The organism is Allobosea sp. P4_C6 (genome assembly GCF_056402015.1).
This window is the reverse complement of the sequence record NZ_JBFUIF010000015.1, coordinates 1-55,382: the sequence shown is the minus strand read 5'-3', so window position 1 is coordinate 55,382 and position 55,382 is coordinate 1. Positions and strand designations below refer to the sequence as shown.

The following is a 55,382-nucleotide window of genomic DNA, read 5'->3' as shown; positions in this document are numbered from 1 at the left end:
TTCGCCAAGCGCGCGGGCGTGTCGCCCTCGGACTACCGGGCGAAGACCTGAGCGGCCAGACAGCCTCTGAGGCCGTCAGCCCGCGGCCTCAATCCCCTTCATCACCGCCGCGGCTTCGGCGAAGGCGGTGTTCCCGGCTGGGACGCCGGCATAGATCGCCGTCTGCATCAGCACTTCCTTGAGGTCGTCCTGCGTGAAGCCGCCGCGCGTTAGCCCGGCGCGGACATGGAGGCGGAACTCCTCCCAGCGGCCGAGGCTCGCGGTGATGGCGATGACCAGCAGGCGCCGCGTGCGGTCGTCGAGGCCCGGCCGGCTCCAGATCTCCTGCCAGGCGATGCGGGTGATCATCGCCTGGAATTCGGCGTTGAAGGGCGTGCGGCCGGCGAGCGACCGGTCGACCCACGCGTCGCCGAGCACGCGGCGGCGGTTCTTCAGCCCGGCCTCGAACAGGGCATCGGCGGCATCCGCGACATCGGGGCCAGGCGACAGGAAGCCGCGCAACGCGCCGGCCAGAGCGGCGGGGGCTTCGAGCGGGGCGAGGTGGCCGCAATCGAGCCGCGCTAGTTGCGCAGCGGGAATGGCGGCGACGAGGTTCTCGCCATGGCCGGCGAAGGGCGTCGAGACGTCGCGCTCGCCGACGACGATCAGCGTCGGACAGGCGAGGTGGCTGAGACGGCCGATCAGGTCCATGTCGCGGATCGCGGCGCCGGCGCCCGCATAGCCTTCGCGCGCCATTCCGACGAGGCTGCGCCTGACGCTTTCGGCAATGGCGGGCTGGCCTGCCGTGAAGGCTGGCGAGAGGAAGCGCTGCATGGCGAGGTCGGCGATCGCCGCCGTGCCCCCAGTGCGGACCTTGTTGATGCGGTCCTGCCATGCCGCCCGGTCCATGGTCGCCGAGGTGCAGATCAGCGCCAGCGCCGAGACGCGTTCCGGCCGGGTCAACGCCAGCTCCATCGCGATCATGCCGCCGAGCGAGACACCGGCAATCGCGGCCTTGTCGAGGCCGGCGGCGTCCATTGCGGCCACGGCATCGCCGGCGAGCTGGGCGAGCGTGTAGTCGCCGTCAGGGGCGTCGGATGCGCCATGGCCACGCGTGTCGAGCCGCAGCACGCGGAAGGCCGCGAGCAAGGCGGGCATCGCCGCATCCCAGAGCGAGAGGTCGGTGCCGATCGAATTCAGCAGCACGAGCGCCGGCTTGTCGTCGGCACCTTCGAGTTTCCAATAGATGCGGGCGCCGTTGCTGACTGCGAAAGGCATGGAATCGTCCTTCAGGTGCGCGGCACGAGCAGAGCTGCGACAAGCATTTCGCTCTCGCCGATATCGGTGCCGACCTCCGCTGCCGCGAGATTGCGGGCGATGGCGGCTTCGTCGATCTCCAGGCCTTCCGCGACCGTCGCCATGGCTTCGGCTGCGCCCGCCGCCAGCAGGAAAAGCTCGGCCAGGGCCGGTCCTTCGGCCTGCCAGCCGCCGAGCCCGCGTTCCTGTTCGGCGGGAAGGCCGGCGAGGATGCCGGCGATCAGGCCGGGCGCGCGCATGGCGGCCGAAAGTGCGACCTGGCAGCCTGTGGGATTGCGTTTGTGCGCCATCGCGGAAGAGCCGCCGCGTCCCGTGACCGCCGGCTCGCGCGCCTCGCCGACACCATTCTGCGCCAGAAGCGAGACGTCGCGCGCCATCTTGCCGAGCGCGCCGATGGTGACGGCAAGGGCAGTCGCGATGCCGGCGACGCCACCGCGACGGGCGTGCCAGGGTGCCGCATCGGGCAGGCCAAGCGCAGCGGCGAGGCGCGCGGCCACAGCGGCGCCCTTGCCATCGAGGCCGGCGCGGCTTCCTGCGGCACCGCCGAATTGCAGTGTCGCTCCGGTCGCGACTTCGCCGCGCAGGCGGGCGGCGGCCTCACTGACACCAGCCTGCCAATGCGCGATGCGCAGGCCGAAGCCGATCGGCAGCGCGTCCTGCAGCAGGGTGCGGCCGATGGCCGGGGTTGTTGCGTGGCGTTGCGCCAGCGCGGCGAGCGCCGTCGCGACGCGGTCGAGATCGCCGTCGAGCAGTTCGCTTGCGGCACGGATCTGGCAGGCGAGGACGGTATCCGCGACGTCCTGGCTGGTTGCGCCCTTGTGCAGGGCCTTGGCTGCTGCCGCATCCGGCAGGGCGGCGCGCAGCCGCGCCACCAGCGGGATCGCGAGCGTGCCGGCGAGCGCCGCCTCATCGGCGAGCTCGGCGGGGTCGATCGCGATGTCCGCGCAAAGCCTTGCGATCGCCTCGACCTGTGCCGGGCCGATCAGCCCTTCGGCGGCTTCGGCGCGCGCAAGCTCAGCCTCGAAGGCCAACGCATGACGCAATGTGGCCGTGTCCGAGAACACGGCCAGCATCGCTTTGGTTGTCGCCGGCCTGCTGCGGAGGAGCCCGGTCACGCGGCCTTGGCGAGCGACGGCGCGACGGCGAAGGGAGCGCCCGTCTTGGCCTTGACCTCGGCGAGGTCGACGCCCGGCGCGAGCTCGATCAGCGTCAGCCCGCCGCCATTGGCCTTGTCACAGCTCATGACGCAGAGATCGGTGATGATGAGATCGACAACGCCGGCACCGGTCAGCGGCAGCGAGCAGCGCTCCAGCACCTTGGATTCGCCCGCCTTGTTGGCGTGATCCATCACGACGATGACCTTCTTGACGCCGGCGACGAGATCCATCGCCCCGCCCATGCCCTTCACCATCTTGCCGGGAATGGTCCAGTTGGCGATGTCGCCATTGGCAGCCACTTCCATGGCGCCGAGGATGGTCAGGTCGATATGGCCGCCGCGGATCATCGCGAAGCTGTCGGCCGAGGAGAAGAAGCTGGAGCTCGGCAGCGCCGTGATCGTCTGCTTGCCGGCATTGATCAGGTCGGGATCGGCCTCGCCCTCATAGGGGAAGGGGCCGATGCCGAGCAGGCCGTTCTCCGACTGCAGCGTCACGTCGACGCCATCGGGAATGTAGTTCGCCACCAGCGTGGGGATGCCGATGCCGAGATTCACGTAGAAGCCGTCCTTCAGCTCCTTGGCGGCGCGGGCGGCCACCTCTTCGCGGGTCCAGGCCATTATGCCGCCTCCCTCTTGCGCTCGGTCAGCTTCTCGATCTTCTTCTCGTTGATCGTGCTCTTGATGATGCGGTCGACATAAATGCCGGGGGTGTGGATCGCCTCGGGATCGAGCGAACCGACCGACACGATCTCCTCGACCTCGACGACCGTCACCTTGCCGGCCGTCGCCATGTTCGGGTTGAAGTTGCGGGCGGTGCGCCGGTAGACGAGATTGCCGGCGGTGTCGGCCTTCCAGGCCTTGACGATGGCGAGGTCGGCACGGAGCCAGGTCTCGCGGACATAGAGCTGGCCATCGAACTCCTCGACCGGCTTGCCCTCGGCGACCACCGTGCCGACGCCGGTCTTGGTGTAGAAGGCCGGGATGCCGGCGCCACCGGCGCGGATGCGCTCGGCCAGCGTGCCCTGCGGATTGAGCTCGAGCTCGAGCTCGCCGGCGAGATATTGCTGCTCGAAGAGCTTGTTCTCGCCGACATAGGACGCGATCATCTTCTTGACCTGCCGGGTCTGCAGCAGCATCCACAGGCCGAAGCCGTCGGCGCCGGCATTGTTCGAGATCACCGTCAGGTTCTTCACCCCGGAATCGCGAATCTGCGGAATCAGGCTCTCGGGGTTGCCCGACAGCCCGAAGCCGCCCGACATGATCGTCATCCCGTCAAAAAGCAGCCCCTCCAATGCAGCCGAAGGGCTGTCATAGATCTTGTGCGTCATCGATCCTCCATAGGCGCGGCTTGGCGCCGCGGCATTCGCTTCGATGGCCCGGCCGTCGCGGCGGACGGGCCAAAAGTTTCCGGCGCCGATCAGAATACGATCGCCCGCGAATGTCCATGGGTGGGATGCATGGGTAGCCCTGCCTTCGAAGAAAAACGGGCTCGCTGCCGGGGGCGCTCAGGCGACTGCCATCCGCGCCGGTGACGGGATCGGGAAGGCGCGGTCATAGGCCAGATTGAACAGGAAAGCGTAGACCACGTAGAAGACGACGATGGCGAGGTCCATCACGAAGGTCTGCCACAGGCTCATGCCGAGATACCAGGCGATCGGCGGCAAGAGCAGCAGGAGCAGGCCGCCCTCGAACAGCAGCACATGCAGGACGCGCGTCGCGACATTCTTGCGGGTATGCCCGACGAGGTGGTGCATGGCGTGGTCGAAGCCGAGATTGAAGACGAAGTTCCAGATCGTCGCGACCGTCGCCGAGCCGACGCCGATCACGCCCATATGCGTGGCGGGGAGGCCGAAAAGCTGAGCCCCGCCCGGAATCACCAGTGCCAGCCCGATCGCTTCGAACAGGAGCGCATGGCGAACCCGGTCGGGAAAGGAGCGCATCGACATATGAAACAACCTGCCGTTCTTGTTGACGGCGTGTCTTCTATCTCCAAATCTACGTATCTCAAGTTAGATGATATCTGGATATCAGATAGATGGGTGTTTCCTTCGAGCAGCTGGAAGCCTTCGTCACGGCGGCCGAACATGGTTCGTTCTCCGCGGCCGGCCGGGTTCTGCGCAAGGCGCAATCCGCGGTCAGCACGCAGGTCGCCAATCTCGAGGATGATCTCGGAATCGCATTGTTCAGCCGGGCGGGCCGCATCCCTGTGCTGACGGCTGCGGGCGAGCGCCTGTTGCGGGAAGCCAGGGTGATCCTCGACCGGCGCGAACATCTGGTCGGCGTCGCCAGCGGTTTCGAGGCCCATGTCGAGACGCGGCTCGTCGTCGCCATCGACGAGCTTTATCCCGAACATCTGCTGGGTACGCTCTTTGCGGATTTCGCGCGGCAGTTCCCGCATGTCGAGCTGGAGCTGCTGTTCCCGCTGATGGAGGATGTCAGCCAGCTCGTTCTGGCGGGGCAGGCCGATATCGGGGTGATGTGGCGCCAGGAGGTGCTGCCGCCGGAACTCGGCTTCCAGACCGTCGGCTGGGTGCCGATCAAGCTCGTCTGCGGCAAGGGGCATCCGCTCGCCGGCACCCGCGTCGACTGGGAAGAGCTCAAGCGACATCGGCAGATCCTCGTCGCGGCACGCGGCGACGGCCCGGAGAAGCAGCGCCTGCGTGTCGCGGCCGAGGTCTGGTGGGTCGAAAGCCATTGGGTCATCCTGCAACTGGTGAAGCAGGGCATCGGCTGGGCCTTCGTCTCCAGCTACGTCATCGAGCATTCGCCGGTGGCGGCCGATCTCGTCACGCCCGACCTGCAGTTCGATAATTTCGATCTTCCGGTGGCGCTGGAGATGGTCTGGCACAAACAGCGCCCCTGTGGGCCGGCTGCGGCCTGGCTGCGCGAGCGCTTCGCGGCTGCCCGCATCGACACGGCCTGACCAGCGACAGAACTGGCAATTCATCCCAGCCGGGGCGCCGATATCTTTTCGATCGGCGACAGATTTGCAATTAAATTACATGCTCTTCGCTGGCCGCATCGCACCACATACGCGATCCTCTCTGGTTTAAAGCCAATTCTGCGCGGCTGCTGCGACCACGAGGTTGCCACGTCGAATTGGCTGGGCTAAATAATCCGTAATAAAATTTCATAACGCCGCTAAGAGCGGTTTCATCTGGGGAGTGACCATGCAGACCAATTCCTTCTCTCGCGCTGCCCTGACGCGGCGTGGCCTCGGTGGGCTTGCGGCCGGTCTCGCGGCCTCGACCATGCTGGCTCCGGTTGCAGGCTGGGCCCAGGGCGCATCGAGTGCGAACCTCGCCATGGTCGGCGAGCCGCAGTCGCTCGATCCGATGGCATCGACCGCCGACCTCGTCGGCACGATCATGCAGCATGTCTACGAGCCGCTGTTCACCTTCGACGCCAACTGGGCGACGCAGCCCATGCTGGCCGCGGCGCTGCCCACGGTCTCGGCCGACGGCAAGACCTATACGATCGAGCTGCGCAAGGGCGTGAAGCTCCATAACGGCCGCGACCTCGATGCCGAGGACGTCGTCGCCTCGCTGAAGCGCTGGTTCGACATGACGCCGCGCGGCAAGGGGCTGGCGAAGAGCCTCGCCAGCCTGACGGCGAAGGGGCCGACGACGGTCGAGATCGTCCTGAACAAGGTCGAGCCGGCGCTGCTGGCGCATCTGGCGCTGCCGTCGGGCTTCGCCGCGATCATGGCGAAGGAATCGATCGCCAACCCGCTGACCGAATTCGTCGGCACTGGCCCCTACAAGTTCCGCGAGCGCAAGCCCGACCAGTTCGTCGTGCTGGTCAAGCACGAGGGCTATGCCTCGCGCAGCGAGCCGGCCTCCGGCTATGCCGGGAAGCGCGAAGCGAAGATCGACGAGCTGCGCTTCATCCCGGTGCCCAACGCCAATACCCGCCTCGAAGGCGTGATCGCCGGCCAGTATCAGTTCTCCGACCAGCTCCCGGTCGAGAGCTTCAAGAAGCTGTCTGCCGCCAGCGCAGCGCGCGCTGTGCTGACCATGCCCTTCGGCTTCCCCTATTTCCCGACCAACACCAAGCAGGGGCCGATGGCCGATCTGAAGGTCCGTCAGGCCTTCCAGATGGCGCTCGATCTCGAAGAGGTGCTGATGGCCGGCTTCGGCGAGCCGAAGTTCTTCGCAACCGCCGCCGAGCACTTCCCCAAGGGTTCGCCCTTCTTCTCGGAAGCGGGCAAGGACAAGTACAGCAAGGCCGACGTCGCCGGCGCCAAGAAGCTGCTGGCCGAGGCGAAGTATGACGGCACGCCGATCCGCATCCTCAATTCCAAGCAGTACGACTTCCATCACCGCATGGCGCTGGTGATGGCCGAGCAGATGAAGGCGGCGGGCTTCAAGGTGCAGCTCGACGTCGTCGATTGGGCGACACTGATCCAGCGTCGCGGCGACGCGGCGCTTTGGGACATCTACATCACGCACTCGGCCTTCCTGCCCGAGCCGATGCTGTCGCCGCCGCAGCTGGGCGAAGGCGCCCCCGGCTGGTGGTCGAGCCCGGCGAAGGATGCGGCGCTTGCCGCCTTCAACGCGGAGCCCGACCCGGCCAAGCGCGGCGCGCTCTGGGGCAAGGTCCAGCAGGTCGTCTATGACGAGGTGCCCTATATCCGTGCCGGCAATTTCGGCGCGCTTTCCGGCGCCTCGGCCAAGATGAACGACTTCGCCGCCATGCCCTGGCCGTCCTTCTGGAACGTCAGCCTGGCCAAGTAACCGGCTCTCGGCATCACCCGCACTAGAGAGAGACCGGCGCGGCACACACTGCGCCGGAACTCACTCCCCGACACGCCTGCTTCCTGCAAACGGAGCGTATCCGATGCTCGCGCATATCGGGCGCCGGTTCACCGGCCTGCTGCTCGTGCTCCTCATCGTCGCCGCGCTGGTGTTCTTCCTGACGCGGCTGGCGCCGGGCGATCCGGCCGCCTTGATGCTGGGCGATCAGGCCACGGCCGATGACATCGCGCGGCTGCGCGCCGCCTATGGCCTCGACAAGCCGCTGCTGCTGCAGTTCTTCCTCTGGCTGAAGGAGGTCGCGAGCGGCAATCTCGGCCAGTCGATCTTCCTGCAGCGGCCGGTGACGCAAGCGCTCTTCGAGCGCGCCGAGCCGACCTTCTTCCTCGCCATGTTCTCGCTCGCCATCGCGGCGGCGATCGGCATTCCCGCCGGCATCGCCTCGGCGGTCTGGCGCGGTCGCGCGGTCGATCAGGCCGTCAGCGGCCTTGCGATGCTGGCGGCGAATATTCCGAGCTTCTGGCTCGGGCTGATCTTCATCCAGCTCTTCGCGGTCAAGCTCGGCTGGTTCCCGGTCGCCGGCTATGGCGCGCCGGAGGCCGGCTTCGCCGAGCGGCTGCGGCATCTCCTGCTGCCGGCCGCCGTGCTGGGCGTCGTCAATTCCGCCCTGATCACGCGCTTCACCCGCGCGAGCATGCTCGATATCCTCGATGCCGACTTCCTGCGCACGGCGCGGGCGAAGGGCTTGTCCGAGCGGCGCGTGCTGCTGGGGCATGCCTTCCGCAACATTCTCGTTCCGGTGATCACCGTGCTCGGCCTGACGCTGGCGCTGCTGATCGGCGGCGCGATCGTCACCGAGACCGTGTTCGGGCTGCCCGGGATCGGCAATCTCGTCGTCTCCGCCGTGCTGCGGCGCGACTACCCGGTGATCCAGGGGGCACTGCTCGCGGTCGCCGCGATCTACGTGCTGATCAACCTCGTCATCGACGTGATCTACACGCTCGTCGATCCGCGTGTCCGTTACTGAGGCCGCGCCGATGAACTCGCCCTTTTTCGCCTTCTTCCGCAGCCTGTTCCGCCGCAAGCTGGTCCTGATCGCGACGATCATCCTCCTGGTCGCGTTCGCGCTGGCCGTGCTCGCGCCCTGGGTTTCGCCCTTCGATCCCGGTGCGATGCGGGTGGTGCGGCGGCTGCGTCCGCCGGGCGAGGTCAACTGGTTCGGCACCGACGAGCTCGGCCGCGACATCTTCTCGCGGATCATCTGGGGCGCGCGCGCCTCGCTGGGCATCGGCTTCGCCGTGGTGGTCATCTCGGTCGGCGTCGGATCGGCGCTCGGATTGATCGCCGGCTATTTCAAGCGGCTCGACGCCGCGATCATGCGCCTGGTCGACGCGCTGATGGCGCTGCCCGACATCCTGCTCGCGATCTTTCTCGTCGCGGTGCTGGGCGCGTCTGCCGGCAATGTGATCCTCGCATTGTCGATCGTCTACACGCCGCGCGTCGTGCGGGTGATCCGGGCCTCGACGCTGGTCGTCCGCGAGCTGCCCTTCGTCGAGGCGGCCCGCTCGATCGGCGTCTCGACCCCACGCATCCTCGCGGTGCATCTGCTGCCGAACATCGCCTCGCCGGTGCTGGTCCAGGCAACCTTCATCTTCGCCTATGCGGTGCTGGCGGAAGCGGGTCTTTCCTTCCTCGGCGCCGGCGTGCCGCCGGAGACGCCGACCTGGGGCACGATGATCGCCTCTGGTCAACAATATGCTGATGATGCCTTCTGGCTCGTCGCTTTTCCGGGCTTTGCGATCGTGCTCGTGGCATTGTCGTTGCAGATCCTCGGCGACGGGTTGCGCGACATGCTCGATCCGCGGCTCAGAAAGGCACTGTGATGGCCGCTTTCGCCCCCTTTTCTGCCCTGGCCTGTGGAAGTTTCTCGCGGCCGATGCGGATCGGGGCGAAACCGGATCGCAAGCGCGGCGCCAGCGAAGCTCCCGCGCATGACGAATGAATTCGAGCCCTCTGCGATGACGTTAAGGCCGAGCGGGCCGGACGATTCCGTCGGGGCTTCCGATATCCTGAGCACCATCCGCGCCGGGCTCGAGGGCATGTCCGAAAGCCAGAAGCGCGTCGGGCTGCTGTTCATCGGCGACCCGGAATGGGCGGTGAAGGCGAATGTCGAGGACATCGCCGCGCGGGCCGGGGTCAGCGCGCCGACGATCGTGCGCTTCGCCCGTGCGGTCGGCTGCGAGGGGCTGCGGGACCTGAAGCTGAAGCTCGCCGGAGCGCTGGCGCTGGGTGCGCCTTTCCTGCATCGCTCGGTGCATGTCGGAGAGACGGCTGCCGATGTGGTGCGCAACGTCACCGGCAGCATGACGACCGTCATCGCCGACTGGCAGCGCCGGCTCGACCCGGCCGAGCTGGACCGCGCCGCGGCGGCGATCAAGCAGGCGCGCCGTGTCGACTGCCTCGGCACCGGCGCGACTTCGCATTTCCTGGCGCAGGACCTGCAGGCGCGGCTGTTCCGCCTCGGCCTGACGGCGAATGCGTTCTCCGATGCGCATTTCCAGCTCGTGGCCGCGGCGACGCTGACCTCGGCCGATGTCCTGGTCGCGATCTCCTTCGTCGGCCGCATGCCGGCCCTGCTGCGCGCCGTCGAGGTCGGCCGTGCGCGCGGTGCGACCGTGATCGTCCTGACCCAGGCGCGCACGCCGCTGGCCGAACTCGGCCATATCGTCATTCCGATGGATGTGCCGCATGACGCGACCATGCTGGTCGGCACCGATGCCTATGTCGTCCAGCTCATCGCGATCGAGGTCCTGATGATCCTGGTCGGTTTGCGTCAGGGGCCGGGGCTGATCGCCCGCATGAACGAGCTCCAGCATGTGCTCAACACCTATGGCGTCGATCGCGAGGACCCTTCGGTCCTGCACGCGAGCTGGCGCCAGATGCTGGAATCCGATCTCGGTCCGCCCGAGACGGGCTGACGCGAAATCGCGGGCAACTGCGCCCGCCTATTGGTGGAACGTCCAGAGCAGGCTTTCGCTCAGCTCCTTCAATGCTTCGACCGCGTCCGGCCGTTCACGCGCGACGGCTGCGATCAGGGCGTCTGCCAGCGCGAACACCGCCGTGGGCGAGTTCGGCAGCAGCCGGCTGCGCGCGGGCGCGAACAGCGTGACATCGGCGATCGGCGCGAGCGGAGAGGTCGGGCTGTCCGTCAGCACCAGCAGCGCGGCGCCGCGTTTCTTGGCGAAGCTGGCGAGATCGAGCGTCGCGCGGGAATAGCGCGGCACCGAGATCGCCACGACGAGATCGTCCGGACGTGCCGTCATCATGTGGCGGATGGCGCGCTCCGGCCCGGTGCGCGATGACGCGAAGATCACGTCGGCGTCGAGATAGAGCGCCAGCCCATCCTCGAGGAAGGACGCGACGTGGTGGCTCGCGCCCGAGGCTGCGATGAAGACGCGGGGCGCCTTCAGCAAGAGTTCGACCGCCCGCGTCACGGCCGGTTCGGTCAGCCCGTCGCGCGCCGCCTGGAGATTGCCCGCCTGATCTGCGAGGGCCGCTGCGAAGGTCGCGAAGGTCGAGCCTGCCGCCGAGCGCGCTCCGGCAAAGTTGTCGACAGGGTCGTGCGCGAATTTCAGCGCCGCCGAAAGCGCGCTGCGGAACTCGCCATATCCGCCATAGCCGAGCGTCCGGACGAAACGCGTCACCGTGGCGTTGGACGTCCCGCTTCCTTCTGCCAGCCCTTCGATCGTCATGGTCGCGACGTCGAGCGGATGCTGCAGAACGAAATCTGCGGCGCGGCGATGGCCGTTGCTCAGCGACGGATAGATCCGCGCGATCCGGTTGGAAAGGTCCGTCGTCGGCTTCAGGCCTTGGGACATATGTCGCCACCCGATTGACGTTCAAATATTTTCATGTTTGCTACTAGACGAAAATAAAGCTGTCAAAAGCGTCCAGCTCGGGAGCGGATACCACCATGCGTCATTCCCTGTTCGCCGCGGCCCTCGCCGCCCTCTGCCTGCCCGCGAGTGCGGTTTCGGCGCAAACCCTGCGCATCGCGCTGGCCTCCGAGCCGACGGCCGTCGATCCGCATTATCACGATCTCACGCCGAACAACGCTTTGGCGCAGCATATCTTCGATTCGCTCGTCAGCCAGGACGAGCAGCAGAAGCTGCACCCCAGCCTTGCGGCCTCCTGGGAGAACGACGGCAAGAACCGCTGGACGTTCAAGCTGCGCGAGGGCGTGAAGTTCTCGAACGGCAAGCCCTTCACCGCCGAGGACGTGGTCTTCACCTTCTGCCGCACGCTGAAGAACGAGACCAAGGTCTCGGATTCCTTCGCCGACGTCACCGGCAACTTCGCGTCAGTCGAGACGCCCGATCCGCAGACGCTGGTGATCAACACCACCAATCCCGAGCCGCTGCTGCCTAACCTGCTCTCGGCGCTCAGCATCCTCTCGGCATCGATCGTCGAGCATGGCCCGATCAGCTACGATATCGCCAAGAATTGCGGTGTCACCGGACCTTGGCCGACGGTCAACGGCTTCAATGACGGCACGCTCGCCATCGGCACCGGTCCCTACAAGCTGAAGTCCTATGTGCGGGGATCGGCGATCGAGCTGGAGCGCAACGCGAGCTATTGGGGCAAGGCCGAACCCTGGGCGACCGTGCGCCTGCTGCCGGTCAGCAATGCCGGCCCGCGCCTCGCCGGCCTGCTCGCCGGCGATTACGACGTGATCGAGAACCCGGCGGCGCGCGATCTCGGCCGGATCAAGGGCGACAAGCGCTTCGGCCATGTCATCACCCCCTCGACGCGCGTGGTCTATTTCCAGCTCGACGTCGCCCGCGACCAGAGCCCCTTCGTCAAGTCCGACGACGGCAAGAACCCGTTGAAGGACCCGCGCGTGCGCCAGGCGATGTCGCTCGCCATCGATCGCGACGCCATCGTCAAGCGCATCATGGATGGCGCGGCCGAGCCGGCCTATCAGTACCTGCCGACCGGCATGTTCGGCACGCAGGCCAACCCGCCGAAGCTCGCCTATGATCCGACTGCGGCCAAGAAGCTGCTGGCCGAGGCCGGCTATGCCAAGGGCTTCCAGCTCACCCTGTCGACGACCAACGACCGCTACATCAACGACAGCCAGATCACTCAGGCCGTCGCGCAGTACCTGACCCAGATCGGCATCAAGACCGAGGTCGATGCGATGACGCGGGCGATCTATTTCCCGCGCCGCGCCAAGAAGGAATTTAGCGTCGCGCTCGGCGGCTGGGGCTCCGGCACCGGCGAGGCGGCCTCCTTCCTGCGCCAGTGGCCGCCGACCCCGAACGAGACCAAGACCATCGGCGGCTCGAACTATGGCGGCTACAAGAACGACCAGTTCGACAAGCTGATCCGCGAGGCGATCACCACCCTCGACGACGCCAAGCGCGCGGCGCTTCTGCAGGAAGCCGGCAAGCTCGTCGTCGCCGACAACGCCTTCATCCCGCTGCACTTCGAGAGCGGCATCTGGGCCTTCAAATCCGATCTCGCCGTCACCGGCCGCGCCGATCAGTACATGCTGGCGATGTCGGTGAAGCCGGTCGCCAAGTAATCCCCCGAAACGATGGGCCGCCCTGTCGGGGCGGCCCATGCGGAATGCGTAGCGGAGCCGGCCCAGCCTCATGACCGCCTATGTCCTGCAGCGGCTGATCCAGAGCGTGCTCGTGCTGCTCGCGGTTTCGGTCGTGGTCTTCTTCGCCGTCTACGGCATCGGCGATCCCATCGAGCTCCTGGTCTCGCCATCGGTCAGCGCGGCCGAGCGCGAGGCGCTGATCCGGCGCCTCGGCCTCGACCTGCCGGTCTGGCAGCAATATTTCGTGTTCATGGGCAATGCCCTGAAGGGCGATCTCGGCCGCTCCTTCGTGCATGGCGTGCCGGCGATCGAGCTGATCCTCGCCCGGCTGCCGGCGACCTTCGAGCTCGTGCTTCTGGCGATGACGCTGGCGATCTTCACCGGCGTGCCGCTCGGGCTCTATGCCGGGCTCGATCCGGAGAGCCGGCCCTCGCGCATCATCATGGGCGGCACGGTGCTGGGCTATTCGCTGCCGAGCTTCTGGAAGGGCATGATGCTGATCCTGCTCTTCGCCGTGGTGCTCGGCTGGCTGCCGACGGCCGGGCGCGGCGAGACGGTCTCGGTGCTCGGCATCCGCACCAGCCTGCTGACGCTGGACGGCCTCAAGCATCTGGCATTGCCGGCGCTGAACCTCGCCATCCCCAACATGGCGCTGATGATCCGGCTTGTCGCGGCGGGCACGACCGAAACCATGACGCAGGACTACGTGAAATACGCCCGCGCCAAGGGCGTGCGGCCGCGTCGCATCGTCGGCCGGCACGTGCTGCGCAACATCCTGATCCCGGTCGTTACCGTGGTCGGCATCGAGTTCGGCAGCCTCGTCGCCTTCTCGACCATTACCGAGACGGTCTTCGCCTGGCCGGGCATGGGCAAGCTGCTGATCGACTCGGTCTACCAGCTCGACCGGCCGGTGGTCGTCGCCTATGTCCTGCTGGCGACGCTGCTCTTCGTCACCGTGAATTTCCTCGTCGACATCCTCTACGCCGCGCTCGATCCGCGGGTGAAGCTGACGGGAGAGATGGCATGAGCGCCGAGACGAAAGTGCCGGCCGTTCCGGCCTATGCCGACACGCCGCTGCGCCAGAAGGTGTTGCGCCGCATCCGCAGCCGGCCGACGACGCGCGGTGCTGCGATCCTGCTCGGCATCATGGTGCTGCTCGCGCTGCTGGCGCCGGTCATCGCGCCGCAGAACCCCCACGACCTCGCCTCGCTTAGCGTGATGGACAACCGCCTGCCGCCGGGCGAGGCCGGCATGACCGGCACGATCTATTGGCTCGGCACGGATTCGCAGGGGCGCGACATGCTGAGTGCGATCCTCTACGGCCTGCGCACCAGCCTGATGGTCGGCCTTTCAGCGACGCTCGGCGCGCTCTTCATCGGCATTTCGGCCGGGCTTCTGGCGGCGCAGTTCGGCGGTGCCGTCGACGCCATCATCATGCGCGTCGTCGATTTCATGCTCGGCTTCCCCTCGATCCTGATCGCGCTCGTGCTGCTCGCCTCGATCGGACGCGGCGTCGACAAGGTCATCCTCGCCATCGTGCTGGTGCAGTGGGCGCAATATGCCCGGCTGATGCGCGCCTCCGCCCTGGTCGAGCGGCGCAAGGAATATATCGAGGCGGCGCTGAATTTCGGCCTGCCGACCCGGCACATCATGATCGCGCATCTGCTGCCGAACTCGGTCGGCTCGGTGCTGGTCGTCGCCTCGATCAGCGTCGCCAGCGCGATCACGCTTGAGGCCACGCTCTCCTTCCTCGGCGTCGGCGTGCCGGTGACGCAGCCCTCGCTCGGCCTGCTCATCGCCAACGGCTTCGAGTTCCTGCTCTCGGGCGAATACTGGATCGCGGTCTTCCCCGGCATCGCGCTGGTGCTGCTGATCGTCTCGCTCAACCTCGTCGGCGACCGGCTGCGCCGCAGTTTCAACGTGCGCTCATGACCGAAGCCCTGCTCGAAGTCCGCGGTCTCAGGACCGTCTTCCATGCGCTCGATGGCGCCTGGCCCGCCGTCGACGGCGTCGATCTCAGCGTCGCACGGGGCGAGGTGCTCGGGCTGGTCGGCGAATCCGGTTCCGGCAAGTCGGTGACCGGCTTCTCGTTGGTGCGATTGATCGATCCGCCCGGCGAGATCGTCGCCGGGACTATCAGCTTCGACGGCGAGGATCTGCGCGGCGCGACCGAAGAGCGCCTGCGCGACCTGCGCGGCGACCGCATCGCCATGATCTTCCAGGATCCGCTGATGACGCTGAACCCGGTGCTCAGCATCGGCGAGCAGATGAGCGAGGCGATCCTGGAGCATCGCGACTGTGGCCGGGAGGAGGCGCTGGCCGAGGCTGCCAAAGCGCTGTCGCGCGTCGGAATCTCCTCGCCCGAGGCGCGGCTCAAGCAGTTCCCGCACGAATTCTCCGGCGGCATGCGCCAGCGCGTCGCCATCGCCACGGCGCTGCTCAACAAGCCCGACCTGATCATCGCCGACGAGCCGACGACGGCGCTCGACGTCACCATTCAGAGCCAGATCCTGTTCGAGGTGCAGAAGCTCGCCCGCGAGACCGGCACGGCCGTGCTCTGGATCACCCATGACCTCGCCGTGGTGGCCGAGCTCGCCGACCGGGTGGCGGTGATGTATGCCGGCCGCGTCGTCGAGATCGGCCCGGTCGACGAGGTGCTGGATGCGCCGCGCCACCCCTATACGCTCGGGCTGCTGAATTCCTCCGCCGCCAATGTCGCGCCGGGCGAGCGCCTGAACCAGATCGACGGCGTCGCGCCGCGGATCGATGGGCGTCCGAGCGGTTGTCCGTTCCGGCCGCGCTGCCCTCGTGTCCAGCCGATCTGTGCCGATGTGGATCCGATAGCGACGGGGGAGGGCGAGCACCGGTTCCGCTGCCACAACCCGGTTCCGTTCGGAGAAGCGGCATGAGCGCTCCGGTCATCGAACTCAAGGGCATCACCAAGCATTTCCGCCGCAGCCCGACGCTGGCGGAGCGCATCCTGATGGCGACAGGGCGGGGCAAGGCGCCGCCGGTGCTGCGCGCCGTCGACGGCATCGATCTCAGCGTCAAGCGCGGCGAGGTGCTTGGCCTCGTCGGCGAGTCCGGTTGCGGCAAGTCGACGCTCGCGCGCGTCGTCACCGGCATCCTGAAGCCGAGCGCGGGCGAGGTCGTCTACGAGCAGCGGCCGGTAGCAGGGCTCAGGGGAAAGGAGCGGCTGGATTTCCTGCTCAAGGTCCAGATGATCTTCCAGGACCCCTATGCCTCGCTCGATCCGCGCATGAAGGTCAGCCGCATCGTCGGCGAGGCGCTGAGCGTCCACAAGCTCCTGCCCAAGGCCGAGATCGATGCGGCGGTTGATCAGGCGCTGAGCGAGGTCGGGCTCGATCTCGCCTATCGCGAGCGCTATCCGCACCAGTTCTCGGGCGGGCAGCGCCAGCGCATCGGCATTGCGCGCGCCCTTGCCGTGAAGCCGGATTTCCTGGTCTGCGACGAACCGGTCTCGGCGCTCGACGTCTCGATCCAGGCGCAGGTCATCAACCTGTTCATGGATGTGCGCGAGCGCCATGGCCTGACCTATCTGTTCGTCAGCCACGATCTCGGCCTCGTCAGACATATCAGCGACCGGGTCGCCATCATGTATCTCGGCCGCATCGTCGAGATCGGAGCGGCGAACGAGGTGTTCGCAAAGCCCGCGCACCCCTATAGCGCGGCACTGATCGCGGCGATTCCCTCGGCGGCACGGCGCAAGCGCGCCTTCCAGCCGCTCAAGGGCGAATTGCCGTCGCCGCTGGCGCCGCCGCCGGGCTGCCCTTTCCACCCGCGCTGCGAGCAGGCGATGCCCGTCTGCCGCGAGGTGCGGCCTGTCCTGGCCGAAATCGCGCCCGGCCGCAGCGCCGCCTGCCACCTGCACACGGCTCCGGAGGCCGCATGACCACGACGACACTCAACCCGCCGGTCGGGCGCAGCACGCTGCCCTTCGTCGACAGCCGTCATCCTGACCGGCCGCTCGCCGTCAACTTCTACCGCCCGGCGCGCCACCAGCCGAACGATCCCGTCATTGTCGTGCAGCACGGCATGCTGCGCAACGGCGACGATTACCGCGATTTCTGGATCGATGCGGCCGAGAAGCACGGCCTGCTGATCGTGGCGCCGACCTTTCCCGACGAGCACTTCCCCAAGGCCGAGGGCTATAATAACGGCCTGATGGTGTCCGAGGACGGCGCGATCGCCCCGCGCGAGCAGTGGCTCTATTCGGTGCCGGAACGCGTGCTCGACGCGCTGCGCGCCGGCGGCGTGATCGAAAGCCCGGTCATCCGCATCTTCGGGCATTCGGCCGGCGGCCAGTTCGTGCATCGCATGCTGGCGACGGAAGGCGGCGAACTCTTCGCCGCCGCGATGGCCTCCAATCCGGGTTGGTACACGCTGCCGGTGCTCGAGCGTCGCTTCCCGGAAGGGCTCGGCGGGCTCCATCTCGATCGTGACATGCTCACCCGCTGGCTCGCCTATCCGATGATCATTTTTGCCGGGGACCGCGACATCGTCACCGACGATCCCAACCTGCCGGCGCAGGCGGAGGCACTGGCGCAGGGCCCGCATCGCTATGGCCGCGCCCATTTCATGCTCGACTTCGCCCGAGCCGAAGCGGCGCGCCTCGGTGTGCCCTGCAACTGGCAGCTGATCACGGTCGGCGGGATCGGCCATGACGGCGCTGCGATGTCGCGCGCGGCGGCGGCCTACTGGTTCGAAGGCGGCCGCATTCCTCCGGTGGAGGAACTCGGGAAGCAGGCCGAACCCGTGCTCTGACGCTCGACACACGGACGAGATCGACCACGGCATCTTCGGCTATTGCGGCGCGACGGTCGTCACGTCGGAACTGCTGCTTCCTCCGGACGGAACCTCGCCCGGAGTCCTGCTCGACAAGGCGCGGAACATCGGCCGGGGCATCTTCCCCGCTGCAGCTCCGCGGCAGGCGGCCTGACGCCGGCCCGATACGGGATGCCTGCCTCTTCGGTAGGCAACACTGCCGTAATCTTCGCTCGCAATCTGCGCATGCCGACCCGCTCCGATCCACGGGGAAGGGATGCAGGCAGATGTGTCGGCGGCAATGACAGCCGCTGCAAGGAGTTGTTGATGTCTCGCACCCGCCCGATGACGGGCCTTGGCCTGCTGGCCCTGTTCGCGGTGCCCGCAGCGGCGGCGGATCGCCCCCTGCCGCGCGCGCAGGAGTGGCCGGCCTATACCGCGCCGCGCACCTATAACTGGAACGGCATCTATGCCGGTATCCACTCCGGCGCGGCGTTCGACCGCTTCGACGGCGCCGCCAAGAAGAGCCGCAACGAAGTGCTGCTCGGCGGCCAGCTCGGCTACAACATGCAGCTCGGCAACATGGTCTTCGGCATGGAAGGCGACATGTCGATGAACGGCCTCAGCAGCAGCTCCAAGCGGCGAGGCGCCGGCACCAGCGCCGACATGCGCTATGTGAGCACCCTGAAGGCGCGCGCCGGCGTCGCCTTCGACCGCGTGCTGGTCTACGGCACGGGCGGTCTGGCCTATGGCAACATGAAGGCGAGCGACGGCCTGCTCTCGAAGACGAAGAGCAAGCTGGGCTATGTGGTCGGTGCCGGCGCCGAATACGGCATCACCAACAATCTGACCGCCAAGCTCGAGTACAATTACGTCTCCCTGGGCAAGCAGAACTTCCAGTTCGGCGCCAACCGGACCCGGATCGGCGTCACCGAGCACCTCGTCAAGGCGGGTCTGAACTACCGCTTCTGATCTCGCGATCGTGGCCGGCTTTGCCGAGCCGGCCCTGACTTACGGCCTTTTGGCCGTTTCGAGGTAGGGATGGAGCGCGGTGTCTGGACTACCGCCCCTTGTCCGGCATCACGTTCCATCCCTGCACTCCGACAGGACAGACATGCGCGCATTGATCGTCGAGGACGAGCCGGAGCTGATGGCTTTCCTGTCCCTGCTCCTCACGAATGCCGGGCTGATCGTGGACCGCACGACCACGATCGATGCCGCGCTGTCGGCGTTGCGGACGGCACCCTTCGACATCGCCATCGTCGACCGGCGGTTGCCGGACGGCGACGGCCTGTCGATCGTCAAGGCCCTCAGCGCGGAAGAGACGCGGCCGGCCTTCCTGATCCTGACGGCGCGCGACGCCAAGACGGATGTCATCGAAGGCCTCAATGGCGGCGCCGACGACTATCTGGTGAAGCCGTTCGAGCCGGGCGAATTGCTGGCTCGCCTGCGCGTCATCGCGCGCCGGCGCCAGCCGAAGCGCTCGCTGGTCATCGCGGCCGGCAATCTCTCGATCGATCTGGGGGGGCGAAACGCCTGCGTCGGGACGGAGCCGCTCGACCTGCGCCGGCGCGAGACGCTGATCCTGGAAGCGCTGGTGCAGCGCGTCGGCCGCGTCGTCACCCGCGACGTGCTGATCGAGGCGGTCTATGGCTTCGACGACCTGATCGAATCCAATACGCTGGAAGCACAGATCTCGCGATTGCGCCGCAAGCTCAGGGATGCCGGCGCCCAGGTCGAGATCACCTCGCTGCGCGGCATCGGCTACATGCTGAAGACCTGCGCGCCCGCTCCCTGACCGCCCTCACGCGCCGTTCGCGCCGTCAGCGGAAAAGATCAGGCGCACCGTGGTGCCGCCGGCTTCGTTGCCGAGAATGGCGATGGTTCCGCCATGGGCTGCCATGATGTCGCGCACGATGGTGAGGCCGAGGCCGGCGCCGATCGAATGCGGCGACATCCGGTTGAACGGCTCCATCGCCTGCGCGCGCTTGACGGCGGCGATGCCGATGCCGTCATCGGTGACCTCCAGAACGGCCCCGTCGAGGACCCGGACCAGGATGGTCGATTTGGCCTGCGAGTGACGCAGGGCGTTGTCGACGAGATTGGCCAGCGCGGCACGCACCGTCGCCTCGTTGGCGTCGATCATGACATGGTGTTCGCCCTCCTCCTCCAGTGCGACGTCGACGCCATGGCTGAGGATCAGCGGAGCGAGGTCCGCCAGCACGGCTCGGGCGAGCGCGTTGAGCTGCAGGGGCTCGAAGGGCAGATCGGTGGCGTGCAGGCGGGCGAGCTGGAGCATCGACGAGACGATGGTGGTCAGCCGGCTCAGATCCGTCGTCAGCGCAAGGCGCGCCGGCTCGTCGGCCAACGCGTCCACCCGGCTGCGCATCACGGTGAGCGGGGTGCGCAGCTCATGCGCGACATTGTTCATGAAGCGCTGCTGCACCTCCATGTTTCCGGCAATCTGGTCGAGCGCGGAGTTGAGCGCGGTGGTCAAGGGCATCAGCTCGACGGGAGTCTCCTCCGTCGGCAGCAACCCACGGGGCGCGCGGGGATCGATGCGCGCGGCGGCCTCGGCGGCGCTGCGCAGCCGCGCGCTGATATAGGAGACGGACATGGCGATCGCAGCGGCGATCATGATCCCGAACACCACCGAGATCGCCAGCGCGGAGCCGGCGATGGCGCGCAGGAAGTAGCCGAGGATCAGGTCCCAGCCGGGTTGCCCGCCGCCTGTCGCGACGATGATGYGGGTGCCGTCCTTCTCGATGACGTCGAAGGCCAGCGCGTTGTCGCCGCCCACCCGCATCTGCGCGGCGATGGTCGGGCCGTCCAGCCGGATGTCGATGGGCAGCCCCGGCCGCAACTCTAGCGCATACTCGACGACGGATCGTCCGTCGGAGACGAGATACCAGAGCTTGGGGCTGGCGCGTTCGATCTGCACCAGCCCCGTCGTCTTCTCGACATGCAGCCCGCTGCCTGCCGGCTGGCGAACGCTTTGCTGGATGACCCGCGAGGTGACATCGTTGCGCAGGACGCCGGGATCCTCGGTGATGAAGGTGAAGGCCAGAACGGCAGCGATGAAAGCCGCGAACAGGACGATGCCCAGCAGGCTCAGCCGGATGGTGAGGGCGCGCGAAAGCGAGGTCACCGCAACCCTCCGGGCCGCGTGGTCACGGATTCAGCGTTGCGGGTCGTCACGGAGCCTCTGTGCGGGTATGGCTTGTCTGACGGGGCTTGCCGCCCTGCTTCGCCCTGCATGGACCGTATCACCGTTGCCGTTCAACTCTTTCCTGGATCTGCCGGCCTGATGTCCGTGTTGCGTGCCCTGGCGAAATGGAGCGGTGCGGTCTTCGCGCTGACCGCGCTCCTGGCCTTTGCACCCGTCTTCCCATCCGCCTTTGCGCAAGGCGGGCCGGTCACGAAAGAGCAGATCAGGCCGGGCCAGCTGCCGACGGCCTCGCGGAACGAGATTCTGAGAATGGTCGAGGGCGTCTTCGACACGGCGTCGAAGACCGTGAGCCTGCCGATCGAGCGCTCGCTGGCGCTGTTCGGCGAGCCAAACGCCTATATCGTCGGTGGCGAGCTGAGCGGTTCCTTCGTCCTTGGCGGCCGGCATGGCAGCGGCGAGCTGCGCTTCCCGGAAGGGGCGCCCGAGCCGGTGATCTGGTCGGCCCTGTCGGTCGGCATCGGGCTCGGCGCCGATTACGGCCGGGTGATCATGCTGGTCTACGGGCTCGACCGGCGCGAGGACGTGTTCGGCGTCTATGCCAGCCTCGGCGGCAGCGCTCATTTCCTGGCTGGTGCCAATGCGACGATCCTCGCCTCTCCCCGTGCCAGGATCGTCCTCATCTCGTCGGGCCTCGGCCTGCGCTTCTCGGGCGATCTCAGCCGCATTCGCATCGAGCCGGCAGGCGAGCCGGAGGTGTTGCGCCCGCCAGGCAACATCTGCGGCAACCCGGCCGATTGTCCGCCATCTGGACGCCCCTGAGATGCCAGGAGAGAAGCACGTCTAGCGCCCCCGCTCGAGGGACCGGTAGGCGGTGGCATGGAGATCGTCGAGGCGCGCCGAGATGTCCATCGCGATCAGCCCGACCTCGCGATCGTCAGCGCCCTTGCGGACGTAGAGCGGCTCCGACCACAGGACGCAGCCGCGCCCGAAAGGCAGGGCGATGCTGGCCCGATCCCAGTTGTCTAGATCGAAGCGGGCGCTGGTGACGGCGGCGAAGAGATAGATCGGCCTGCCGGAGGCGCGGGCGAGCTGCACCGCCCCCTTGCCGGCGATGCGCGAGACCTTGGGAACATCGGCCGTCAGCATGACGCTGGTTCCATCGCGCAGAGCATCGCGCATCTCGAAGAAGGCGGGAACGGCGCGCTTGAGCTGGATCTTGGGGCGGCTCTGCGTCCCCGAGCCGCGGATGGTCCGGAAACCTGCCCGTTCGACGACCGAGGCGACGACCGCGCCGTCGAAATGCAGGGAGGCCAGGACGGCTACCTGCGAGGCCCCCTGCAGCGCGGCGAGGCTCAGCATCTGCTGGCCGTGCCAGGTCAGCGCGATGAAGGGCTCGCGGCTGCGCTCCCAGGGGCGGGCGCCGGGGATCTCCGGCTTGAACCGGGTGGTTCGCTGCACGAGGTCGATATAGGCATGCAGCGCGCGGCCGGCGAGCGCCGCGGACTGGCCTGAGCTGGGACGCATCATCCGATCTCCATGGTGAATCACCCGGAGTGGTCGGCTTCACGGCTTGCTGGAACATTGCGCGGCTGCAGGGCAGCAGGCCGCTTTCGTGCGAAATCAGGGCTGGAGCGCGGTATCGACCGCGTCAGCCGCTCCGGCCATGGCTGTGGTCCGTCTTGAGGCGCCGCTCGATGAAGCGGCTATAGGAGCCCATGCTGTAGCTGAACAGGGCATAGACGAGCGCGGCGAAGACATAGCCTTCCATCACGGCGATGCCCTGCCAGTTCGGGTCGCGCAGCGAGGCGCGCACCGTATCCAGGAAGTCGAGCAGGCCGATGATGGTGACCAGCGTCGTGTCCTGGAAGAAGCCGATGAAGATGTTGACCAGCGGCGGGATGACGATCTTCAGCGCCTGCGGCAGCACGATCTTGCGCATCGACAGCCAGTAGCCGAGGCCGAGCGAGGCGGCGGCCTCGTGCTGGCCCTTCGGCACCGCCTGCAGCCCGCCGCGGACCGTCTCGGCGATATAGGCGCCGGCGAAGATGATGATCGCGACCTGCGCCCGCAGCAATTTGTCGATGGTCACGCCGTCCGGCATGAACAGCGGCAGCATCACCGAGGCCATGAACAGGATCGAGACCAGCGGCACGCCGCGCACCATCTCGATGAAGATGACGGCGATGACCTGGATCGCCGGCAGCTTCGAGCTGCGCGCCAGCGCCAGCAGGACGCCGAGCACGAAGCCGAAGGCGAGGCCGACCGAGGAGAGCATGAAGGAGAGCGGCAGGCCGCCCCAGCTTGTGGTGGTGACGATCGGCAGGCCGAAGACGCCGCCATACATCAGGACGCCGCAGCCGAGCACGACCGCGAGCCAGAGCCAGAGCAGGTTTCTCGACCAGAAGCGCGGGATCATCGACACGATCATCACGGCGAGGAACAGGACCAGCGCCAGGGCCGGCCGCCAATGCTCCTCATAGGGATAGAAGCCGAAGATCATGAAGCGCAGCTTGGCTGCCAGGAAGGGCCAGCATGCGCCGTTGCCGGCCTTGCAGGCCTGCGGCCCTCCTTCCAAGACCGCGCGGGTGACGAGCCAGTCCCAGACGCCGGTGACCAGCCGATAGATCAGCCACAGGCAGGCGAAGGTGATGACGGCGTTGAGCGGCGAGCCGACATAGGGCTTCAGCCCCGAGAGCCACCGGCGCCCCTGCGAAGGACGGTCCGGCCGCTCGATGCCGAGCATCGCCGTGTTGGTCAGATCGGCCATCTCAGCGCTCCACCAACGCGACGCGGGCGTTGTACCAGTTCATGAAGAGCGAGATCGTGATCGACATGCCGAGATAGACCAGCATGAAGATGGCGATGCCCTCGATGGCCTGCCCGGTCTGGTTCATGGTGGTGTTCGAGACCATCACCAGATCGGGGTAGCCGATCGCGATGGCGAGCGATGAGTTCTTGAAGGTCGAGAGATAGGAGCTAGTCAGCGGCGGCACGATCACGCGCAACGCCTGCGGCAGCACGACGAGGCGCATCGTCTGGCGATCGTGCAATCCGACGGCGCGCGCGGCTTCCCATTGTCCGCGCCCGACCGAGAGGATGCCGGCCCGGACGATCTCGGCGACGCCGGCCGAGGCGGACAGTCCTAGCCCGACCAGAAGCGCCGTGAATTCCGGCGTGACCTGCACGCCGCCGGTGATGCGGAAGCGGCCCCTCTCCGGCCAGTTCACCACGAGATCGGGTTGCAGCAGCAGGATGGCGAGGAGCGGCGGCCCGAGCAGCGCGAGCATGACGAAGGGCCAGGCCGGGCGGGCTTGACCGGAGGCGACCCGCCGTCGCCGCAAGGCGGAGGCGACGACGAAGGCCAGCACGATGCCGAGGACCGCCGATGCCAGCACGCCGCTATGCGCGGACGACCATTGCAGAGAGGGAACGATCAGGCCGCCATTGCTGAGAAAGACGTCGGGCAGGATCTGCCAGGCTTCCCGCACCGGCGGGAAGACCGCGACGATGAGCGCGTACCAGAGGAAGAGATAGAGCAGCAGCGGAACGTTGCGCAGGGCCTCGACATAGATCAGGGCGAGGAAGGACAGCAGCGGATTGCGCGACAATCGCGCGATGCCGACGATCAGGCCGAGCACGCTCGACAGCATCACGGCGAAGATCGAGACCCAGACGGTGTTGAGCAGCCCGACGAGCAGGGCGCGGGCATAGGTGTCGCTGGATTCGTAGCGGATGAAGGATTGGCTGATGACGAAGCCGGCCGGCCGCGACAGATAGTCGAAGCCGGTCGCGATGTTCTGGTCCGCGAGCTTCCGCGAGACGGTGCCGAACAGATAGAAGCCGACGCCGACGACGAGGGCGACCGCCACGACCTGATAGAGGATGGCGCGCACGCGCACATCGTAGAGCAGCCGCACCGGGCTGGAGGTTGATGAGGCCATCGGGCTGTTCCGTGCTGGAGACGCACCGGCCGCATGGCGCGGCCGGTGGTTTCAGGTCAATCGAGGGAACGCACGTCGGCCGGGATCACCGGAAAGGCGGCGAGTAGATCAGACCGCCCTTGTTCCAGAGCTGGTTCGGGCCGCGGCTGAGACCAAGCGCGGTCTTCTCGCCCAGGCTGCGCTCGAAGATCTCGCCGTAATTGCCGTTCTGCTTGATCGCGTTGTAGGCCCATTTGACGTCAAGGTTGAGCATCTTGCCGAGATCGCCGGTGACGCCGAGCAGGCGCTGGACCTCGGGGTCCTTGCTCTTCAGCTGCTCGTCGATATTGCCCTTGTTGACGCCGTACTCCTCGGCCGCGATCAGGGCGTTGACGGTCCAGGAGACGATGTCGCGCCAGTTGCTGTCGTTCTGGCGGACGACGGGGGCGAGCGGCTCCTTCGAGATCGTCTCCGGCAGGATGACGAACTGCTTGGGGTCATTGGCCACGGCCCGCACCGAGGCGAGGTCGGAGCGGTCCGAGGTGATGACGTCGCAGCGGCCGGAGAAGAAGGCGTTGCGCCACTCGTTGTTGTCCTCGAAGACGACCGCCTCGTATTTGATGTTCCGCGGCTTGAAGTAGTCCTCGAGGTTCTGCAGCGTCGTCGTGCCCGGCAGCAGGCAGATCGCCGCCTGAGACAGCTCTCCGGCGCTCTTCACGCCGAGCTTGGTCGAAACCATCAGGCCCTGGCCGTCGTAGAAGACGATCGGCGCGAAATCGAGCCCGAGCGAGGTGTCGCGCGAGAAGGTCATCGTCGTCTGGCGCGACAGCAGGTCGACTTCGCCGGATTGCAGGCCCTGGAAGCGGATATTGGTGTTGAGCGGAACGAACTCGACCTTGTCCGGCGCGCCGAAGACGGCGGAGGAGACGGCGCGGCAGACGTCGCTATCGAAGCCCTGACGGACGCCCTTGTCGTCGGCGTAGGAGAAGCCCGCCGAAGTCGGGGAAACGCCGCAGAGAACCTTGCCGCGCTTCTTGACGGCATCGAGCGTCGCCTGCGCCGAGGCCGGAGCGGCAAACACTGAAAAAGCGGCCGCGGCGAGACCGAGCGCGGCCAGCTTGCAGAACATCTTTGGCATAGGCTTTCCCCTTGTGCACGCCTGTCGTCGGCGCGTCATAAGCGAGCCTATTGAGGCGGGATTGCCGCGGCAAGGGCCTTTCCGCGCTCTCGACGCCAGCCGCCGCTCGCCACCGAGATGACGGGCGCGTGATGCAGTGACGCCGCCGACCGGGCGCGATAGGCTGGGCTCGAACCGGATCGCACCCCTTGAAGCCCCGACTTGTCCCATTCCTGATGCTGTGGGTTCCCCTCGCGCTCGCCGGCCTGGGGGTGGGAGCCGGCGTCGAGATCATGCGGGCGCGCGAGGCCGTCCAGCGGGAAGGGACGACGCTGCACCGCGTCATCTCGCAGCGAGTCGAACAGCATGACGCGCATTTGACGAGCCTCGCGGCGGTGCTGGCGAGCTCGACGGCGGAGTCCGGCACCTTCCGGGCCGTCATCGAGGCGATGCAGCGCTTCTATCCCCGCATCGTGGCGGTCGAATTGATCGGGCCGGGAATCTCTCCGGATGTCTCGACCGGTCGAGCGCCGGGAAGTCTCGGGGATTTCGACCTGTCTGCGCTGTCTGCACGAATCGGCGAACTGGTGCCGGGTCAGGCGGCGACGCTCGCCAGTGCCGCGGGCACGCCGTTCTACGCCTTGGTCAAGCGCGTTCCGGACAGCGGATCAGGGCCGCGCGCGCTGGTGCTCGTTATCGACGCCCGGCTCCTGACCGAGCCGGAGGGCGGATTGCCCGGTGACGCCTTCCTCACCTTGCGCGATGCGTCCGGCACGGCGATCGTCGAGCAGGGACTGCTGGTGCCGCAAAAGATTCCGATCCCGAAATTCGCCTTCGAGAAGGCCCTGAGCAGCCGGTCCCAGCCGCTGGTCCTGACATGGGCGCGGCAACCGAAGATCGCCGAGATCCTGCCGCCGGGCTTGCTGATCGGCTGGCCGCTGGCGTCCTGGCTGGCCGTGTTCCTGTTGCTCGCGATGCTGCGTGAACGGCGTGCCGGCCAGCGGGCGCGCGAAGCGATGCGCCTGCATCAGCAGGAGGCGCGACTGGCCCATGCCATGCGGGTGAATACCGTCGGCGAGATGGCGTCCGGCATCGCCCATGAGATCACTCAGCCGCTGACCGCCATCCTGAGCCAGAGCCAGGCGGGCTTGCGCCTGGCGCGTTCGGGACTGGCGACATCCGAGGAGTTGACCGGCGTTCTCGATGCGAATGTGCGGCACGCCCGGCGTGCCGGCGACATCCTCGAGCGCCTGCGGGCCTATGTCACGCGCCGCGACCCGCAGCCCCAGCCGAACGATCTCAACCGGATCGTGCGCAATGTCGTCGAGCTGACGCAGCGTGATCTGCAGGAACGCGGGATCACGCTCACGCTTGAGCTGAGTGCCTCGGTGCCTTTGGCGCGGGTCGACCGCGTCTCGATCGAGCAGGTGGTGCACAACCTCGTCCGCAACGCCGCCGAGGCCATCGAGAACAGCCCTGGCGCGAAGCGGGAAGTCGTCCTTGCGACGCGTGTTTCCGGCGGCGAGGTCGAGATCTCCGTCAGCGATAGCGGCCCGGGTATCGCCGAGGCCGATTTGGCGCGGCTGTTCGAGCCGTTCTTCACGACCAAGAGCAGCGGCATGGGGCTGGGGCTGCCGCTCTGCGAGCGCCTGGTCGAGGCGGCGGGCGGACGCATCGCCGCGCGGAGCGATCCCGGCCGTGGCGCCGTCTTCACGGTGCGTTTCCCGGCTCTTGCCGCCGGGCAGGGGATCGCGGCCGAATGAAGCCCGCTGCCCGCACGGTCTACCTGATCGATGACGATGTCGATGTCCGGGATGCTCTCGCGCTCCTGCTGCGCACGATGGGTTTTGCGGCGAAGCCCTTCGCCAGTGTCCAGGCCTTCCTGGAGCGGCCGAACCCGCGTCATGACGGTTGCCTCGTCGCGGATATCCGCATGCCCGGAACATCCGGCCTGCAACTGCTCGAGCGCATGGCTGCCGAGGCGGGACAGATGCCGACCATCATCATCACCGGCCACGGCGATGTCGCCGCCTGCCGGCGGGCCTTCAAGGCCGGCGCAGTCGATTTCCTGACCAAGCCGATCGACGAACAGGTCCTGCTCGAGGCGATCGAGGCCGGCTTCGCGCTGCTGGACGAACGCGGCCGCACGCAGGCTGCGCGTGCCGGGCGCGATGCGCGCCTCGCGAAGCTGACCCAGCGCGAACGCGAGATCCTCGACCTCGTCGCCGAGGGGCTTTCGACCAAGGAGATCGCCCGCGCGCTGGAACTCTCGCCGCGCACGGTCGAGACCCACCGCGCCAACATCGCCGAGAAGCTGGGAGCCGGTTCCGTGGCGGAGATGGTTCGCTTCGCGCTCGACGGGTAGGGACGCTCGTCCAGGCCCTTTCTGCGTAGGACTACGGAGCCCCCTCCGGCACCGCACCGATCCTTTTTCGCCACGCCGCCCGGTAGCTTGGCCCCTGTCGAGCTCAGAGCTCGCCCCATGCCCCGCACCGGAGAGACCATGTCCAGGATCCTTTTTGCCGCCGCTGCGGCGCTCGCGCTTGTCCCCGCCATTGCCGGCGCCCAGGTCCTGCAGGAGCGCAACATTCCGCTCGGCATCGCGCAGGAGATCGCACAGGCGACGGTCGAGGCCTGCGCTACCAAGAACTTCAACGTCACCGCCACGGTCGTCGACCGCGCCGGCGTGGTCCGCGCCGTGTTGCGCGCCGACCGTGCCGGCCCGCATACGGTCGCGGCGAGCCGTGACAAGGCCTTCACCGCGGCCTCGGCCCGCAACGTCACCAGCGCCATCGCCGACGGCGCCGAGAAAAACCCGGCCGCACGCCATCTCGCCTCGATCGAGGGCTTCCTGCTGCTTGCCGGCGGCGTACCGGTCAAGGTCGGCGACGAGGTGGTCGGTGCGGTCGGCGTCGGCGGCGCGCCGGGCGGTCATCTCGACGAGGAATGCGCCAATGCCGGCATCGAGAAGGTGAAGGCCAAGCTTCGCTGAACCGGGCTGGCTCATAACAGGGCAGGTGGCCGCCATCGCGGCCGCCTGCGTCGCCGTTCGAGGAGCATCATGATGACGCGAAGATTGCTGGCCGCCCTGATCTTCGCGGCCGCCGTGTGTGTGGCTCCGGCCATGGCGCAGACGCCGCCCAGCGCTACCGAGCTCGCCGCCTATCGCGGCCTGCATGCGGCAGCTGCGGCTGGCGATGTCGCGACCATCCGCCGGCTGGCCGTGGCGGGCGACAATCTCGATGCGCGCGACGGCAATGGCCGAACGCCGCTTCATGTCGCGGCCTTTCAGGGGCATGGGGAGGCGGCTCGTCTCCTGATCGCCATCGGCGCAAAGCCCGGACTCCTCGACGATCAGCGCTATGATGCGGTGACGATCGCCGCGGTGCGCGACGACGTGCCCGTGGTGAAGGCGCTGCTGGCAACCGGCGCTTCGGCCAAGCTGATCACCAGCCGCTATGACGGCACGGCTCTGATCGCGGCCGCCCATCTCGGCCATGATGGTGTCGTCAGGGAGCTGATCGAAGCCGGGGCGCCGCTCGACCATGTCAACAATCTCGGCTGGACCGCTCTCATGGAAGCCGTGGTTCTCGGCGATGGCGGGCTACGACATGTCGAGGCGGCCCGCGCTCTGCTCGCGGCTGGCGCCGATCGCACGATCGCGGACCGCCAGGGCATCACGCCGCTGCAGCATGCCAGGGCTCGTGGGTATGTGGCGATGGCCGAGCTGCTGGAAACGGCGCCGCGGCGCTGAGATGCTATAGCCGGCCCTTTCCGGCCGCTCGCCCTGACTGAAAACCTCGCTGTCGTGGCATGGAACTCCGCTACCTGCTCCCCCGTTGAAGCCTGTAACGGAAGAGGTTGCCAATGCCTGCAAGAGCGATGGAATTGCGCCGTTCGGATGCTCTCACAGCGCCTGCCTGGCATGAGCGATGCCAGGATTCGAACGGAAACAGATATGTCGTCGCCGCCTGGCCGGATGCGAGGGGCGCTACGCGTTATGAGCTTCTCGACGGTACCGGCGTCAGGAAGATCGATCGGGAGACATTCGAGCTTCCCGGCGGCGTGCGGCTCCGCCGCGACGAAGACGCTCCGTTTTCGCATTGGGCTTGAGACAGCAGTCCGCTCGCCTTGCCGATAGAAACCTTCGTTAAGACACCCCGAGCCGCGGGAGAGCTGATGGCCGATGCTCCGCTTGCCTCGCAGCGCTCGCGCATGCGTCAATTCTTCCGGGTCGCCCTGCGCTTCTGGAGCGATCCGGAGACGCGGTGGCGCGCCTGGGGGATAACCGCGGCAGTGCTGGCCTTCGTCGCCGCGCAAATTACGACTGCAGTCGGCATCAACAGCTGGAACCGCCTGTTCTTCGATGCCCTCGAAAAGCGCGACGTGGCGGGCGTGTGGTCCGCGACGGGCTGGCTGCCGCTTCTCGTCGTGGCATCGGCCTTGTCGGTATCGGGCCTCGTCGTCAGCCGCATGCTGCTCCAGACGCGCTGGCGCGAGAACCTGACAGGGCGCGTCTCGGGCTGGTGGATCGCCGACCAGCGCTATTACCGCCTGGGTTTTCTGACCAAGAAGCTCACCGCGCCCGAATACCGGATCGCGGAGGATGTGCGCCTTTCGATCGAGCCGCTGGTGGAAATGGCGATCGGGCTGATCAGCGCCTTCATCACGGCGGCGACCTTCGCAGCCATCCTCTGGCAGGTCGCGGGCTCGGCAGAACTGACGCTCGGAGGGGTCACGGTGGTGATCCCGAGCTACATGGCGGTTGCCGCCGTCCTCTATGCGTTCGTGGCATCGGTGGCGGCCTATTTCACCGGCCGGCCGCTCGTCGGCCTCGTGTCGCACAAGAACGAGATGGAGGCCCAGTTCCGGGCTGAGATGACCCGGCTGCGCGAGAACGCCGAGAGCATCGCCCTCATTCGCGGCGACGCTGACGAATTGAGCGCCGTGGGCGAGAATTACGGGCGCGTCGTCGCGGCCTGGCTCAGAATCATTCGCCAGCAAGGCATCATCGCACTGGTGCTCAACACCAACGGCGCCCTGTTCCCGATCGTGCCGCTCCTGCTCATCGCGCCCAAATTCCTGGCAGGCGCTGTGACGCTGGGCGCGGTCGTGCAGGTCGTGGCCGCCTTCAGCGCGGTCCAGGCCGCGCTGATCTGGTTCGTCGACAATTTCGTCAGGCTGGCCGAATGGTTCGCTTCGGTGACCCGTGTCGACGAGCTGGTCGAGGAGCTGCAGGGCCTCGACGTCGGCACGATCATGGAGGGCGACTCCCGGATCGAGCTCGGAAACAGCGACGACGATGCGATCCATATCGAGAACCTGTCGCTCGCCCACAGCAATGGCCGCATCGTCGTCGCGGATGCGACGGTCGCCATCGAGCGGGGCGCGAAAGTCCTGATCGCCGGGGAGAGCGGCTCGGGCAAGAGCACGCTCATCCGCGCGCTGGCCGGGCTATGGCCCTGGGGTTCTGGGTCGATCCGCGTCCCCGAAGGACAGTCGATCGCCTTCGTCCCGCAGAAGCCCTATCTGCCGCGCGGCACGCTGCGCTCGATCCTGCTCTATCCGGCTTCCGACCAGGCGGTCGACGAGGAGACGATCACGGGCGCGCTGCAGCGTTGTGGCCTCGGCTATCTCTTCAAGCGGCTCGATGAGGACGATGATTGGGATCGTATCCTCTCCGGGGGCGAGCGCCAGCGCATCGCCTTTGCGCGCCTGCTGATCCAGAAGCCCGATATCATCGTCATGGACGAGGCGACCTCCGCGCTCGACGAGGAGAGCCAAGAATCGCTGCTGGGCTTGTTCGACAGTGAACTTTCTCAGGCCACGCTGATCAGCGTCGGCCATCGCCCGGGGCTCGAGGACTACCACGACCAGAAGATCACGCTGGAGCGCCGCCCCGCGGGCGCACACATGACAACCAGGCGCCTCGGCAGGTCGCTGTGGCGGCTTTTCAGGAGCCGCAGGGCGGCCAATGAGGACGCCAAGGCCGATACGCCCTGAGGTTTGCGCCGGAGCTCACGCATCTTCCATGATGGGGAGTGGCCGGCTGACCGACCACTCCCGTGGCGTCAGCCCTTCACGAATGCGAGCAGGTCGGCGTTGAGCACCTCGGCATTGGTGGTGAGCATGCCGTGCGGGTAGCCCGGATAGACCTTGAGCGTGCCGTTCTTCAGAAGCTTGATCGATTCATGCGCGGAGGCGCCGATCGGCACGATCTGGTCGTCGTCGCCATGGGCCACCAGCGTCGGCACGCTGATCGCCTTCAGGTCTTCGCTCTGGTCGGTTTCCGAGAAGGCCTTGATGCCGTCGTAATGGGCCTTGGCGCTGCCCGCCATGCCCTGCCGCCACCAATTCCAGATCACGCCCTGGTCGACCTTCGCGCCCGGACGGTTGTAGCCGTAGAAGGGGCCGGTCGGGACATCGAGGAAGAACTGCGCGCGGTTGTCGGCGAGCGCCTTGCGAAAGCTGTCGAAGACCTCGATCGGCAGGCCGCCGGGGTTCTTCTCGGTCTTGACCATCAATGGCGGCACGGCGCTGACCAGCACCGCCTTTGCGACGCGGCCCTGAGGCTCGCCGAATTTCGCGACATAGCGGGCGACCTGGCCGCCGCCGGTCGAATGGCCGATATGGACGGCGTTCTTCAGGTCGAGATGCTCGACGACGGCCGAGGCATCGGCGGCATAGTGATCCATGTCATGGCCGTCCCAGACCTGCGACGAGCGGCCATGGCCGCGCCGGTCGCTGGCGACGACGCGATAGCCCTTCGACAGGAAGAAGAGGAGCTGCCCGTCCCAGTCATCCGAAGACAGCGGCCAGCCATGGTGGAACATGATCGGCTGGGCGTCCTTCGGACCCCAATCCTTATAGAAGATCTCGACCCCGTCCTTGGTGGTGACGAATGACATATCGATGTCCCTTCTGTGCGCCAAACATGGTCCTTGCAGGCCATCTTGTCCGATTGCCCCGCGTTTTGTCTCTTATCGTTCCGGCTTGGCAGATATGCGTCAACGCCGGCTGCGCCATGCCTCCGGCAGGACCCGGCATGACGCGTTAAAACCCGTGTGAAAGAAGTGGTCATCAGCGCCGCAACCGGCCGCTTTCGTCAAGAGCGACGAAAGTGCGGTCGCTGTTGAAGATGCATTAGATTGCGGTCGGCCGCTTCCGGGCATCTCCCGGTCAGGGCGCAACATAGGTCAGTTCCAGCCGCTGCGGCGGTCCCAGCTCGCGGCGGGCGGTCGAGATCGTTCGGACACTCGTCGGAGTGTGAGCGATCTCGTACATGCGGATCAGCCGCGCGCCTTCGAGATCGTGCTCCCGCAGGTCTGGGAGACCTGGCAGGGCGGACTCGGCCACGCAGGCAGTGAACGCGAAGGGCGTGTAGGCGGGAAGCTCATAGGGCTCCCACCCGTCGGATCCCATCGGGCTCGGGCGTTCCATGATCCACTCGGCGGTCGCGCCGCTGATGCGCAGGCCAGCGGGGGCAAGCGCATCGAAGGCTTGCAGGATGATGCCCTTGCTGACGTTCTTCAGATTGCAGCGCACGGTCGTTTCGTCGAGCACGGTGATGATGGCGCTGATCTCGTCATAGGCGTCGACCGGAAGCGCGAGATCCTGAATGGGCAGATCACGACCCCGCGCCCACCACTGGAACCAGCTCGAATATTCGGATCGTGGAGCCGGCTGCGTAAGGCGCTTCTGCCGAGTGCCGATCTGGGGGAGCGAGGAATCGAGATAGCGCTTCTGCCCGTCCAGCCCGATCCAGGTGGAGCTCTGATATTCCGAGGCATTTCCGCTTGTGGGTGCCGAGACTTCTGGCACCGTCCAGTTCGCCATCACGGACGCAAAGCTGCGGCCATCGCGCGGGGTGACGTATCCGCCCGACCAGTTCATGCTTTTCTGGGATGGCCAGGAGACCGGCGCGGCAATCGCGATGATCCCTGACGGCGGGGGCCCCGCCGTGGGCTCGACCGCGAGAAGGAAGCTCAAGGGAGGGGTGCCCGGACGGTGGCGCAGGAAAGCCCGGCGAAACGCTGCCGCCGTCCGATTGCCGCTGAATGCCATTTGTGTGGGCAGACCGAACAGGCGCAGTTCCTCGTCGTTCGCAGCCGCGGGATCGAAATGGTCCGGCGGCAGCGGATAGGGCACGATCGCACCATTCGGATGCAGGGATACGGTCCTGTCACGCGGGCGGATGACCATCACCGCCTCCTCAACCCGCTTTCCATTCGGCGGCGGCTTTCGTGACGGCCTCGCCAAAGGACCGGAGCGCATAATGGCTCACGCTTTGCCCGGTGCCGGTGTGCTTCGAGAGCTTCGCGAAAGCTGCGGATGCCAGTGCCGCGCCGGCCGCGGAATCGCTGGGGTAATGCAGCCCGGCGATCTCGCGGTTGCGAGCGACCCGCCGCGCCAGCGCCTTGATCGTCTCGGTCAGGGCGGTCCGGTCGGCCTGCGGCAGCGCCGGCGTCACGATCGTCAGCACATGTTCCATGCAGGCGGCCATGAGAAGCGCCTGGGTGGCATGGCCACTTGGGTAAGCCGAGTGTCCGGGCACGGGGATCGGCGGCATCAGCGCCGGGCATTCCCAGGAAGGGCGTGGCCGCTGAAAGACCTGCTTGTAGTAGAGGGCGCCGAAGGAAGCGACCAGGCTGGCGATATGCAGAACCCGGAATGTCTGCGGATGCGAAGCCGGTGTCATTGCCAGCGCCGCCATGAAGGTGCTGATGAACTCGCCATCCTGCCCGAGAATCTCGCCCAAGGCGGATGCCCTTTCGTCACGCGCGGCGGCGAGCAGGTTCTTGATCTCCAGCGCCTGCTTGGTCTCGGTCCCGACCAGGGTGTTCAGGTCGATCAGGATGTCGGCGAGGGTATTGTTCAGCTGGGTGGTGTTCCAGTTCGTTGCCGTGAAATCCGTCAGCACGCGGAAGGCAAGCCAGCGGGCAGCCCAGTTGCGATCCGCGAAGGTCACAGGGTCTCCGCCGCCGGCGGCATTGGTGAAGAGAATTTTCTTTACCGGTCCCGGTGTCGGATCCAGCCGGATATGAACCGACTTGTGAAGGTCGCGGATTCGGCCGCCGGTCGCCGTCGATTCCATCGAGAACGGAAAATCGGCCCTGTCGGGCACGAACCAGCTCCCGTCGTCGCCGCTGATGCCGGCGTTTCCCGTGTTTCCCGTGTTTCCGGTATTGCCGGTGTTGCCAGTATTGCCGGTCATCGCGTGAACCCCGCACGGTTGCTGTTGCGGCAAACTCGTTAGGCTTCGGCTCAGTCAGGCAGTCCTGCCTTCCGCAAATGCGTGATCCATTGCTCAAGAATAGGCGAGGCGAACGGGCAGCGCTGCGCGTAGGGCGTCAGTCGAAAATCGGGCTGGACCAAAAGAAGCCGGTCAGACGCGCTTGCAGCCTCTCTCGTTCGACCCGCAGCGATCAGGCTGGCGGCAAGCGTACGTAGAGTAAAGCGGATTGATGGATTATGGGCAACTGCACTTCGTGCCCAGCCAACCGCCTGATCATAGTCGCGGTTAATGTAGTGCGCCTGGGCCAGGATGCCTTCGTGCCAGAAGCGATAGGGATCGGCCGGGGCGAGGCGTTGACCTTTCTCGCCGTGCAGAACCGCCAAGGGCCCGTTGCCGACGAAGCCACGTGTGGCGCTGCTCATCGTCCAGGCCATCGCGACGCTCGGCCCGGCCTCGATCGCCCGGTCGAGGAAGCGCTGAGCCGTGACCGTATCGCGCAGGAAGAATGCCTGGACATGGCCGTAGATCGCGAGCGCGAGCGGGTCGTTGCCGTCGCGCTCGATTGCCGCCCGCGCCCGATCGACCGCCGCCTGCGCATCGCCATCGGGATCGGGCGAGCCCAGTTCGCCGACGCGGAAGACATGCCAGAGCGCGGTGTAGGTGAAAGGGGGAGCGTAGGACGGATCGAGCGTCATCGCTTGCTGGAGGAGGCCGCGCGCCCGGGCAAAGCTGTCGGCATCCATCTTGTAGAGCAGGTCGAGGGCCTGAAGCAGTAGATCGTATGCGGTCATGTTCTGCGGATGCTGCCGCAGGGCCCGCTGCAACTCGCGCTCGCGGACATGGGGCGCGACGGTCCGGACGAGCTTCAAAGCGATGCGGTCCTGCAGGTCGAACAGTTCGTTGACCCTGCCGTCATAGTGATCTGCACTGACCACGGCGCCGTTCTCGTTGGCGATGAGCTCGGTGCTGATGCGCACGCGACGGTCGGACAGCGAGACGGTGCCGTCCATCACGTAGCGAACGCCGAGCTTGCGCCCGAAGGCCACCGGGTCGATCCGCTGCCGGCCGTATTCCAGCGTCGAGCCGCGTGAGATGACGAACAGCTCCTTGAGCCCCGACAGCGACTGGATGATCGAGTCGACCACGCCGTCGGCGATGGAAACCTTGTGGGATCGGGAGCCGTTCATGCGAAACGGCAGGACCGCGATGGAAGCTCTGGCATCGATTGCGGCATGGCTTTCGCCGATCTTGCTGCTGGGAGCGGGCCCGGGCTCGGATCGAAGGGCGAAGACGCGCACCGGCCGTTCGTGATTGCGCAGGAAGATCTCGCCCATGTCGGAGCCCAGCGTTCTCGTCGCATCGTCAAGCTGATCAAAGACTGCCTCGGAGATGATCACTCCGTCTTGTTCGGCATAGGATTGCAGCCGGGCCGCGACGTTGACGCCATCTCCGAAAATATCGCCACTCTCGAAAATGACGTCGGCGAGATGGATTCCCATGCGAAACGCGATCCGCAGGGACATCGGTTGGTCGGCCGTCGCGGCTGTCAGCGCGCGCTGCAGCGAAAGGGCACAAAGGGTCGCCTGAAGCGCGCTTTCGAACGTGGCCAGAAATCCGTCGCCGGTGTTCTTGACGGTGTGCCCGTCATGCTCGCGCACACACGGATCGATCAGATCTGCGCGCAGACTCATCAGCCGCTGGTGCGTCGCTTCTTCCGCCGCTTCGCTCAGGCGCATGTAGCCGACCACGTCGGCTGAAAGGATGGCGGCCGGACGACGCTGCATCTGCGTTGGAGCTTTCGCACCTGGTCCCGGTCCTGTCCGGACCGGGATCGACAAGGATGGATCAAGCCTCCGCGAATGCTGGCATGAGAGCTTCGTCGGGTCTACCTGTAAGCGCTTCCGTATGGGAACCATGACGTGGAAAGGCGAGCCTTCGCCTTTCCACGAGTCGCTGTCCGTCCGGATTGCGTTCCGTTGCGGGCCGGCGATACGGACGGCTGAGTGGTCGGGACCGGCGGACAAGGGATACCGCCGATCTATTTCTTCGGGCCGCTATAGAGCATTTCTATTCGCGTCAGCCCGATATCGTTCAAGGTGTGCTCGTCGAGGGGCCCGGGGCCCGCTGCACCTCGCCAAAGGGTGTAGGCTGGCACCAGCCAGCGAAGCAGCCGCGGTGCTCTGCGCGATGGCGGCACCATGAGCGGCGCTTCCGTCGCGCCGTCGCGTAACGGGGCCAGAGCTGCTAGGTTCAGAGGCGCTTTAGCGCGGTCCAGAGCGTCGTACACGATGAGCTCCGTTCTCGATCGGCTCTCACCCGGCCGCGGAATGCGGTGCTGGGCGGCCTGTCGGGGCAGAGTTCTGTGCCGTTCACGCTTCACCTTCCGTGCGCTGGATCACATAGGAATAGACTGCTCCGAAAAGCCGGATACCGGGAGCACCAGATGAACGACGGATCCCATCGCATCGCGAGCCTTCTGTCGGTGAATCCGTTCTTCGCGGGCATGCTTCCGGGGACGCTGGAGGACATCGCGCTGATCTGTCGGCCGCAGCATCTGGCCGCACGCGAGGTCCTGTTCCTGAAGGGTGATCCGGGCGATGGCCTTTATGCCATCCGCCGCGGTCTGATCCGTATCGGCACGACAGATGATCTGGGGCAGCAGATGACCGTGAATCTGCTCGGAGGCGGCGACATCTTCGGCGAAATCGCCCTTCTCGATGGGCGTTCGCGAACCGCCGATGCGGTGGCAATGGAAGATACCGAGATGTTCTTCCTGCCGCGCCGGGATTTTCTGAAACTGCTTTCGGGCGACCCTGCAATTTCATTGCAGCTTATCGAGCTCCTTTGTGCGCGGTTGCGCGACGTGCTCCAGCGCATGGAGGACACCACCTTCTTCCCTGCCGCGACCCGGCTGGCGCGGCGCATCCTCACGCTCGCGATCGACTATGGGACGGAGGTGCACGCCACGCAGGACGAGCTGGCATCGCTCAGCGGGATCACGCGCGAGACGGTGAACCGCCAGCTCCAGAGCTGGAAGCGGATGGGGGTTCTCTCGCTCGGCCGCGAACGCCTGACGATTCACGATATCGACGAGTTCCGCCGGATTGCGAAAATCGCAATGTCCAAGCCGGGCCGCACAAGCGTCTGAGTGACGCTAAGCTTTTTCGGTGACGACGAGGGAATGGACCGGCACAGGTTGGTCGAACCCTTTCAAGACCCGCGCTTTCAGCTCGACGAGCGGCAAGCGGGAACCGATCGCGTCAGCCGCCGCGCGATCGCAGAGAATCTCGAAATCGCGGGCGGTCGAACACAGGCGCGAGGCGAGGTTCACGACATTTCCGATCGCCGTGTAATCGAGGCGGCCCTCCGAGCCGATCCGGCCGACGGTCGCGAGGCCCATCGCAAGACCCACGCCGAACCCCAGCCGATGGTCGAGCTCGCGCTGACCGGCCAACAGCTTGTGCACGCCGACCTGCATGTCGTGCGCCATTTCCAGGGCGCGCATCGCCGGGTCCGAGCAAGAGAAAGGCGCATTGAACAGCACCATCGCGCCGTCGCCGGAGAAGTTCGTCAACGTGGCTCCATGGGCGCTGACCACCTTTTCCAGAACGGTATAGTACTCGCCGAGCATACCGATGACGGTTTCGGGTTCGGCCCGCGCCGAGAAGGCGGTGAAACCTCGCAGATCGCAGAACAGGACGACCACTTCGAGACGCCGCCCGTCGAGCAGGTGCTCGTCCCCGGTGCGTTCGACGAGTTCTGCCACCTGCGGGGCCAGGAAGCGCTTGAGCCTGCTTATGCGCTCCGAGCGCTCCTGCGAGATCGCCAGTTCGCTTGCCATCTCGTTGAAACGGGTCGCCAGCCGCTCGAACTCGTCGCCCGTCGCGAGGTGGATCCGGTGCTCGAAATGCCCCGCGCCGATCCGGGTCACCCCGTCTTCCAGAAGGACGATGGGCTCGACCATGCGTTGCGTGAGCCAGTAGGCCAGCACGGCAGCGAGGCCCGCACCGGCGACGAGCAGGGCCACCGTGCGCCATAAAGCGGCGTAGATCGGGCCGAACGCCTCCACGATGGGCTGCTTGACGACGACGGTCCAGTCGACCCCAGCGATGGGCGCCATGGCCGCGAGCACTCTGCCTCCCGTCAGATCCCGGCCGGCGATCGCCTCGCCCGGTTGGGCCAGGATCGATGCCCGCAGGTCCCGCAACGGCCCCGCCGCGGTCTCATCGGCGCGCAGGACCAGGCTGATGTCCGGGTGGGCGACGAGGCGGCCCGGCTGATCGAGCACGAAGGCTTCCCCCGTGCGCCCGACGCGGATCGCCGCGATCACGTCCCAGATGAATTTGAGATTGACCTCTGCGACCGCCACGCCGGCGGTTGGGCGGTTGCCAGCGACCGCAATCGTCATGAAAGGCTCCGAGCCGCGTTGAAACGTGACCGGCCCAAACCAGGCGCGATGCGAGCGCGCTCCCGCAACGGCCGGGTTCCCGGATTGATCATCCCCGCTTTCGACCCTGTTCAGGCCGATGCGGGACAGGAACAACCGTTCCCGGCCGGCGGCGTCGATAAGGCTGAGGCTCTGGATGGCCGGAACCTGCCGAAGCACGAGAAACGCATCGAGCCTGCGCTTCTCGTCGGCGCTATCCGACCAAGACAAGAGGACGGCCCATCCGAGCTGATCGCGGATGCCCTCGATGAAGTCCTGGATCTTGGCTGCCGCTGCTCGCGCCTCGGCATCGAGGATATCGTTCAGGCTGGTGCGCTGGTCGCGATAGCCGAACCACGCCTCGACACTCCCCGCGAACAGGAGCGGCACGACGACGGCCGCGAACAGGGCGAGAAAATACTTCCTGAACAGCGATAGTCGCGGCGCCGCTGGCATGTTGGACATCGCGTAGGCTCGCTCAGCGGCTCAACGGCCGGGTTATTCGATCACGAAGTCGGCACTGCTCAGGAGCGAAGGCGGGATGGACAGGCGGAGAGCGTTCGCAGCCTTGAGGTTGATGAACATCTCGACCTTGGTGACGCGTTGCACCGGCAGTTCCGACGGCTTCATGCCCTTGAGGATGCGGCCGGCATAGACGCCGGTGTGACGGTGCGATTGTTCGAAATCGCCGCCATAACTCATCAATCCGCCGGCAACGGGGAAGTCTCGGGACTGGGTGATCGCCGGTACGGCGTGGGCGGCCGCGAGCGCGGCGAGCTGTGGGCTGCGGTAAGCGAAATAAGGGTCCGACGTGAAGATGAGGCCGCCTGCGCCGGCTTGAGCGGCCCCGGCGAAAAGCGCGCCAAACTCCTGTTCCGTGCTGGCCTTGAGCAGATGCAGCGTCACTCCGAGGCTGCCTGCGGCATTATGAAGGTTCGTCAATTGCGAGTTCGAGGTCGGGCTTGCCGGGTTCACGGCGACCGCGAAGAGCTTGGCGCTCGGCAGCAATTCCGCCATGAACTCCAGCCGCTTGCGCGACACCTCGACGCTCAGGCTTGATACGCCGGTGAGATTGCCGCTGGGCCGGGACAGGCTGTCCACCAGCCCGAGGGCAACGGGGTCTCCGCCCAGCTCGAATACGACCGGAATCGTGGCCGTCGCCGATTTCGCCGCGAGCGCGACCTCGGCGCCTCCGGGAGCGACGATCACGCTGGCATTGCGCTGGACCAGATCCTTGGCCAGCGCCGGCAAGCGCTGGTACTGGCCTTCCGCCCATCGATAATCGATCACGACGTTGCGCCCCTCGGCATAGCCGGCCTCGGCCAGCCCGGCGCGAAAGGCCACGAGGCGACTGGCGTAGCGATCCGGGGTTTCCGAGCCGAGATACCCCAGCAGCGGCATTGCGGGTTGCTGCGAGTAGGCCGGGCCGGCCCATGCCGCCGCCCCGCCAGCAAGCACGAGGACGTCGCGCCGGCTCATGCGATCGGGAGCCTCTGTCGAGGCGAAGGGCAGAAAGCGCAAGGCCGTCTCCTCCCAACGGCGCTCATCTGTATCGAGCGGGCGGATATTACTCCAGCCATTCGGCAACGGCATCGTTTTGTTGTGGCGCTCGGTGTGCGGAAACAACTCTTTATTGCCGCCTTCCCATGAGGAATGGGCGCATCGGGCGTTCCCATGCATTGTCGCGCGGCGGCGATGCGACCGGCGCGACCGCGCAGCGGGCTAACTTCCTTCGAAAACGCGCCTGCGCGCGCTTTCAAGGTGGGTTTGCATGGAGCGGCGCGCGCCCGTCTCGTCGCCGCTCTCGATCGCGTCCAGGATCGCCCTGTGCTCGATCTGGACCGTCAGAAGGCGGGGGCGCGGCTGGATCAGCGAGAGGTTGCGATTGAGGCTGATGCCGGTCGCGATCTGCTCGTGGAGCCCGTTGAGCGTGGTCACGAAGAAATGGTTGCCGGTGGTCTCGGCGACGGCGCGGTGGAAGGCGATATCCTCCTCGACGCCGAGCCGGCCCTGCTCGCTGACGATCTCCAGCGCGTTGAAGGCGTGGCGCAATCTCAGAAGCCCGTCCTCATCGCGCATCTTCGCCGCCAGCGCGGCGATCTCTCCTTCCACCGCGATGCGGAAGACGAAGCAGCGCTGGATGTCCGCAATGCTGCTGATCGGCGCGAAGCTGCGGACATCGGGGGCGGGCCGGCGCAGGACATAGGAGCCGGAGCCGCGCCGCGATTCGACCAGGCCGTCGTCGCGCAGGCGGCCGAGCGCCTCCCGCACGATCGGGCGGGAAACGGCAAGGCGCTCGGCGAGCTCGCTCTCGGCGGGCAGCCGCGCCGCCACCGCGAAGTCCCCGGTCATGATCTGGCTCAGAATATACTCGTAGACGCGGTCGCCGAGCTTGCCCGCCGCCACCTTTCTCGCTGCCGTCACCGCTTCGCCCCATCGCAGTTGCCGACATTCTAGTGCAGGGCCGGCTTCGGTGCATCGTCTGAAAAACTACTTTACAACTTATTTTACAAATTATACTCGCTTTTATGGTCGCCAGGCTTAGGATCAGCCGTTCGAGTGGGCTGGGTAAGAAGAATTCGCTGGGAGAGACGAGATGAATTTCAGCTCTCGGGATCACTTGTGCGGCGTGCTGCTTACGTGTCTCGGCGGTGCGCAGGGCCGGCAGAAGATCGAGCTGACTCAGTTAGGGAGGCCGGGCAGAAGGTCGTCGCCGGTATCCGGCCGGAGCATCTCGGTTTGGGCGCAAGCCCGCTCGACGCGACGGTCACGATGATCGAAATGACCGCCCGGAGCGGCTCGTCAGCCTCGATCTCGGCGGCGCCGCACGGGTTGCGACCACCGGCAAAAGCAGGAAACTTGCCGTCGGCGAGCACATTCCGCTCGCTATCGACCCCACCGCCATCCATGTCTTCGAAGCCGCCGGCGGGCGGCGCATCTCCTCGGGAATGAACTGATGTCCAAGCTCAAGCCGGAAACCCGCGCCAAGCTCCGCACCGTCTCGGTCGCGACGGTCTGCACCGCGCTGTTCAAGCGCGGCCTCCGCAACCAGTTCATCCAGGATGTGCGGCCCCTGAGCCCGAACACCGGCACCATGGTCGGCGAGGCCTTCACCCTGCGCTACATCCCGGCGCGGGAAGACCTGAATCCGCTCTCGGTCTTCCTCGACAGGGCACATCCGCAGCGCAAGGCGGTCGAGGATTGTCCTCCCGACGCGGTGATGGTGATCGACAGCCGCAAAGACCCGCGGGCCGCCTCGGCGGGCGCCATTCTCGTCTCGCGCCTGATGAAGCGTGGTGTCGCCGGCGTCGTCACCGATGGTGGCTTCCGCGATTCTCCGGAGATCGCCGCGCTGCCGTTCCCGGCCTATCACAACCGGCCGGCGGCGCCGACCAACCTGACCTTGCATCAGGCTATCGACATCAACGTGCCGATCGGCTGCGGCGATGTCGCGGTCTGGCCGGGCGATGTCGTGCTCGGTGACGGCGAGGGCGTGGTCGTCATCCCCGCCCATCTCGCCGACGAGGTGACCGAGGAGGCGGTCGAGATGACGGCCTTCGAGGATTTCGTCGCCGAGGAGGTGATGAAGGGCCGCTCGATCCTCGGGCTCTACCCCGCGACCGAGGAGCAGACGAAGATCGACTTCGCGGAATGGCGCCGCGCCAACAACCGCTGAGGCACGCTCCGCCTAAGGCTCGGAACGCCTGTTCCCGAGCCAGACCAGCGCGAGGCCGGAAGCAGCGAGCAGGCCGCCGGCGATCGGGATGGCGGCATAGCCGAGGTCCAGGCTGATGACGGCGGCGCCAAGCGCGGCGCCGACGGCATTGCCGAGGTTGAAGGCGCCGACATTGATCGAGGAGGCGAGGCCCGGCGCCTCGGACGCAGCCTCCATCACGCGCATCTGCACCGGTGGCACGATCGCGAAGGCCGCCGCGCCCCAGACCAGCAGGCCGATGGCCGCGCCGATATGGCTGGTGATGGCCAGGGGCAGGGCGAACATGATCACGGCGAGCGCACCGAGGAATATCTTCGTCGCGCCGTCCAGCGACCAGTCGGCCAGTCGCCCGCCGAGCGCATTGCCGAGGGTGAAGCCGACGCCGATCAGCACCAGCCCGAGCGTGACGAAGCCGTCGGACGCGCCGGTCAGGGTCGCGAGAACGGGCGCGACATAGGTGTAGAGGGTGAACATGGCGCCCGCGCCCATCACGGTCGTCGCCATCGCCAGCAGCACGGCCGGGCGGGTCAGCACGCGCAATTCACGTCGCAGGTCGGGCCGCGTGCCTGCCTCACCGCGCGGAAGCGCGAACCATAGCGCAGCGATTGCGGCGAGCCCGAGCACGGCCGTGCCGGCGAAGGCCATGCGCCAGCCGATCTGCTGGCCGATCCAGGTCGCCGCAGGCACGCCGCCGATATTGGCGATCGTCAGGCCCATGAACATCGCCGCGACGGCGCTCGCCTGCTTCTCCTTCGGCACCACGCTGGCCGCCACCACCGCGCCGAGCCCGAAGAAGGCGCCGTGGTTCAGGCTGGTGACGAGGCGGGCGAGCAGCAGGGTGAAATAGCCCGGCGCCATCGCCGACATCAGATTGCCGATGGTGAAGATGCCCATCAACAGCATCAGCGCGGTGCGCTTGCCGAAACGGCTGAAGGCGAGCGTCATGACCGGCGCGCCGAGCATCACGCCGATCGCATAGGCGCTGATCAGCAGGCCCGCGGTCGGTATCGAGACGTCCACGCCCTGGGCGATGACGGGCAGGAGGCCCATCGGCGAGAATTCGGTGGTGCCGATGCCGAAGGCGCCGACGGCGAGCGCCAGCAGCGCCCAGCGGGCATGCGGCGCGGCGGCGGCTTCGGCCGTCGCCGAACAGGTGGTTGCGGTCATTGTCGCCTCGGCTTCACGCGTCCCAGGCGGGCGCCAGGCCCGCCGGGCTGACGAGCCGCCCGTCCGGTCGGGCCAGTTGCGCGATTGCTGTCATGTCCGCATCGGACAGCGCAAAATCGAAGATCGCGATGTTCTCGGCGATACGTTCCGGCTTCGCGGTCTTCGACAGCGCGACGAAGCCCTGCTGGACCAGCCAGCGCAGTGCGACCTGCGCGGCGCTCTTGCCGTATTGCGCGCCGATCTTCTGCAGGACGAGGTCGCGCGGCACGGCCCCATCGGCCATGCCGTAATAGGCGGTGATCGCGATGCCGGCCTGCTTCGCGGCGGCGGCGAGACGACTTTGGTCCAGATAAGGATGCAGCTCGACCTGATTGGTGACGATCGGCGTGGTGCTCAGCGCTGCCGACGCCCGCATCTGCGCGATGTTCTGGTTGCTGACGCCGACGAAGCGCGTCTTGCCTGCCTTCTGCACCGCGTCCAGCATCGCGATCTGCTCGGCGATGGCGACCTCGGCCGGCCAGTGCAGCAACAGCAGATCGACCTGGTCGACCTTCAGCTTGCCGAGGCTCTCATCCACCGAGGCTGCGAATTTGGCGGGGCTGTAATTCTCGACCCAGACCTTGGTGGTCAGGAACAGGTCGTCGCGGCGGGCTCCCGCGCTTGCAAGGGCCCGGCCTAGCGCCGCCTCGTTCCCGTAGATCTGGGCGGTGTCGAAGTGGCGGAAGCCGGCTTCCAGCGCGGCGGGCACAACGGCCTCCACCTCGGCGTCCGACATGCGGAAGACGCCGAAACCGAGCGCCGGAATCTCCGCGCCATGCGCTTTCACGATTTCCATTGTCTGTCTCCTGAGTGCTTAGGCGGCATGCGCCTTGGGTTTGGTGGCGAGCGCCGGGATGACGTCCGACGCCAGTTCTTCGATGATCTCCACCGGCGGCCGTGCCGACTGCCTGAGGTTGAGGGCGAGGTGGTCGACTCCGGCGGCTACCAGCGCCTGCAGATGCGCGATCAGCCCGTTGCGACCCACGCGCGCGCCGAAGCGGATGGGCTCGGCCGGCGCGGCGGCATCGTCCAGAAGATCGAGATGGAAGGCGTTGATGAACGCGCCCGGGCCGGTGGTGGCGGCCCGCCAGCGCGCGACCTGCGCGGCCATGCGCTCGACGCTGCCGGGATAGACGAAGCGGCCATCCATGTTGGCCGCGAGCCAGGCGTCGTCCTGCCGCGCCTGTCCGGCGACGACGAGCGGTATGCTCGGCTGGTCGGGCCGGGGCAGCAGATCGAGCCCCGCCATCCGCTCTCCGTTCACCGGCAGCCCGCCGGGCTGCCATGCCGCGCGCAGATAGGCGACGGCCTCGCGAAAGGCTTCGCCCCGTGTCTCGAAATCGAGACCGAGCAGTGGATATTCGACCGGCCGGTCGCCCGAGGCGACGCCGAGGATCAGACGACCTCCGGACAATGCGTCGACCGAAGCCGCGGCCTTGGCCGTCATCAGGGGATGGCGGATCGGCAGCACGACGGCGGCCGTTCCGAGCGCAATATCGCGCGTCTGGCCGGCGAGGAAGCCGAGCAGCGTGAAGACGTCGTATACCGAGCCTGCGTCGCCCATATTGACCCGGTCGAACACCGGCACGTCGCGCAGCCAGACGGCCGAGAAGCCGAGATCGTCGGCCCAGCGGATCAGCTCCGTCTGCCGGCTGAGATCGGGGACGCCGGGCGGACGCCCCTGCTCGGTGCGGCGGGCTTCGCCGGCGGGCGACCAGTCGTTGTCGAGCGGCAGCTCGAGGCCAAGAGTCAGGCGATCCGGCTTCCGGATCAGGTCCAATGCGGAGTTCCGTGTCATGGCCGGGAGATAAGGCACCGCGACCAGCTTGATAATCACGCCTCCTGCCACATTATCTGTGAACGGGCTTCACAGGCGAGGGCGTCCTGGATAATCGCGCCGGCGGCTTACGGCGTCATGACGACGGCGCGCCTCTCGACCGCACTCATCTCAGGCTTCGGCCTTCAAGGCAGGAGCGGTGCCATGGCTCTTGCGGTGGACGATGGTCTTCTCCAGCGCCTCCCAATCCCAGTCGATGCCGAGACCCGGTTTCTCGGAAGGGATCGCCTTGCCGTTCTCGATGCGGATCGGCGAGGAGGTGACGAGGTCGAGCTGGGGGATGTATTCGAGCCAGCGGCTGTTGGGCACCGCGCAGCACAGCCCGAGATGGATCTCCATCAGGAAATGCGGGCAGACCGGCACGTTGAAGGCCTCGGCCATATGCGCGACCTTGAGCCAGGGCGTGATGCCGCCGATGCGTCCGACATCGACCTGCACGATCGAGCAGGCACCGGCTTCGAGATAGTCCTTGAACTGCGAGAGAGAATACATCGACTCGCCGACGGCGATCGGCACGGTGGTCGATTGCGAGAGACGCCGATGCGCGCCGATATCGTCGGCATGGATCGGCTCCTCGAACCAAGCGACGTCGAGCTTCTCGTAATGACGCGCCCGCCGGATCGCCTCGTCGAGCGAGAGGCCCTGATTGGCGTCGGTCATGATCTCCCAGCCGAAGCCGACCTTGTCGCGCACAGCGGAAAGGCGCTTCACATCCTCGGCGACATGCGGCCGGCCGACCTTGACCTTGGTACCGCCGAAGCCGCTTTCCTTGGCCTTGAGCGCCTCCTCGACCAGCTCGGACTGCTCCATGTGGAGCCAGCCGCCCTCGGTGTAATAGAGCTCGATCGCATTCTTGGCGCCGCCGGCGAGCCGGTGTAGCGGCAGGCCCGTCTTCCGGGCGCGCAGGTCCCACAGTGCCGTGTCGATCGCGGCGAGCGCGATCGAGGTGATGGCGCCCACCGTCGTGGCGTGGACGCGGAAGAACAGGGCTCGCCACAGCCCCTCGATCTCCTCGGCCTCGCGGCCGATCAGGACGGGTGCGAGATGATCGTCGATCAGCTTGCAGACCGAGGAGCCACCGGTGCCGATGGTGTAGCTGTAGCCCGTGCCGGTCACGCCATCCGCATCGGTGATGCGGACCATCGGCGTCTCCTGCAGCTCGAAGCTCTGCACGGCGTCGGTGCGCTTGACCTTGGGCTTCAGGTTCGCCTGCAACACTTCGACGGATACGATCTTGGCCATTCTCGGCTTCCTTCCCGGGTGATCTCTCAGCGTTTCTCCGGCCGGTCCGCATGCCAGCCATTGTAGCGATGCCATGACGTCTTCAGATGCGACTCCACCGCGGCCTGCGCGCCGTCCTCGTCGCCGCGAAGGACCGCGCCGAGGATGGCGCGGTGCTCGTCGAGCATCGGCGCGATGTCGTGGGGAATACGGCTGAACAGCCGGGCGTGGTGCAGATGCGGATGCAGGCCTCTCACCGCCTGGGCCAGGATCTCGTTGCCGGCTCCTTCCAGTATCGCCTCATGGAAGATTTCGTCGGCGCGGCTGGCACCGACATAGTCCCACGCCTGCCCGCGCGGAGGATCGCGCTCCATCGATGCGATGCTGGCGCGCATCCGGGCGATCGCGTGAGGATCGCGGCTGCGGGCGAGCTGCCTGGCGGCCCAGCCCTCGTTCAGTATGCGGAAATCGCGGAGTTGCTCGAACCATTCGCGCGGCGGTTCGGGCGCCACGGAGAAACCGGTGAAGGATGCCGAAGCGACGAGGCCGAGCGCGGAGAGCCGTGTCAGCGCCTCGCGGATCGGCGAGGAGCTGACCTCGAACTCGCGGGTGAGCGCATCGATATTGAGCTTCTCTCCCGGCGCATAGGCCCGATCGAGGATGCGTTCCATCAGAACGGCCGTGACCTGATCGACCAGCGCCACGCGCGCCAGAACGGGTTTTACGATCATGCCGAATTCTCCCCCGGCGTTGATCATCCATCGCCGATCATCGGTCGTCAATCATCGATCGTGCATGATTTGGGGAATGACATTGCCGAGGCAATGGACCGGTCAATAGTCCTGCCTGCCATGGCAATACGCGATCTGGTGGGATGTCCTCCAGATCGCGCCTGGCGTGAAATGCGAATGCTTACGCAGTTTGCCCGACATCGGTATGCCCCGGGCAAAATCGCCGTGCAGGATGCTGTCAGACCGTCTCGCCGACCGCCTGCAGATAGAGGTCGAGGATCGCCTCTTCCTCCTTGCGCTCTTCGAGATCGCGCTTGCGCAGCGCCACCACCTTGCGCAGCACCTTGACGTCGTAGCCGTTGCCCTTGGCCTCGGCATAGACCTCCTTGATGTCGTCGGCGATCGTCTTCTTCTCTTCCTCGAGCCGCTCGATGCGCTCGACGATGCTCTTGAGCTGGTCGCCCTGAACCGGATCGTCCATCTGATATCCTTCCGGGGTATGAAAATTCGGCCGGCAGCGTTCGCCCGGATCGGGGCTGGGCGTCAAGCCGGAAACGGCTCGCCCTCAACAGCTGTGATGCCGCAATCACCCGCTTCGGGCTGACGAAGAAAAGTATGACTTAATCTGGATAAGACAGATGACGCCGGCCTTCGCGCGATCTAGGAAGAATCAAGAGGACCGTCGCGGCCAGCGACGACGCTGGGTGGAAATGGGCAACGTGCACAGTCCTGCGAGCGAGACAGCGAAGCCGCGCGCGACGGCGCGGAAGATCTACGATGCCGCCGTCTCCCGGGCCCATCCGGCCGAATGCCTGCCGCAACATCTCCCGTCTGCCCCTGCAACGGGCCGCCTGATCCTGCTTGCTGCCGGAAAGGCTGCCGGCAGCATGACCGCCCTTGCCGAGGCGCATTATCTCGATGGCGGTTTTCCGCAGGAGCGACTTTTCGGTCATGCCGTAGCCCGCCACGGCTACACCGCTCCGACCCGCCGGATCCCGATGATCGCCGCCGGCCATCCCGTGCCCGATCAGGGCAGCATCGACAGCGCCGAACGCGCGCTGGCGCTGGCGGCTTCCGCGACCGAGGACGATCTGGTCCTGGTCCTGCTTTCGGGTGGGGGCTCGGCCAACTGGGTCGCCCCGGCCGGCTCGCTTACGCTTGCCGAGAAGCAGGCCGTCAACAAGGCGCTGCTGCGCTCCGGCGCCCCGATAGGCGAAATGAACATCGTTCGCAAGCGCCTGTCGCGCATCAAGGGCGGCCGGCTCGCGCTTGCGGCGGCCCCGGCGAAGCTGCTGACGCTCGCCATATCGGACGTGCCGGGCGACGAGCCCACCGCCATCGCCTCGGGCCCGACCGTCGCGGACCCGTCCACCATGGACGAGGCCCGCGCCATCGTCGCCCGCTATGGGCTCGATCTGCCGCCCGCCGCCCGCGCGCTGCTCGACGACTCCGCAAACGAGACGCCGAAACCCGGCCATCCCGCCTTTGCCAACAGCGCGTTCCGCATCATCGCCCGCCCGGCCGATGCCTTGGCCGCCGCCCGCGCCGTCGCCGAGGCGGAGGGCTACGAGGTGCACGATCTCGGCCCCGATCTGGAAGGCGAGGCGCGAGAGGTCGCGGCAGATCATGCCGAACTCGCACGCCGGCTGAAGCGCGAGGGCAGGCGGGCCGCCATCCTCTCCGGCGGCGAACTCACGGTGACGCTGCGTGGCTCCGGCCGGGGCGGCCCGAGCCAGGAATACGCGCTGGCGCTGGCGATCGCGCTGGCCGGCGAGCCCGGCATCGTCGCACTCGCGGGCGACACGGACGGCACGGATGGCGGCGGCGGCGAGGCGACCGACCCGGCAGGCGCGCTGGTCGATCCCCAAACTTTGGCGCGCGCCGCCGAGATCGGCCTTGATCCCGCCCGATCCCTCGCCGAAAACGATTCGACCGGCTTCTTCGAAGCGCTGGGCGATTTGCTGCAGCCGGGACCGACGCTGACCAACGTCAACGACTGCCGCGTGATCCTGATCGAGCCGTGAGATTCTCCTTCAATCAGCGAACGGGCCTTCTGGCCGCCTGCTGCGCCACAGCCTTCATCGCAGGCGCCGTGCCCGCGAAGGCCGATCTGCGCATGTGCAACACCACGTCGAGCCGGATCGGCGTCGCGATCGGCTACCGCGACGCGCAGGGCTGGACCACCGAAGGCTGGTGGAACATCAGCCCGCGCGGCTGCGAAACCCTGCTGCGCGGCACGCTGGCGGCGCGCTTCTATTACGTTCACGCCGTTGACTACGACAAAGGCGGCGAGTGGACCGGCAAATCCGTCATGTGTGTCCGCAACAAGGAATTCACGATTCGCGGCATCGAGGACTGTCTGGCACGCGGCTATGACCGCGCCGGCTTCTTCGAGGTCGACACCGGAGAGCAGAAGAGCTGGACGATCCAGCTCACCGATACGGGCGGAGCTGCGTCGCCCCGACCATGAGCGGCGCGGCGAGGCGGGTGCGAGCACGAGAACGATAAAAGGCGGGCCATTCGGGCCTGCCCAAAGGGAAACAGGGGACGCCGCGTCGGGGCAGCAGGATTGCTGGCCGATGGCAGCTCTGCAACGATTGAAGGGGCCTGGATGGGACCGAAGCCGCACCGGCTCTCGGACCGCAGGGGAAAAGCAATGAAGCGCGAACGCCGGATCAAGATCATCGCCACCCTCGGGCCGGCTTCCTCGAGCGAGGAGATGTGCGCCAAGCTTTTCGAGGCGGGCGTCGACGTCTTCCGCATCAATATGAGCCATACCCAGCGCGAGACGCTGGCCGAAAGGATCGCGATGCTGCGCGGCCTGGAGGCCAAGTTTCATCGTCCGGTCGGGATTCTCGCCGATCTCCAGGGCCCGAAGCTGCGCGTCGGCCAGTTCGGCGGCGATGGCGGCGTGATGCTGGAGAACGGCGCCCGCTTCACGCTGGATTCCGATCCGGCGCCGGGCGACGTCAAGCGCGTCCACCTGCCGCATCCAGAGATCCTGAGCGCGCTGGAGCCCGGCCACACCCTGATCCTCGACGACGGCAAGCTGCGCCTCGTCGTCGAGAAGGCGTCGCCCAAGGAGGCGGTCACGCGCGTCACGGTCGGCGGGCGGCTGTCCTCGCGCAAGGGCGTCAGCCTGCCCGACACCACCATCGCCGTCTCGGCTATGACCGAGAAGGACCGCGCCGATGCCGAGGTCGCGGCCGAGGTCGGGGTCGACTGGATCGCGCTCTCCTTCGTGCAGCGCCCCGAGGATATGGCGGAGCTGCGCAAGATCGTGCGCGGCCGGGCGCTGGCGCTCGCCAAGATCGAGAAGCCGCAGGCGGTCGTGCGGATGGAGGAGATCATCGACGCCTCCGACGCCATCATGGTGGCGCGCGGCGATCTCGGGGTCGAAATGCCGCTGGAGAAGGTCCCCGGCACGCAGAAGCGGCTGACCCGCATGGCCCGGCTCAAGGGCAAGCCGGTCGTGGTCGCGACGCAGATGCTGGAGAGCATGATCACCAGCCCGGTGCCGACCCGCGCCGAGGTCTCCGACGTCGCCACTGCCGTCTTCGAAGGGGCCGACGCGGTGATGCTCTCGGCCGAGAGCGCCGCTGGCCAGTACCCTATCGAAGCGGTGACGATGATGAACCGCATCGCCGAGGAGGTCGAAAACGACGCGGTCTACCGTTCGATCCTCGATTCGCAGCGCAACGAGCCGGAGGCCACCGGTGCCGACGCCATCGCCAAGGCCGCCCACGAGATCGCCGAGACGCTGAACCTCAAGGCGATCTGCGCCTGGACCTCGTCCGGCTCCACCGCCTTCCGCATCGCGCGCGAGCGCCCGAACTCGACGGTGATCGCGCTCACGCCGAACCGCGCCACGGCGCGCCGGCTCACTTTGGTCTGGGGCGTCCACGCCATAGTGACCAAGGACGCCAGCGACGCCGACGACATGGCCTTCCGCGCCTGCAAATTCGCGGTACGCGAGCATTACGCCAAGATCGGCGACCGGGTGATCGTCGTCGCCGGCGTGCCGTTCGGGACGCCGGGCGCGACCAATATGGTGCGGATCGCCTTCATCGCCCAGGAGCATGTGGCGAAGGCCTGAGCGGGGAGGGCAGGGCGCGGCTGGTTGCGACGCTCAGGCGTCGCGACCATCGACCTCGGTCTTGAGCGCGTCGACCGCCTTCTTCACGGCGTCGAATTCCGGATAGATCGTCAGCGCCTTGCGGAAGGCGATCATGGCGCCCTTGTCGTCGCCCTGTTGGCGCAGGATCATGCCGAGCCCCATCATCGCGCCGTAATGGCGCGGCTCGCGCTTCAGCGTCTCGCCGATATCGATCATCGAGCGGATTGAATCGCCGGAGAGGTAGAGCGCATTGGCACGCTGGTTCCAGGCCTCGGCCCAGTCCGGTTGCAGGCTGATGACGCGATCCAGCAGCTCGATCGCGATTTCCGTCTGCTTCTCCTGCAAGGCCTTCTGAGCGCGGGTCATCAGCAGGTCGGCGGTATCGGAGCCGGATCGCGCCCAACGCCGCTGGATCAGCCGCGCGACCCCCTCGGCCTCTTCCTGCGTCTTGGCCTCATGCAATCGCTCGAACAGCCGCTCGAGCGTCGCAGCCGGGCCGCGTTGAGGGGCGGAGGGCGTGACGGGATTATCGGCTTTGTCGGAAGGCGCGACCGTGCCGGGCCGCGGCGGCGCGGCCTCCTGAGCGGGAGCCGCGACCGTGCCGAGAGAGGCGGCCACGGCCAATCCGAAAGCGAAAGCAGGCGCCAGATGGAAACGCATCATGCCGTCGACTGTAGCCACGTGTTCAGGCAGGTCAAATCACGCCTGGGCGAGCGCGCAACGCAAAAAGCGGGGCGCGCCGGTCGGCGCCCCGCTCTGCAAAGTCCCGGTCAGGCTTTCGCGCGGCGAGAGCCGCGCAGAAGCTCAGCCCTGACGCGCCTTGAAGCGCTTCTGGACCTTGTTGATGATGTAGACGCGGCCCTTGCGGCGCACCAGCTGGTTGTCGCGATGGCGCGCGCGCAGCGACTTCAGCGAATTGCGGATCTTCATCGTCTCAACTCCATCGACCCGCCCTTGCGGACGCGCCGGTCAAAAACCTTCAGTCTGCGACTTGGGGCCAAGCCCTCACCGCCCATGACAATGGTGCGACTGATGCGATGGCGGCTGTATACGGATTTTTCCGCAGATCGCAAGTGCGTTCGCACTCGCACGCGCAAAAGAGCGCGGGAAAGTCCGGGGAACAGAGTAGCCGCGGCAGCGTTTCCCCTGAGCTTTCCTCGGGGGGACCCCATCATGCGCATTTCGACACTGGCTTTGATCGCTGCCGCAGGCCTCGCTCTCGGCGCCTGCGGCAATACCACGGAGCAGCGCATCGGCGGCGCAGCAGTTGGCGCCGGCACCGGAGCCGTCGTGGCCGGGCCGGTCGGTGCCGTGGTCGGCGGCGCGGCAGGTGCGGTGACAGCCCCGACCGTCGTCCGGACGACCCGTCGCGCCACCCGCTGACGCAGCATCGATGGCGGGGGCGGCTCGGCACGCCGCCCTTCGCAGCAGGATCGAGCCGCGAATGGGGCCACCGGTTTGCCCTCCTCCTGCCGGCTGTCATCAAACTCTCATCGAGCGATCCAATGCTCGTCGGATGGCCGATTCGCTGCAGAGACTCCACGCTGCCGTCCTCGAAGCGCGATTCCGGGACCCGGCTTGCTCGCGAACCGCAAAACTCTTTGCCGACGGCCTGCCCAAGATGGCGAAGAAACTGGCTGAGGAAGCGGTCGAGCTCAGCCTTGAAGCGTTGCAAGGCAAGCGACAGGCGGCGATCCTCGAAAGCGCCGATCTCATCTACAACCTGATCGTCCTCTGGACCGCCATGGGGATCGAGCCGGATGAGATCTGGAGCGAGATCGACCGGCGCGAGCGGCTTTACGGAATCGCCGAGAAGCTGCCGAAGGGCGGCCGCGCACAGCGCGCGAAGCGAAGCCGGCAACAGGCGCCCGCCGTCGCGGCGCAAACGCGTTGAGACGGCGCATGACGGCATCCCTGTCCACAGTCGCGGAGAATTCGGGCCCTCGATGATTTTGGGGTTGCCAAGACGAAATGAAGCCGTTATCTCGGCGTCCATCAGGCCAGACGCTCTAGCGTCTTGACGCTCTGAGACGCGCCCGTAGCTCAGCTGGATAGAGCATCAGACTACGAATCTGAGGGTCAGAGGTTCGAATCCTTTCGGGCGCGCCATTTATTTCAAGTACTTAAATCGGGTTGGCCTATCGCCTGCTTCCCAACAGGCCGGATTTGGAAGCATATGGGAAGCATTCCGATTGTGCCAACTCGGCTCGGTTAGATGGTCCGAGATGCGATAGCTGATCAACAGATGGCGGCAGAGGCTGCGATCTCAGCAGTTGACGCTTAACAGCGGGTCGTAGGTTCGAGCCCTACATCACCCACCACGGAACTTCCTGAAAAAAAATAATCTTAGGGTTAGCTCACGCGAGTGGCGCCAAGTGCCCTTCGTTTTGGTGTCTTGTGGGCACTGGCGTGGGCACTTTTCTGCGCAACTCGGGCAAGATCGCTATCAGCACGCCATCACCAGGCACTCCCGCCAAGCGCCGTGCCTTTGAGCGTCGGCCGAAACTACTGACCCCGATCGTGACGACCCCGAGCGCGATCAACTCGTGCGCCCAATGATGCGACGAGGCGCACGCTTCTATCCCCACGACACACGCAGGCTGCTTGGCAAAAAAAAAACTGCAGGAGTTGCGCATGCCTGATCTGACTCCGGATAGCGATGTCGCCCCCGACGTCAACTCTATGCACCTTGAACACCGACGTCGCGAGATCAAGGTCAATCGTCACCACCTGACCCATTGCTCTCGTCCTCTTCAGCAGGAGCCATGCTCCCGCCGTGGTGGTGAGCCGTCCACAGCATCAATCTTGGCCATTCGTGGTGGGTTCACGGAACGGCTACTTTGGCCCATAGCGACCTGGCAAACGTCAGCTTTCGCCTCTCTTAATGGCCCGTCAGCCAAAAGTCAGCGACTGGGCCTCCGGAAGCTTGAAGTTGTCGGCGACGATCGGATTGGCCATCGACGAATGCGCTCGGCCGGGTTGGCTGCCAAGCATCTCACGCTGCGCGTGGAGGCGCCATTGCTCGCCGTCAATCCCCCGTCCACGAGGATACACGTATTCACCGTGGCGGGCCGGCTCCTTGTCTAGAC

General features: G+C 66.6%; 54 protein-coding genes and 1 tRNA gene (1 of these 55 running past the window's edge). 28 read left to right on the top strand and 27 right to left on the bottom strand.

Going from position 1 to position 55,382, the window contains the following annotated elements; genetic code table 11:
- Positions 1-51, top strand: partial view of a helix-turn-helix domain-containing protein gene (locus tag AC1DVA_RS13055; RefSeq protein ID WP_265050440.1) — the end only. 825 nt of this gene lie to the left of the window's left edge; 51 of the gene's 876 nt are visible here — the last part of the coding sequence; its start codon lies beyond the left edge, outside the window; its stop codon occupies positions 49-51.
- A gap of 24 nt (positions 52-75) precedes the next feature.
- On the opposite strand, the gene pcaDC is transcribed toward AC1DVA_RS13055, so the two are convergent.
- From pcaDC to AC1DVA_RS13030, 5 genes are all read right to left on the bottom strand, one after another.
- Positions 76-1,257: a bifunctional 3-oxoadipate enol-lactonase/4-carboxymuconolactone decarboxylase PcaDC gene (pcaDC, locus tag AC1DVA_RS13050; protein WP_476806137.1), complete on the bottom strand. Its 1,182-nt coding sequence runs from the start codon at positions 1,255-1,257 to the stop codon at positions 76-78.
- A gap of 11 nt (positions 1,258-1,268) precedes the next feature.
- Positions 1,269-2,369: a lyase family protein gene (locus AC1DVA_RS13045; protein WP_265050439.1), complete on the bottom strand. Its 1,101-nt coding sequence runs from the start codon at positions 2,367-2,369 to the stop codon at positions 1,269-1,271.
- Positions 2,370-2,407: 38 nt separating this feature from the next.
- Positions 2,408-3,070, bottom strand: a complete 663-nt coding sequence (locus AC1DVA_RS13040) for a 3-oxoacid CoA-transferase subunit B (protein WP_265050438.1) — start codon at positions 3,068-3,070, stop codon at positions 2,408-2,410.
- Complete coding sequence (locus tag AC1DVA_RS13035) at positions 3,070-3,780, bottom strand: CoA transferase subunit A (RefSeq protein WP_265050437.1); 711 nt, start codon at positions 3,778-3,780, stop codon at positions 3,070-3,072. The genes AC1DVA_RS13040 and AC1DVA_RS13035 overlap by 1 nt, the downstream gene beginning before the upstream one ends.
- Positions 3,781-3,957: 177 nt before the next feature.
- A complete protein-coding gene (locus tag AC1DVA_RS13030; RefSeq protein ID WP_265050436.1) occupies positions 3,958-4,398 on the bottom strand; it encodes a PACE efflux transporter in 441 nt (146 codons plus the stop codon).
- An 89-nt stretch (positions 4,399-4,487) separates the two neighbouring features.
- Between AC1DVA_RS13030 and AC1DVA_RS13025 the strand changes: the two genes are divergently transcribed.
- From AC1DVA_RS13025 to AC1DVA_RS13005, 5 genes are all read left to right on the top strand, one after another.
- Positions 4,488-5,375: a LysR family transcriptional regulator gene (locus AC1DVA_RS13025; protein ID WP_476806136.1), complete on the top strand. Its 888-nt coding sequence runs from the start codon at positions 4,488-4,490 to the stop codon at positions 5,373-5,375.
- A gap of 247 nt (positions 5,376-5,622) precedes the next feature.
- Positions 5,623-7,188, top strand: a complete 1,566-nt coding sequence (locus tag AC1DVA_RS13020; protein WP_265050434.1) for an ABC transporter substrate-binding protein — start codon at positions 5,623-5,625, stop codon at positions 7,186-7,188.
- Between the two features lie 103 nt (positions 7,189-7,291).
- Positions 7,292-8,233, top strand: coding sequence for an ABC transporter permease (locus AC1DVA_RS13015; RefSeq protein ID WP_265050433.1), 942 nt, complete (start codon positions 7,292-7,294; stop codon positions 8,231-8,233).
- A gap of 10 nt (positions 8,234-8,243) precedes the next feature.
- A complete protein-coding gene (locus AC1DVA_RS13010; protein WP_265050432.1) occupies positions 8,244-9,089 on the top strand; it encodes an ABC transporter permease in 846 nt (281 codons plus the stop codon).
- Positions 9,090-9,197: 108 nt separating this feature from the next.
- A complete protein-coding gene (locus AC1DVA_RS13005) occupies positions 9,198-10,184 on the top strand; it encodes a MurR/RpiR family transcriptional regulator (protein ID WP_265050431.1) in 987 nt (328 codons plus the stop codon).
- Between the two features lie 27 nt (positions 10,185-10,211).
- On the opposite strand, the gene AC1DVA_RS13000 is transcribed toward AC1DVA_RS13005, so the two are convergent.
- Positions 10,212-11,084 carry a MurR/RpiR family transcriptional regulator gene (locus AC1DVA_RS13000; RefSeq protein ID WP_476806135.1) on the bottom strand — a complete coding sequence of 291 codons (873 nt, stop codon included), beginning with the start codon at positions 11,082-11,084 and terminating at the stop codon, positions 10,212-10,214.
- Between the two features lie 95 nt (positions 11,085-11,179).
- Here AC1DVA_RS13000 and AC1DVA_RS12995 point away from each other — a divergent pair, with 95 nt between their 5' ends.
- The 8 genes from AC1DVA_RS12995 to AC1DVA_RS12960 all read left to right on the top strand — a co-directional run bounded on the left by AC1DVA_RS12995 (position 11,180) and on the right by AC1DVA_RS12960 (position 19,397).
- Positions 11,180-12,793 carry an ABC transporter substrate-binding protein gene (locus AC1DVA_RS12995; protein WP_476806134.1) on the top strand — a complete coding sequence of 538 codons (1,614 nt, stop codon included), beginning with the start codon at positions 11,180-11,182 and terminating at the stop codon, positions 12,791-12,793.
- 70 nt (positions 12,794-12,863) lie between these two features.
- Positions 12,864-13,841 (top strand): ABC transporter permease, encoded by a 978-nt coding sequence (locus AC1DVA_RS12990; RefSeq protein ID WP_265050428.1) that lies wholly within the window; start codon positions 12,864-12,866, stop codon positions 13,839-13,841.
- Positions 13,838-14,746: an ABC transporter permease gene (locus AC1DVA_RS12985; protein WP_265050427.1), complete on the top strand. Its 909-nt coding sequence runs from the start codon at positions 13,838-13,840 to the stop codon at positions 14,744-14,746. The genes AC1DVA_RS12990 and AC1DVA_RS12985 overlap by 4 nt, the downstream gene beginning before the upstream one ends.
- Entirely contained in the window at positions 14,743-15,723 is a 981-nt protein-coding gene (locus AC1DVA_RS12980; RefSeq protein WP_265050426.1) for an ABC transporter ATP-binding protein, read from the top strand. Before AC1DVA_RS12985 ends, AC1DVA_RS12980 begins: the two co-directional genes overlap by 4 nt.
- Positions 15,720-16,727 carry an ABC transporter ATP-binding protein gene (locus tag AC1DVA_RS12975; protein WP_476806133.1) on the top strand — a complete coding sequence of 336 codons (1,008 nt, stop codon included), beginning with the start codon at positions 15,720-15,722 and terminating at the stop codon, positions 16,725-16,727. The genes AC1DVA_RS12980 and AC1DVA_RS12975 overlap by 4 nt, the downstream gene beginning before the upstream one ends.
- Positions 16,724-17,599 carry an alpha/beta hydrolase gene (locus AC1DVA_RS12970; RefSeq protein ID WP_476806132.1) on the top strand — a complete coding sequence of 292 codons (876 nt, stop codon included), beginning with the start codon at positions 16,724-16,726 and terminating at the stop codon, positions 17,597-17,599. The genes AC1DVA_RS12975 and AC1DVA_RS12970 overlap by 4 nt, the downstream gene beginning before the upstream one ends.
- Positions 17,600-17,926: 327 nt before the next feature.
- Positions 17,927-18,571 (top strand): outer membrane protein, encoded by a 645-nt coding sequence (locus AC1DVA_RS12965; RefSeq protein ID WP_265050423.1) that lies wholly within the window; start codon positions 17,927-17,929, stop codon positions 18,569-18,571.
- Between the two features lie 142 nt (positions 18,572-18,713).
- Positions 18,714-19,397, top strand: a complete 684-nt coding sequence (locus tag AC1DVA_RS12960) for a response regulator transcription factor (protein ID WP_476806131.1) — start codon at positions 18,714-18,716, stop codon at positions 19,395-19,397.
- A 6-nt stretch (positions 19,398-19,403) separates the two neighbouring features.
- Here AC1DVA_RS12960 and AC1DVA_RS12955 read toward each other — a convergent pair whose 3' ends face one another.
- The gene (locus tag AC1DVA_RS12955) at positions 19,404-20,747 is read right to left on the bottom strand and encodes a sensor histidine kinase (RefSeq protein WP_476806130.1); all 1,344 of its coding nucleotides are present in this window, start codon (positions 20,745-20,747) and stop codon (positions 19,404-19,406) included.
- 159 nt (positions 20,748-20,906) lie between these two features.
- Here AC1DVA_RS12955 and AC1DVA_RS12950 point away from each other — a divergent pair, with 159 nt between their 5' ends.
- Positions 20,907-21,587: an EipA family protein gene (locus tag AC1DVA_RS12950; protein WP_265050420.1), complete on the top strand. Its 681-nt coding sequence runs from the start codon at positions 20,907-20,909 to the stop codon at positions 21,585-21,587.
- Positions 21,588-21,608: 21 nt separating this feature from the next.
- On the opposite strand, the gene AC1DVA_RS12945 is transcribed toward AC1DVA_RS12950, so the two are convergent.
- From AC1DVA_RS12945 to AC1DVA_RS12930, 4 genes are all read right to left on the bottom strand, one after another.
- Positions 21,609-22,292 (bottom strand): lysophospholipid acyltransferase family protein, encoded by a 684-nt coding sequence (locus tag AC1DVA_RS12945; protein ID WP_265050419.1) that lies wholly within the window; start codon positions 22,290-22,292, stop codon positions 21,609-21,611.
- A gap of 124 nt (positions 22,293-22,416) precedes the next feature.
- Positions 22,417-23,535: an amino acid ABC transporter permease gene (locus AC1DVA_RS12940; RefSeq protein WP_265050418.1), complete on the bottom strand. Its 1,119-nt coding sequence runs from the start codon at positions 23,533-23,535 to the stop codon at positions 22,417-22,419.
- Between the two features lies 1 nt (position 23,536).
- Entirely contained in the window at positions 23,537-24,709 is a 1,173-nt protein-coding gene (locus tag AC1DVA_RS12935; protein ID WP_265050417.1) for an amino acid ABC transporter permease, read from the bottom strand.
- An 85-nt stretch (positions 24,710-24,794) separates the two neighbouring features.
- The gene (locus tag AC1DVA_RS12930; RefSeq protein ID WP_442865038.1) at positions 24,795-25,817 is read right to left on the bottom strand and encodes an amino acid ABC transporter substrate-binding protein; all 1,023 of its coding nucleotides are present in this window, start codon (positions 25,815-25,817) and stop codon (positions 24,795-24,797) included.
- Between the two features lie 197 nt (positions 25,818-26,014).
- On the opposite strand from AC1DVA_RS12930, the gene AC1DVA_RS12925 reads away from it, so the two are divergent.
- The 5 genes from AC1DVA_RS12925 (at position 26,015) to AC1DVA_RS12905 (ending at position 31,808) form a co-directional block, all read left to right on the top strand.
- Entirely contained in the window at positions 26,015-27,568 is a 1,554-nt protein-coding gene (locus AC1DVA_RS12925; RefSeq protein ID WP_265050415.1) for a sensor histidine kinase, read from the top strand.
- Positions 27,565-28,170, top strand: coding sequence for a response regulator transcription factor (locus AC1DVA_RS12920; protein ID WP_265050414.1), 606 nt, complete (start codon positions 27,565-27,567; stop codon positions 28,168-28,170). Before AC1DVA_RS12925 ends, AC1DVA_RS12920 begins: the two co-directional genes overlap by 4 nt.
- A gap of 138 nt (positions 28,171-28,308) precedes the next feature.
- The gene (locus tag AC1DVA_RS12915) at positions 28,309-28,797 is read left to right on the top strand and encodes a GlcG/HbpS family heme-binding protein (RefSeq protein ID WP_265050413.1); all 489 of its coding nucleotides are present in this window, start codon (positions 28,309-28,311) and stop codon (positions 28,795-28,797) included.
- A gap of 72 nt (positions 28,798-28,869) precedes the next feature.
- Positions 28,870-29,559: an ankyrin repeat domain-containing protein gene (locus tag AC1DVA_RS12910; RefSeq protein WP_265050412.1), complete on the top strand. Its 690-nt coding sequence runs from the start codon at positions 28,870-28,872 to the stop codon at positions 29,557-29,559.
- A gap of 425 nt (positions 29,560-29,984) precedes the next feature.
- Positions 29,985-31,808, top strand: coding sequence for an ABC transporter ATP-binding protein/permease (locus AC1DVA_RS12905; protein ID WP_265050411.1), 1,824 nt, complete (start codon positions 29,985-29,987; stop codon positions 31,806-31,808).
- Positions 31,809-31,876: 68 nt separating this feature from the next.
- Here the strand turns inward: AC1DVA_RS12905 and AC1DVA_RS12900 are convergent, their stop codons facing one another.
- The 4 genes from AC1DVA_RS12900 to AC1DVA_RS12885 all read right to left on the bottom strand — a co-directional run bounded on the left by AC1DVA_RS12900 (position 31,877) and on the right by AC1DVA_RS12885 (position 36,824).
- Positions 31,877-32,713 carry an alpha/beta fold hydrolase gene (locus AC1DVA_RS12900; protein ID WP_265050410.1) on the bottom strand — a complete coding sequence of 279 codons (837 nt, stop codon included), beginning with the start codon at positions 32,711-32,713 and terminating at the stop codon, positions 31,877-31,879.
- 271 nt (positions 32,714-32,984) lie between these two features.
- Positions 32,985-34,007, bottom strand: a complete 1,023-nt coding sequence (locus tag AC1DVA_RS12895; RefSeq protein WP_265050409.1) for a G1 family glutamic endopeptidase — start codon at positions 34,005-34,007, stop codon at positions 32,985-32,987.
- 10 nt (positions 34,008-34,017) lie between these two features.
- A complete protein-coding gene (locus AC1DVA_RS12890) occupies positions 34,018-35,019 on the bottom strand; it encodes a phosphatase PAP2 family protein (protein WP_265050408.1) in 1,002 nt (333 codons plus the stop codon).
- A gap of 50 nt (positions 35,020-35,069) precedes the next feature.
- Positions 35,070-36,824, bottom strand: coding sequence for an adenylate/guanylate cyclase domain-containing protein (locus tag AC1DVA_RS12885; protein ID WP_476806129.1), 1,755 nt, complete (start codon positions 36,822-36,824; stop codon positions 35,070-35,072).
- A gap of 698 nt (positions 36,825-37,522) precedes the next feature.
- On the opposite strand from AC1DVA_RS12885, the gene AC1DVA_RS12880 reads away from it, so the two are divergent.
- Positions 37,523-38,188, top strand: a complete 666-nt coding sequence (locus AC1DVA_RS12880; RefSeq protein WP_265050406.1) for a Crp/Fnr family transcriptional regulator — start codon at positions 37,523-37,525, stop codon at positions 38,186-38,188.
- 6 nt (positions 38,189-38,194) lie between these two features.
- Here AC1DVA_RS12880 and AC1DVA_RS12875 read toward each other — a convergent pair whose 3' ends face one another.
- The 3 genes from AC1DVA_RS12875 to AC1DVA_RS12865 all read right to left on the bottom strand — a co-directional run bounded on the left by AC1DVA_RS12875 (position 38,195) and on the right by AC1DVA_RS12865 (position 41,890).
- On the bottom strand, positions 38,195-39,931 hold the full coding sequence (locus tag AC1DVA_RS12875; protein WP_476806128.1) for a cache domain-containing protein: 1,737 nt from the start codon (positions 39,929-39,931) through the stop codon (positions 38,195-38,197).
- Between the two features lie 33 nt (positions 39,932-39,964).
- Entirely contained in the window at positions 39,965-40,945 is a 981-nt protein-coding gene (locus AC1DVA_RS12870) for an ABC transporter substrate-binding protein (protein WP_265054930.1), read from the bottom strand.
- Between the two features lie 243 nt (positions 40,946-41,188).
- The gene (locus AC1DVA_RS12865; RefSeq protein WP_265050404.1) at positions 41,189-41,890 is read right to left on the bottom strand and encodes a FadR/GntR family transcriptional regulator; all 702 of its coding nucleotides are present in this window, start codon (positions 41,888-41,890) and stop codon (positions 41,189-41,191) included.
- 532 nt (positions 41,891-42,422) lie between these two features.
- Between AC1DVA_RS12865 and AC1DVA_RS12860 the strand changes: the two genes are divergently transcribed.
- The gene (locus AC1DVA_RS12860) at positions 42,423-43,142 is read left to right on the top strand and encodes a ribonuclease activity regulator RraA (RefSeq protein WP_265050403.1); all 720 of its coding nucleotides are present in this window, start codon (positions 42,423-42,425) and stop codon (positions 43,140-43,142) included.
- A 12-nt stretch (positions 43,143-43,154) separates the two neighbouring features.
- On the opposite strand, the gene AC1DVA_RS12855 is transcribed toward AC1DVA_RS12860, so the two are convergent.
- From AC1DVA_RS12855 to AC1DVA_RS12830, 6 genes are all read right to left on the bottom strand, one after another.
- The gene (locus AC1DVA_RS12855) at positions 43,155-44,348 is read right to left on the bottom strand and encodes an MFS transporter (protein ID WP_265050402.1); all 1,194 of its coding nucleotides are present in this window, start codon (positions 44,346-44,348) and stop codon (positions 43,155-43,157) included.
- Between the two features lie 13 nt (positions 44,349-44,361).
- Entirely contained in the window at positions 44,362-45,183 is an 822-nt protein-coding gene (locus tag AC1DVA_RS12850; protein ID WP_265050401.1) for an aldo/keto reductase, read from the bottom strand.
- An 18-nt stretch (positions 45,184-45,201) separates the two neighbouring features.
- A complete protein-coding gene (locus AC1DVA_RS12845; RefSeq protein ID WP_476806127.1) occupies positions 45,202-46,224 on the bottom strand; it encodes a TIGR03571 family LLM class oxidoreductase in 1,023 nt (340 codons plus the stop codon).
- A gap of 111 nt (positions 46,225-46,335) precedes the next feature.
- Positions 46,336-47,466, bottom strand: a complete 1,131-nt coding sequence (locus tag AC1DVA_RS12840) for a mandelate racemase/muconate lactonizing enzyme family protein (RefSeq protein WP_265050399.1) — start codon at positions 47,464-47,466, stop codon at positions 46,336-46,338.
- A 26-nt stretch (positions 47,467-47,492) separates the two neighbouring features.
- On the bottom strand, positions 47,493-48,176 hold the full coding sequence (locus AC1DVA_RS12835) for a GntR family transcriptional regulator (protein ID WP_265050398.1): 684 nt from the start codon (positions 48,174-48,176) through the stop codon (positions 47,493-47,495).
- A 238-nt stretch (positions 48,177-48,414) separates the two neighbouring features.
- On the bottom strand, positions 48,415-48,657 hold the full coding sequence (locus tag AC1DVA_RS12830; RefSeq protein WP_038363023.1) for a DUF2312 domain-containing protein: 243 nt from the start codon (positions 48,655-48,657) through the stop codon (positions 48,415-48,417).
- Between the two features lie 238 nt (positions 48,658-48,895).
- Here AC1DVA_RS12830 and AC1DVA_RS12825 point away from each other — a divergent pair, with 238 nt between their 5' ends.
- The 3 genes from AC1DVA_RS12825 (at position 48,896) to pyk (ending at position 52,272) form a co-directional block, all read left to right on the top strand.
- Positions 48,896-50,200 (top strand): glycerate kinase type-2 family protein, encoded by a 1,305-nt coding sequence (locus tag AC1DVA_RS12825; protein ID WP_265050397.1) that lies wholly within the window; start codon positions 48,896-48,898, stop codon positions 50,198-50,200.
- Positions 50,201-50,229: 29 nt separating this feature from the next.
- Entirely contained in the window at positions 50,230-50,646 is a 417-nt protein-coding gene (locus tag AC1DVA_RS12820; protein WP_265054929.1) for a DUF1036 domain-containing protein, read from the top strand.
- A 186-nt stretch (positions 50,647-50,832) separates the two neighbouring features.
- Positions 50,833-52,272 (top strand): pyruvate kinase, encoded by a 1,440-nt coding sequence (pyk, locus tag AC1DVA_RS12815; RefSeq protein WP_476806126.1) that lies wholly within the window; start codon positions 50,833-50,835, stop codon positions 52,270-52,272.
- A gap of 33 nt (positions 52,273-52,305) precedes the next feature.
- On the opposite strand, the gene AC1DVA_RS12810 is transcribed toward pyk, so the two are convergent.
- Together AC1DVA_RS12810 and ykgO are read right to left on the bottom strand one after the other, a co-directional pair.
- Positions 52,306-52,911 carry a tetratricopeptide repeat protein gene (locus AC1DVA_RS12810; RefSeq protein WP_265050395.1) on the bottom strand — a complete coding sequence of 202 codons (606 nt, stop codon included), beginning with the start codon at positions 52,909-52,911 and terminating at the stop codon, positions 52,306-52,308.
- Between the two features lie 186 nt (positions 52,912-53,097).
- A complete protein-coding gene (gene ykgO / locus AC1DVA_RS12805; protein ID WP_038363015.1) occupies positions 53,098-53,223 on the bottom strand; it encodes a type B 50S ribosomal protein L36 in 126 nt (41 codons plus the stop codon).
- Between the two features lie 243 nt (positions 53,224-53,466).
- Between ykgO and AC1DVA_RS12800 the strand changes: the two genes are divergently transcribed.
- From AC1DVA_RS12800 to AC1DVA_RS12790, 3 genes are all read left to right on the top strand, one after another.
- The gene (locus AC1DVA_RS12800; protein ID WP_265050394.1) at positions 53,467-53,676 is read left to right on the top strand and encodes a hypothetical protein; all 210 of its coding nucleotides are present in this window, start codon (positions 53,467-53,469) and stop codon (positions 53,674-53,676) included.
- A 10-nt stretch (positions 53,677-53,686) separates the two neighbouring features.
- Positions 53,687-54,187, top strand: coding sequence for a phosphoribosyl-ATP diphosphatase (gene hisE / locus AC1DVA_RS12795; protein ID WP_442864842.1), 501 nt, complete (start codon positions 53,687-53,689; stop codon positions 54,185-54,187).
- Positions 54,188-54,325: 138 nt separating this feature from the next.
- Positions 54,326-54,402 (top strand) — tRNA-Arg (locus AC1DVA_RS12790).
- 783 nt (positions 54,403-55,185) lie between these two features.
- Here the strand turns inward: AC1DVA_RS12790 and AC1DVA_RS12785 are convergent.
- The coding region (locus AC1DVA_RS12785) for a hypothetical protein (RefSeq protein ID WP_476806125.1) at positions 55,186-55,382 on the bottom strand (197 nt) is incomplete at its 5' end.

Excerpts from the sequence above, each read along its gene's own strand:
- AC1DVA_RS12980 (WP_265050426.1), top strand. The coding sequence starts at position 14,743 with ATGACCGAAGCCCTGCTCGAAGTCCGCGGTCTCAGGACCGTCTTCCAT.
- AC1DVA_RS12890 (WP_265050408.1), bottom strand. The coding sequence starts at position 35,019 with ATGACCGGCAATACTGGCAACACCGGCAATACCGGAAACACGGGAAAC.
- AC1DVA_RS12950 (WP_265050420.1), top strand. The coding sequence starts at position 20,907 with ATGTCCGTGTTGCGTGCCCTGGCGAAATGGAGCGGTGCGGTCTTCGCG.
- AC1DVA_RS13045 (WP_265050439.1), bottom strand. The coding sequence starts at position 2,369 with ATGCTGGCCGTGTTCTCGGACACGGCCACATTGCGTCATGCGTTGGCC.
- AC1DVA_RS12930 (WP_442865038.1), bottom strand. The coding sequence starts at position 25,817 with ATGTTCTGCAAGCTGGCCGCGCTCGGTCTCGCCGCGGCCGCTTTTTCA.
- AC1DVA_RS13005 (WP_265050431.1), top strand. The coding sequence starts at position 9,198 with ATGACGAATGAATTCGAGCCCTCTGCGATGACGTTAAGGCCGAGCGGG.
- hisE (WP_442864842.1), top strand. The coding sequence starts at position 53,687 with ATGGCGGGGGCGGCTCGGCACGCCGCCCTTCGCAGCAGGATCGAGCCG.
- pcaDC (WP_476806137.1), bottom strand. The coding sequence starts at position 1,257 with ATGCCTTTCGCAGTCAGCAACGGCGCCCGCATCTATTGGAAACTCGAA.
- AC1DVA_RS12905 (WP_265050411.1), top strand. The coding sequence starts at position 29,985 with ATGGCCGATGCTCCGCTTGCCTCGCAGCGCTCGCGCATGCGTCAATTC.
- ykgO (WP_038363015.1), bottom strand. The coding sequence starts at position 53,223 with ATGAAGATCCGCAATTCGCTGAAGTCGCTGCGCGCGCGCCATCGCGAC.
- AC1DVA_RS13040 (WP_265050438.1), bottom strand. The coding sequence starts at position 3,070 with ATGGCCTGGACCCGCGAAGAGGTGGCCGCCCGCGCCGCCAAGGAGCTG.
- AC1DVA_RS12985 (WP_265050427.1), top strand. The coding sequence starts at position 13,838 with ATGAGCGCCGAGACGAAAGTGCCGGCCGTTCCGGCCTATGCCGACACG.
- AC1DVA_RS13030 (WP_265050436.1), bottom strand. The coding sequence starts at position 4,398 with ATGTCGATGCGCTCCTTTCCCGACCGGGTTCGCCATGCGCTCCTGTTC.
- AC1DVA_RS12840 (WP_265050399.1), bottom strand. The coding sequence starts at position 47,466 with ATGGCCAAGATCGTATCCGTCGAAGTGTTGCAGGCGAACCTGAAGCCC.
- AC1DVA_RS13025 (WP_476806136.1), top strand. The coding sequence starts at position 4,488 with ATGGGTGTTTCCTTCGAGCAGCTGGAAGCCTTCGTCACGGCGGCCGAA.
- AC1DVA_RS12920 (WP_265050414.1), top strand. The coding sequence starts at position 27,565 with ATGAAGCCCGCTGCCCGCACGGTCTACCTGATCGATGACGATGTCGAT.
- AC1DVA_RS13015 (WP_265050433.1), top strand. The coding sequence starts at position 7,292 with ATGCTCGCGCATATCGGGCGCCGGTTCACCGGCCTGCTGCTCGTGCTC.
- AC1DVA_RS13000 (WP_476806135.1), bottom strand. The coding sequence starts at position 11,084 with ATGTCCCAAGGCCTGAAGCCGACGACGGACCTTTCCAACCGGATCGCG.
- AC1DVA_RS12885 (WP_476806129.1), bottom strand. The coding sequence starts at position 36,824 with ATGCAGCGTCGTCCGGCCGCCATCCTTTCAGCCGACGTGGTCGGCTAC.
- AC1DVA_RS12835 (WP_265050398.1), bottom strand. The coding sequence starts at position 48,176 with ATGATCGTAAAACCCGTTCTGGCGCGCGTGGCGCTGGTCGATCAGGTC.
- AC1DVA_RS12990 (WP_265050428.1), top strand. The coding sequence starts at position 12,864 with ATGACCGCCTATGTCCTGCAGCGGCTGATCCAGAGCGTGCTCGTGCTG.
- AC1DVA_RS12850 (WP_265050401.1), bottom strand. The coding sequence starts at position 45,183 with ATGGAAATCGTGAAAGCGCATGGCGCGGAGATTCCGGCGCTCGGTTTC.
- AC1DVA_RS12875 (WP_476806128.1), bottom strand. The coding sequence starts at position 39,931 with ATGTCCAACATGCCAGCGGCGCCGCGACTATCGCTGTTCAGGAAGTAT.
- AC1DVA_RS12855 (WP_265050402.1), bottom strand. The coding sequence starts at position 44,348 with ATGACCGCAACCACCTGTTCGGCGACGGCCGAAGCCGCCGCCGCGCCG.
- AC1DVA_RS12900 (WP_265050410.1), bottom strand. The coding sequence starts at position 32,713 with ATGTCATTCGTCACCACCAAGGACGGGGTCGAGATCTTCTATAAGGAT.
- AC1DVA_RS12940 (WP_265050418.1), bottom strand. The coding sequence starts at position 23,535 with ATGGCCGATCTGACCAACACGGCGATGCTCGGCATCGAGCGGCCGGAC.
- AC1DVA_RS12935 (WP_265050417.1), bottom strand. The coding sequence starts at position 24,709 with ATGGCCTCATCAACCTCCAGCCCGGTGCGGCTGCTCTACGATGTGCGC.
- AC1DVA_RS12860 (WP_265050403.1), top strand. The coding sequence starts at position 42,423 with ATGTCCAAGCTCAAGCCGGAAACCCGCGCCAAGCTCCGCACCGTCTCG.
- AC1DVA_RS13035 (WP_265050437.1), bottom strand. The coding sequence starts at position 3,780 with ATGACGCACAAGATCTATGACAGCCCTTCGGCTGCATTGGAGGGGCTG.
- AC1DVA_RS12800 (WP_265050394.1), top strand. The coding sequence starts at position 53,467 with ATGCGCATTTCGACACTGGCTTTGATCGCTGCCGCAGGCCTCGCTCTC.
- AC1DVA_RS12870 (WP_265054930.1), bottom strand. The coding sequence starts at position 40,945 with ATGAGCCGGCGCGACGTCCTCGTGCTTGCTGGCGGGGCGGCGGCATGG.
- AC1DVA_RS12895 (WP_265050409.1), bottom strand. The coding sequence starts at position 34,007 with ATGGTCATCCGCCCGCGTGACAGGACCGTATCCCTGCATCCGAATGGT.
- AC1DVA_RS12995 (WP_476806134.1), top strand. The coding sequence starts at position 11,180 with ATGCGTCATTCCCTGTTCGCCGCGGCCCTCGCCGCCCTCTGCCTGCCC.
- AC1DVA_RS13020 (WP_265050434.1), top strand. The coding sequence starts at position 5,623 with ATGCAGACCAATTCCTTCTCTCGCGCTGCCCTGACGCGGCGTGGCCTC.
- AC1DVA_RS12975 (WP_476806133.1), top strand. The coding sequence starts at position 15,720 with ATGAGCGCTCCGGTCATCGAACTCAAGGGCATCACCAAGCATTTCCGC.
- AC1DVA_RS12915 (WP_265050413.1), top strand. The coding sequence starts at position 28,309 with ATGTCCAGGATCCTTTTTGCCGCCGCTGCGGCGCTCGCGCTTGTCCCC.
- AC1DVA_RS12945 (WP_265050419.1), bottom strand. The coding sequence starts at position 22,292 with ATGCGTCCCAGCTCAGGCCAGTCCGCGGCGCTCGCCGGCCGCGCGCTG.
- AC1DVA_RS12830 (WP_038363023.1), bottom strand. The coding sequence starts at position 48,657 with ATGGACGATCCGGTTCAGGGCGACCAGCTCAAGAGCATCGTCGAGCGC.
- AC1DVA_RS13010 (WP_265050432.1), top strand. The coding sequence starts at position 8,244 with ATGAACTCGCCCTTTTTCGCCTTCTTCCGCAGCCTGTTCCGCCGCAAG.
- AC1DVA_RS12960 (WP_476806131.1), top strand. The coding sequence starts at position 18,714 with ATGCGCGCATTGATCGTCGAGGACGAGCCGGAGCTGATGGCTTTCCTG.
- pyk (WP_476806126.1), top strand. The coding sequence starts at position 50,833 with ATGAAGCGCGAACGCCGGATCAAGATCATCGCCACCCTCGGGCCGGCT.
- AC1DVA_RS12970 (WP_476806132.1), top strand. The coding sequence starts at position 16,724 with ATGACCACGACGACACTCAACCCGCCGGTCGGGCGCAGCACGCTGCCC.
- AC1DVA_RS12910 (WP_265050412.1), top strand. The coding sequence starts at position 28,870 with ATGACGCGAAGATTGCTGGCCGCCCTGATCTTCGCGGCCGCCGTGTGT.
- AC1DVA_RS12965 (WP_265050423.1), top strand. The coding sequence starts at position 17,927 with ATGTCTCGCACCCGCCCGATGACGGGCCTTGGCCTGCTGGCCCTGTTC.